The organism is Ancylomarina longa, assembly GCF_003996985.1.
GTDB lineage: Bacteria > Bacteroidota > Bacteroidia > Bacteroidales > Marinifilaceae > Ancylomarina_A > Ancylomarina_A longa.
This window is the reverse complement of the sequence record NZ_RJJX01000002.1, coordinates 1-57,671: the sequence shown is the minus strand read 5'-3', so window position 1 is coordinate 57,671 and position 57,671 is coordinate 1. Positions and strand designations below refer to the sequence as shown.

Genomic DNA, 57,671 nt, shown 5'->3' with positions numbered 1-57,671 from the left:
GGACTTGTGTCAGGAACAATAGCTGTTGTTTTTGGTCAAGATCCAGAAGAATATGAAGAACAAAGAGAAGATAGCGAATCTGAATGGGAACAAAAACATCAATACAACTTAAACCAAATAAATGGCGAGCTTTTATATTGGAACAATAAGACATTATTTTCATGTAATATTTCTCCTAATAGCAAATTTAAGGATACAGTTTTATTTCCAATTTCTAAAGAAGTAAAAAAGATAATAATTAAAATTCCAATACATAAAGATGTTTTTAAATTTCAATTTATAAAGTTAGACTAAAAGAGCATTTAAATAACGGCATACAACCCCCGCTAGCACGAGCTTTGTAGCTCGTGCTACTATAACAAATAAAGCAAATGAGTCGCAACTACAAATTTCCCCTCGCTGTGCGCGATTTAATCGAGTTCCGTTTTCTATAATAGAAGCACACGAAAGTGAAGTATTCAGAGGGGGAGCTTGCATGAATTTGCTGCATCAATCTTCCTAATTTATGGATTTTCAACAGGCTGTACCGTTTAAAAAGTGATGAAAACCGAGAGATTAGGCCGTACAAATCCAGTCTTTATAAGAAAATGAAGATTTGAAATGGGGAAATCCAATGCATCATGTATTCCGATTACTGCACAGTCGCTTGGTTCGATGGGCACGACGAAAGTACAAACGTTACAAGACAAGTATTTGCCGCGCTTATGAGTGGCTTAAACGGATAAAGAAGCAGTTTCCGTATTTATTTTATCATTGGAAGCTGCATTTTTCTATTTAACTTGTAACACGATATATATAGGACAAGAGCCGTATGATGGGCATTACGAAGTAATCATGAACACCATTCTAGAAAATACTCGTGAATAAACTATCACGTACGGTTCTGTGAGAGGCTTAGGGGGAAGTTCCCTTTGCCTACTCGACTAGTCAACGTTATGGCACATTTTTGTTAAAAAATTTAAACTATCAAACAGATGAAGAAAGAAATTAAATATTCGGTAATTTTTATCGTGATTGTACTCATTGTTAGCTGGAGTCTCACTTTGTTCTTTTTTTCAAAACCGGAAACAGTGCAATTATTTCCTTTAGCTATGTTTATTCCTGCAATTGTGGGCATTACTATAAATTCGATACGCTATAAGTCGTTCAAATTAGTTTTTAGACCTATAACTACTAGGATAAATCTTAAATCAATTCTATTTTCACTCATTTACCCATTATTATTTATTGGACTTGTGGCTATCGTAGTTTCTTTAACAGGTATCGGTAAATTTAATTCAGACAAATTATCGGAATTAAGTAATTTCCCTTCAATTGAGACGATAATAATTGGATTTCTCTTAATGTTTGGTGAAGAATATGGCTGGAGAGGTTTTTTATTGAAAGAATTAGCTACAACTAAAGGGAAAATATATAGTGCAATAGTTGTAGGTATAGTTTGGGCCTTATGGCATGGACCAATTTTATTTGGATTAGCTAATCATACAAATATGGAAAACCCACTTTTGTTTTCAGCTATACAGATGGGTGCAGTCTTTGTTTTCTCACTACCATTTGCATATTCATATTTTTTAACAAACAATATATTACCTCCTATGATATTTCATTTTGTCTGGAACTTTTATAACCCAATGATACTTGGAGATATCTATCAGAATCAGCCAGGAATTATAGAAGGAAATATGATTTATATTAATGGTGAAGGACTGGCAGGGATAATTTTTGGCTTAATTTTTATAATATGGTATATCAACAAATTTAAAAAGAGCTCAATTAAGAATATTACTAGTTAAATATTGTCAGAAATACAACGTGCCATAATAAATAGAACTATGAGCGGTCTGCAAGACCCAGCGATGAGTACATGTTGAACTACATCCCGTGTTGCTTTGGAGTTTCTATGCTTTTACCGACGATTTTTCTTGTTTTCTGAAGTATTCAGAGGGGGAGCTTGCATGAATTTGCTGCATCAATCTTCCTAATTTATGGATTTTCAACAGGCTGTACCCTCCGCTGGTGCGCGATTTAATCGCGTTCCGTTTTCTATAAAAGAACCACACGAAAGGATTCGAGCGGCAGCGGATGGGTAGTTGGCCACAATAATCGGAAACATTCTGAATTAAAAAAAAATAATGCGAAAAAAGAAGAAAATAGAGAGTTTAAAAGAATCTTTTGGAAAGCTTAAAGGTGATGATTTTCATTTCGATTTGATTGAAAGATATTTTAGAAATAAAGACAATTCTGATTCTTTCCAAGTTTTGTCTGATAAGACTTGTAATGATTTAGATTTTGAAGAGTTATTTATGTTTCTTGATAGAACAACTTCAAAAATAGGACAACAATGTTTGTACAATCGATTAAGAATAATTCCAAACGATTCAACTAGTATTGATATTAAAGAAAAATTAATACAAAAATTTTCAGTCGATACCGATTTCAGAATTCGCACACAATTACAACTTGATAAATTGAGTAAAAATGATGTATTTCACATTTCATCTTTATTCCAAGAGGAGCATGCGAAACCTCCAAAATGGTTTTTTGTGATTCGGTTGTTATCTTTTACAAGTTTGTTATCCCTTATTATGCTTCCGATAAATCCTAAATTGTTCTTTGTTTTCCTGGGAGTTTTTATTGTTAATATTGGATTTCATTTTTGGAATAAACGGAATTTATACAAATATCTTGGTTCTATTCCCCAACTTTTAAAATTAAATAGCGTTGCAAACAATCTTCACAAAGACTATTTATTAAAAAAAATTGACCCTGATTTGCTCAATTCCATTCGAATAATAAATCAGGTTCGAAACAGGATGTCATTTTTTCGATTGGAAGCTAATCTTCAGAGCGAATCAGAAGTAATATTTTGGGGAATATTAGAACTATTAAAAATTACGTTTCTTATAGAGCCACTGCTTTTATTCGGTGTATTACATCGGTTGGATTCAAAGCGAAAAGAGATTGAAAATATTTTTTGTTTCGTTGGAGAAATAGATATACTGATTTCTACAGCTTCATTAAGAAGTGGATTGGAAAGATTCTGTATGCCAGTAATTAATGATGCTGAAATTTCTGCAACACAAGTTTATCATCCATTAATTCCTACTTGTATTCCAAACAGTATTAATGTTTCTGATAAATCTATTCTGTTGACTGGTTCAAATATGTCTGGAAAAACAACATTTATCCGAACAATTGGACTAAATATAATAACAGGATTAACAATTAACACTTGTTTTGCAGATTCAATGACATTTCCAAGACTTAGGATATATTCGGCAATACGGATTAGTGATGATTTATTGAATAATAAAAGTTACTATTTTGAAGAAGTATTGACAATTAAAAAAATGATTTATAATAGTTCAAATGGAAAACCAAATCTATTTTTGTTAGACGAGATTTTTAAAGGGACAAATACTATTGAAAGGATTTCGTCAGGAAAGGCAGTTCTTTCATTGCTGTCAAAGAATCAAAATATTGTATTTGTTTCAACTCATGACATAGAGTTGACAGACATGTTATCCGATGAATATGAGCTTTATCATTTTAGTGAAATTGTCAAAGAGAATAATGTCGATTTTGACTATAAATTAAAAGAGGGAAAATTGAAAAACAGAAATGCTATTCGAATTCTTCAAATAAATGATTATCCCAATAATTTGATAGATGAAGCAATTACAATTTCGGAAAAACTTGATAAAATTACTGTAGCCAATAACTAAGCGTTCGTGTGGAATATAGGTACGCCGTGTTGACGAAACCGGATTAATGAGGTCTGCTGTTAACGTTATTTACCGACAAAATATTTACTTTTATCGACTTAATCTTTTAGATGGGAATGAGATAATATTTCTTTGAAATAAAATTGCAAAATATGATTGCAAAATACCTCAATGCCATTATCAAGAGAGGACAGATATATCTAATTATTGAAGCTGAAAAAGGAAGCCATGTTTAGCAAACTACGAAATTTTAAGGAAAGCTTACATCCCGAATTTCTCAAAATAGAGAGGAAAAGAATAGGGATAATACTGTTCCTTTTTTTAATGATTTCGCTTACTATTCCATTGATTCATCGGTTGATTCCGAGTCTGTTAAGGGATTCTTTAAACAATAGGGAATTTGTGAAGGTAATGTCATTGTGGTGGGTGATATTTTTGATATTCGAAATTGTGGTTTTTATTAGGATCCACTGGAGTATAAAAAATAATCGTTCCGTTTCAAAAATGGTATTAATACCAAATTTGCTGATGGAGTTCGGTTTGCCTGCCATTATCTTATTTAATGCAGTAAAATACGACAACTCTCTATTGGTATTAGAATACGATGGACTTACTTTCTATTTTTTGCTTTTGATGCTTTCGGCGATGCATCTCGATTTTAAAATATCATTAAGTGCCGGTATATTGGCATTCATTGGATATTTTGGTGTATCGTATTGGGGTATTCAATTTTTGAAACCCGCAGGCGACCTCAATCAAATGATGGAAATTTATACCATGAGAAGTGTGGGATTATTGTCTGCAGGTATTGTTGCAGGTATCGTAGCTTCTGAGATTCGTAAAAGAGTGAACAACTTTCTTAAGAGCAAAGAAGTGCAAGGTGAAATTGAATCTCTTTTAGGGCAACAGCTTTCTCAGGATGTTGCGAACGAATTAATATTGCACCGCAACGATCGGGTAGGTCAGAAAGTGAATGGTTCTATCATGTTTTTGGATATTCGAAACTTTACTGCAATGGCCGATCATCAGAGTCCTGAAGAAACCATAGAGTTCCAGAATGCCATATTCGATCCTTTGATTCGCATTATTGAAAAGAATAATGGTATTATCCATCAAATTCTGGGAGATGGTTTTATGGCCTCATTTGGTATTGCAGTATATTCCAAAAACCATATTAAGGATTCTTATCAGGCAGGTCTTGAAATTATTGAGGCAATTAATCATTGTAGAACTACTATTGATGGAATTGCAACTAAGGTTGGCATTGGCTTGCATTGCGGAGAAGTGGTTACTGGTAATATCGGGAATGAAATAAGAAAGCAATTCTCCATAGCAGGTAAAAATGTAATAATAGCTTCAAGAATTGAACAACTAAATAAAAAATTTAATTCTCAATTTTTGCTCAGTAAACAATTTGCGGATAGATTAGTGCATAAAGATCATTTGAATGAACTCGGAATGGTAAAAGTTAAAGGTATAGATGAGAAGGTGGGCATCTTGCAGGTTATCTAGTTTTGGGAATATATCACACCTTCTTTATATGAATAGAGTAAATGCTGTAGAGGTATTATTCATTCGCTTTATCTGTTCATTTCTTTTTTAAAGATTTAATTTGTCTAATTGTCTGGATATCCAAGAAGTAAATACTAACTCGTAGGAAGAGCTATTTTTAGCTACTCAATATACTCTCTGTTTTTTCGTTTGTTCAGAATATCTTCCTGTTAATTGTGTTTTACAGCTAATATAAATTGATCATTCAAAGAAATATAGCTGTAGGGAATTTGTATTTTAAATGCTAAATCTTATTTTTTAGGTGATGAATATATATTAAAAGGGGATTAATGCGTTTATTTTTCGTATTTTTAAACTCATTCTAATTTAGAATGGTAATTACAAAAAATATAAACATTTTTGTATCGAAATAGTAAAAGGAATCGTGCAGGTTATAATTCGATATTAGAATTGAGTGAAAAATGCATGAATAACCAATTATATTTGAATGACAATTAGAAAAATTATTTCTTTCCTTATAATTGTACTTTTGGTCTTTTTGGATCAAAATTTCAGCTTCTCCAAACAAGGAACTACCAAAGTTTCGTTTGATAATAGTATCGAAGCTGTGTCTCTTAGAATCTCTAATCAATTATCAACTAGTAAAGATACAAAGCGAGCAGACCGTTTGATTAAAAGGTTTTTAAGGAAATGGGAATTAGCTGGTGCATCGGTAGCAATCGTGAAAGATGGAGACTTAGTATTTGCGAAAGGATATGGTTACGCCAATCGGGAACAAAAACAAGAAATTGAACCTTCCAATTTATTTCGGGTAGCTAGTGTTTCTAAATTGATTACAGCAACTGCTATCATGAAATTGCAGGAGGAAGGTAAACTGCAATTAGACGACTATGTGTTCGGTGAACATGGTATTTTAAATGATTCTATCTATTCGCATATTAGAGATAAAAGAGCCAAAAGAATTACAATAGAGGAATTACTAAGGCATACTGCAGGATTTACAAGTAAATATGGTGATCCTATGTTTTTACCTTTGGCTATTGCTAAAAAAATGAAGGTAGAACCACCAATCAGTGCCGAAACAACGATTCAATTTGCACTTTCCCGGAGACTTCATTTCAGACCTGGTAGCAGGGGAAGTTATTCCAATTTAGGATATGTGATTTTGGAAAAAGTTATTGAAAAGGTTTCAGGTAAGGATTATGAGAAATTTGTACAGAAAAATATCTTAAATCCTGCCGGTATCTTCGATATGCACCTGGGGAAAAACCTTCGGGAAGAGAAATTTCCCAATGAAGTAAATTACTACGAACAATCTAATGCCATTAAAATTTCTGCCTACGATGGATCCGGAAAAACAGTTTTCAGAAGTAATGGTGGAAATAATATCGAAGAATTAGGCGGAGCAGGTGGATGGATTGCCTCACCTGCCGAATTAGTAAAATTTATGCTCGCAATTGATGGGGACGATTCTCATCCTGATATTTTGTCGAGAGCTAGCGTGGTATACATGACAACTCCAAGCAAAAGAGGATTCAGTCCTATTGGATGGAAAGGAACCCGCTCTAATGGAACCTGGTGGAGAACAGGAACACTTGCCGGGAGTTCCGCTTTGTTAAAGCATCAAACAAACGGATATAGTTATGCTATTATTACCAACACATCTACCTGGCGAGGTCCGGAATTTACCCATGAATTGAGTATTCTGATGAGTAGAGTATTACGATCTGTGAAAAAATGGCCTGCTGAAGATTTATTTAATCACTTTGAAGCTCGTCCGGAAAGAATGGCTTTGGAAGAGATTCCAAAATTTCAAGATTGGAGTTGATTCCTTTATTCCTGAATTATTCACTTCTTTTATTCTGTAATCTTAATTCGTTTTATACTAACATTAGATCTATTCCTAATTTTGAAAGAATAGGAAGATAACTATCTCAAATTGCCAATTTCAAAGGATAATTGTTGATTTTGTGTCAAATTATAACTTAAAACCAATTTTAATTGTGAAATTAAATGGAAAATGCGTGTAATTTCTATTAATTTCTAATCAGGATTGATATTTTTGCAATTAATTAGACAAGGACATAAACACAAACATACTTTTAACTAATGGAAACGCGTAGAATATTAGCGATAAATCCCGGCTCAACATCAACAAAAATTGCTGTTTATCAAGGTGATAAATCAGTTTTTTTGAAAAATATCAAACATACTGCTGAAGAACTTTCTCATTTTGAATCGATTCCCGATCAGTTTGAATTCCGTAAAGATATTATCATGCAGGAATTGATCAATGCTGAGATTCAGATTGATTTAATTGAGGTAGTTGTTGGTAGAGGTGGCTTGGTGAAGCCAATTGAATCAGGAATTTATGAGGTAAATGATCGATTAAAAGAGGATTTGAGAATAAGTGTATTAGGAGAACATGCAAGTAACCTTGGTGGATTAATTGCGGATAATATCGCTCAAAGCCTACCTAAGGCTAAGGCATATATTGCTGATCCCGTTGTAGTAGATGAAATGGAAGATGTTGCTCGTATTTCGGGACATCCTGAATTTCAAAGAGTATCTATTTTTCATGCATTGAATCAAAAGGCAATTGGAAGAGCATTCGCTCGTTCCATTGATAAAAAATACGACGAAATTAATGTTATTGTAGCTCATCTAGGAGGTGGTATTTCTGTGGGTGCTCATCTTAAAGGACGTATTATTGATGTGAATAATGCCTTAGATGGAGAAGGTCCTTTTTCTCCGGAGAGATCAGGAACACTTCCCGCAGGAGCACTTGCAAAGCTATGTTTTAGTGGGAAATACACTTTGGATGAGGTTAAGAAAATGATTAAAGGGGAAGGTGGATTAGTGGCTCATATTGGTACTAACGATGCTTACGAAGTGGAAGTAAAAGCAAAAAATGGCGATGCTAAAGCCAAATTAATACAGGATGCTATGTCGTATCAGGTTGCAAAATCTATCGGTGCTATGGCGAGTGTATTAAAAGGGGAAGTTGACGGTATTCTCCTAACTGGAGGTATCGCTCATAATCCTGATTTGGTAAACTATGTGAAGGATATGGTTTCATTTATTGCACCAGTTCTTGTTTATCCTGGAGAAGATGAAATGAAGGCTTTGGCTATGAATGGTTATATGGTTATGAGAGGAGAAATAAATCCGAAAGAATATAATTAACTCGTTTAGATTTTAATAAGGAAAACCTTCGGTATTGTACCGAAGGTTTTTTTTTGCATTTTATTTAAATCCCTAGTGTTAAAAGAGTCTAAATTTAAATTAGATGTGTTTTAGAGCAGTTACTAATGAAAATAAGAAAATATTATTACGAGATAGAACTCTTATTATTGCTTTGTTTTTCCTGTAATATCAATTTCAGACAAGTTTATGTTATTGTAATTTGTGGAGTGGATTTGTAATAGTCTGAATTTTAAGTTTATGTGTTTAATGGAGAAATAATTCTTTAATTTATTTATCTTCAAAGCGAGACGCTAATAATAATAACACTTAAACTAACAGTTTATGGATTTTCAGGAAAAATTAGTACAGGGCTTGATTTCTAAATATGGAACTGATCGGGAAAATCTTCTTCCCATTTTACAAGGAGTTGTTGATCAGGAGAGATTTCTTTCCGAAGACGTGATTCTTAAAATTTCGAAAGCCATGGCTATTCCGGCCGCACACGTTTATGGAACAGCTAGTTTTTATTCTTTTCTAGATACGGAACCAAGAGGTAAATATGTGATCCGGATTTGTAAAACAATAACCTGTTCCATGAAAGGTAAGAATCAAATCCTTTTGGCAATTGAGAATTTTCTTAAAGTAAAAGTTGGGGAAACAACAATTGATAAAAAATTCACTATTCTGCAAACCAATTGTTTGGGTTGGTGTCATAAGGCACCTGCTATGTTGGTTAATGACGAGGTGTATACGGAGTTAACACCAGAGAACGTAGTGGATATTTTGAGAGAATATAAGGAGGAGAAATAATTAAGATGATCTAAAGCTAACACATAAATAACCCAAAATGACAACAACAAAAAAACAGCTACATAGAATCGATCTGATCTTTAAAAATGATGAAGATTGTAAGGAGATACTTAGAAAAGCACTGTCAAAACCCAATCAGGAAATAATCAATGAGATGGTGAACTCCGGCCTGAAAGGGAGAGGAGGAGCTGGTTTCCCAACCGGTTTGAAGTGGAAACTTACCGCAGAGTCAAAAGAGAAGGATAAATATGTAATCTGTAACGCAGATGAAGGGGAACCGGGTACTTTTAAAGATCGTGAAATTCTCTCCAGAGTTCCTCATAAAGTGCTATCAGGAATGGCCGTATGTGCCAAAATAACAGGTGCGCGAAAAGGATTTATCTACCTGCGTGGGGAGTATAAATTTTTAGTGCCGGAACTGAAAAAGGAAATAAGGAAATTTCATGATATTCTGGATGATTTAGGTTTGGATTTTCGTGTGGAAATCTTTTTAGGAAGTGGAGCCTACATTTGTGGGGAAGAAAGTGCGCTTTTCGAATCAATGGAAGGTAAAAGAGGAGAACCAAGAAATAAACCTCCATTTCCAACAGAATGTGGTTATCTCAATAAACCAACGGTTATAAATAATGTAGAAACATTAGCACATTCTTATACCATTCTAAAATTTGGTGCTCAAAAATTTAGAGACTTAGGAGTGAAAGATTCCCGGGGATCAAAGGTTTTTTCCGTATCGGGCGATACTCCTATCCCAGGAATTTATGAACTGGAATTGGGAATGACTGTACAGGATTTTGTGGATGATTTTGGAGATGGAGATACAAAAGCCGTACAAGTTGGTGGTGCATCCGGATTTTTGGTTCCTCGCAAACGATTTGCCAAAACAACTATTGGTTATCAGGGAAAACTGACAGGTATTTCCTTACCAACAGGAGGTTCTATGATGATCTTTAATAGTTCCCGATCTATGTATAATGTTTTGAATAACTATTTGGATTTTTTCGAGGAAGAATCTTGCGGACAATGTACTCCATGCAGAGTGGGATGTCAGCAATTATTAAAAGGAATTCGTGCGGTAAAACGCGGAGAAAAACCAACCTCTTATCTTGATAAATTAATGAAGCTTACTGAAACTATGAAATTAACAGCTAAGTGTGGATTGGGACAATCTGTAGCAAATTCATTTTCATCAATTGTGGAAAACTTCCGCGAAGAAATGATTTACTAAACAGAGAATTGTTGCCACTTAATTTTATAACCATTTAAAGAGAATAGATATGTCAAATATGGTCAATTTATCAATCAATGGAATAGCTGTTAGTGTAAAGGAGGGATTAACCATTCTCGAAGCAGCAGAAAAACTTCATATTAAAATACCAACACTTTGCTATCATAAAGACCTTTGTATTGCAGGAAACTGCCGGGTTTGTGTGGTGGAGCAGACTGGAAATAATAAATTAGTAGCTTCGTGTGCTACTCCCGTTTCGGAAGGAATGGAAATTAATACCAACAGTCTTAAGGTTCGGAATTGTCGAAAACACATCATTGAACTTTTATTAACTGAACATCGCGAGGAGTGTACCAAATGCTACCGTAATGGTCATTGTGAACTGCAGGAACTTTCTGCCGAATTTCAAATAACAAATCAGGATTTTATTGATTTAGTTCCGGATAAGAATTATACAGTAGATAGAATTTCTCCGGCTATAGAAAAGGATGATAGTAAGTGTATTCGTTGTCAAAGATGTGTAAGAACATGTGCCGAAATTCAAAGTGTAGGTGCTATTGCGGTATCTCACAAAGGATCCGAAATGAAAATCTCTACTTTTTTCGATCGCTCGTTGGATGAGGTAGTTTGTACAAATTGCGGGCAGTGTATTGTTCATTGTCCTACAGGAGCTCTCACTGAAAAATCCTATGTGGAAAAGGTGTGGGATGCTATTGCAGATCCCGATGTGCATGTAGTGGTTCAAACTGCTCCAGCAGTAAGAATTGGCTTGGGCGAAGAGCTTGGCCTGGGTTCCGGTACTCGCGTAACTGGCAAAATGGTTGCCGCACTAAAACGTTTGGGTTTTGATTCGGTATTGGATACTGATTTTACCGCTGATTTAACTATTATGGAGGAAGGAACCGAATTGCTTACCCGTTTGAAGAGAGCTTTAGTGGATGGTGATACGGAGGTAGCTTTACCAATGGCAACTTCTTGTTCTCCGGGTTGGGTGAAATATATTGAGCACAAATATCCTGAATATTTGCCTAATCTTTCTACTTGTAAATCACCGCAGCAAATGTTCGGAGCATTAGCGAAAACCTACTATGCCAAAAATATTGATGTGGAACCACAAAATATAGTTTCTGTTTCGATAATGCCTTGTACAGCCAAAAAGTTTGAAGCCAATAGGCCCGAGATGAAAGATAGCGGATACAAAGATGTTGATTACGTATTAACGACCAGAGAATTGGCCGTGATGATAAAGCAGGCTGGTATTGAATTTGAAAAGTTGAACGATGAACATTTCGATTCTATCATGGGTGTTTCAACTGGTGCAGGAGTTATTTTCGGAGTTACCGGTGGTGTGATGGAAGCTGCATTACGAACTGCCTACGAAATTGTAACTGGAAGAGAGGTGCCTTTTGATAATTTGGAGATTACTCCTGTGCGTGGATTGGCAGGAGTGAAGGAAGCCTCGATACAAATAACCGGTACGAAGAAGGAATGGAATTTCCTTGAAGGTGTGGAATTAAAGTGCGCCATCACCAACGGTCTTCAAAATGCTCATAAGTTAATGGAGGCAATTAAAAATGGGGAACGTACCTATCACTTTATCGAGATCATGGCTTGTCCTGGTGGATGCTTAGGTGGTGGAGGACAACCTTTCCCTGTGGATAACGAAGTTCGTCTAAAGAGAATGCAGGCAATTTACGAGGAGGATAGAAATTTACCAATTCGTAAGTCTCATGAAAATCCTGAAATCGTTCAGGTTTACCAAGACTTTTTGGAGGAACCTTTAAGCCATAAATCCCATAAATTACTTCATACGAGTTATGTGAAAAGGGAGCAATATTAGTGTCTTATATAGATTTAGTAATTTAGTAAATGAAAAAGATCCAGCATCAAGCTGGATCTTTTGTATGTTTAAAACTGACCAACAACCTTTCGAATGGCGACCAATTTGCTTAGCAGATCTTCCAAATGATCGAGATGCAACATGTTTGCACCATCAGATTTTGCATTAGCAGGATCGGGATGTGTTTCAATAAAAATACCATCTGCCCCAACAGCAATACCTGCTTTGGCAATAGTTTCGATCAATTCAGGTTTTCCTCCGGTAACGCCATTGCTTTGGTTTGGTTGCTGCAAGGAATGAGTGATATCTAATATTACCGGGCAATTATTTTCTTGCATTACCGGAATACCTCGGAAATCAACAATCATATCCTGATAACCGAACATATTTCCACGATCGGTGAGCATTACTAAATCGTTACCGGATTCCCTAACCTTATTTACAGCAAACTGCATAGATTCAGCTGCCAGGAATTGGCCTTTTTTAATATTCACAACCTTTCCTGTTTTTGCTGCTGCCACTAATAAATCGGTCTGACGACATAAAAAAGCAGGGATCTGTAATACATCTACATATTCGGCTGCCATTGCTGCTTCTTCGGCACTGTGTATGTCGGTAACTGTTGGGATATGAAAGGTGTCGCTTACCTTTTTCAGGATTTTTAAAGCTTTTTCATCTCCAATTCCGGCGAAGGAATCCAAACGAGAGCGATTGGCTTTGCGGTACGATCCTTTAAAAATGTAAGGGATTTGTAATTTATTGGTGATAGCAACAATTTTCTCTGCAATTCTCATGGCAATTTCTTCGCCTTCGATAGCACATGGACCAGCCAGAAGAAAGAAGTTGCCACTGTCGGTATGTTTGATATTTGGAATATTCGTAATCATGATCTTTAATTTTATTTGAGGCAAAAGTAATCAATTTTCGGGGTATTTGATAGGTGTTGGCGCGATACCTTAATGGGATGATATTAAGTGTTTTCTATCTGAAATCATCTCCTGCAAGCTGCAGGGAGGAGATGCTGCTTGCAGAAAGTCCCCTGCAGTTTGCAGGAAGAATTCTCAAGCTGAGAAAATCCCCTGCAGTTTGCAGGAAGGAAATGTTGGCTGAAGAAAGTCTCCTGCAAGTTGCAGGAAGAAATCTCAGGCTGAGAAAATCCCCTGCAGTTTGCAGGAAGAAATCTCAAGTTGAGAAAATCCCCTGCAAGTTGCAGGAAGGAAATATTGGCTGAAGAAAGTCTCCTGCAAGTTGCAGGAAGAAAGCTCAGCCTAAGAAAATTATCCGTAAAGTTAATTTGTGTTTTTGTCCCGGTGATATGCTTAAAATCTATTCTGCCACCAGCCTTTTAATCTTTCCCAAATCTTTAATTCCTGTGCATTTCTTTGCGGAATATAAAGCCGCTGCGTTTTAATTTCATCCGGAAGATATTGCTGATCGATAAAATTACCTGGATAATCATGAGCATACTTGTAGTCCTTTTTGTAGCCTAAGTCCTTCATGAGTTTGGTTGGCGCATTTCTTAAAGGCAAAGGCACCGATAAATTACCAGTTTCACGAACCAGAGCTTGCGCTTTGTTAATAGCCATATAGGAGGCATTGCTCTTTGGGGATGTTGCCAGGTAGATGGTTGTCTCGGATAAAATGATTCTCGATTCGGGCATGCCTACCAGATTAACCGCTTGAAAACAAGCATTGGCTAATAATAATGCATTGGGATTTGCCAATCCGATATCCTCACTGGCCGAGATCACCAATCGACGCGCAATAAATTTGGCATCCTCACCACCTTCTATCATTCTTGCTAACCAATATACCGATGCATCGGGATCACTTCCGCGAATTGATTTGATTAAAGCAGAGGCGATATCGAAGTGCTGTTCCCCATCCTTATCGTACATGGATGGATTTTCCTGAAGTTCCTTGGTGACCAGCTCATTGGTGATAGTAATATCTTCGGAAGTCTGAGAATTAATCACCAATTCAAGGATATTGAGTAATTTTCTGGCATCTCCTCCCGAGAATTTTAATAAGGCTTCTTTTTCCTTAACCTCAACCGATTTCTCCTTTAAGTGATTGTCATTTTGAAGAGCGTAATCGATAAGATATTCCAAGTCTTCTTTTTCTTGTGGCTTTAACACATACACCTGGCATCGGGATAAAAGGGGGGAGATCACCTCAAAAGATGGATTTTCGGTAGTTGCACCTATCAGGGTAACCGTACCATTTTCCACCGCTCCCAATAGCGAATCTTGTTGTGATTTGCTAAAGCGATGAATCTCATCGATGAAAAGGATTGGGTTTGGTGTGGAAAAGAATTTCTGTTTTTCAGCCTTGGAAATTACCTCCCGAACATCTTTAACTCCTGAGTTTACTGCGGATAAGGTATAGAATGGTCGATTTAGCTGATTGGCAATTATTTTTGCTAAAGTGGTTTTTCCAACTCCCGGAGGTCCCCATAAAATAAAGGAGGAAATGTTACCGGATTCTATCATTTTGCGCAGTACCGATTTTTCGCCTACCAAATGTTTTTGTCCCAAATAGTTTTTAAGTTCTGTGGGGCGTAATCTTTCTGCTAAAGGTTGATTGGGAATCATTCTTATATTATTTAATTACTGTCAATATTTTTATTTTTTATTACAATACCTCTTAATCACATTATAGGCATTTAATAAACCTAATTCTCCGGCTTTACTCAGATCTTCATAAGCTAATTCCTTATTATCAAGAAATAAATAAACCAGTCCGCGATTATAATAAGCCTCGGCAAAACCAGTATCAATATGGATCGCCCAATCGTAGTCGGCAATTGCTTTTTTAAATTGTTTCGATTTGGCATAAGCATTTCCCCGGTTGAAAATGGAAAAGGTAAAAGTTGGATCCAGTTGAATGGCTTTGTTATAGTCTTTAATGGCACTGGTATAATCTACAATAACTTCTCCTTTATTTTTCTTCTCCTCCGGTCGCAAACTGATAATCGACTCATCGCTCACCCCAATGGATTGTATATAATCTGTCATTGCAACCATGGCATTAGCCCGATTAAAATAGCCGAAGGCAGAGTTGGGATCAAATTCAATGTATTTATTGAAATCTTCAATAGCCATATTGTATTTTTTATCGATAAGCTGATAGACGCCCCTGTTGAAATACGCCTGCTTATTTCCCTCTTCAATCTGAGTCTTAGCCTTATTCAATTGTTGGTCAATTAAATTTTCAGGATACCTGTAATTCTTATTTGCAATGGTAAATGCAGGATCATAATTTTGTTTCTGATTTAAGTGCATTATGCTTTGGTCGTAATATTGAACTTTGCCAGCACGAAGACTATCTAAACTTAAGTGAGTAATTAAAAAATTGTTTTCCAATTGAATGGTTACATATTTGTCCTGTACCTTTCCTTTTATAATGGTTTCGGTATATGATTCTTTCGAGTTTAAGTCAATAAGCTTTTGAAAATTTTCGGTTGTATCCACGAAAGCAGCCATTCTGCCTTCATTTTTCATTTTCTTATAACGCTCAATAATTAATAATCCCTGATTTCTGTCTTGCATAGCACCTTTCACATCATTGAGCTCTCGTTTGGCCGAAGATCTGGCCAGGTAGGCTTTTGCAAAATCAGGATATATTCTTATGGCTGTGGTGTAATCCGCAATTGCTCCATATAAATCGCCAATATCTGATTTCACAAAGCCTCTGTTAAAATAGATTAGCATATTATCAGGATTCATTTCCAAAACACTATTGAAATCTTCAATAGCTGCATTGTAATCCCCAATTTCGGATCTTAGTAAAGCTCTGTTATAGTATCCGTAGGCATTGTAGGGATCTAATTCCAGCACTTTGTTGTAATCGGCGAGACTAGCTTTCAGGTTTTTCATGGAATAATTTGCAATGGCACGGCTCATCAATACCCTGGTGTTTTCAGGTTTTAGTTTTAATGCCCGATCATAATCTTTAATCGCTTCGGCGTATTCTTTCTTTTTGAATTTCATATAACCACGATTGCCAAAAGCATCAGCTGAGAAATTGTTTAGCTGTATTGCTTTATTACAATCTTGTATAGCACCATCAGTGTCCTTTAAATTATCGCGTACAAGCGCACGGTTGAGATAAGCGCCCATTAATTCGGGATCTATCTGTATTGCTTTTGAGTAATTTTTCTCTGCCTCTTTATATTTTTTTAACGAAAACAGGCTATTCCCCTTGCTGAAAAATATATCCGCAAAATTAGGTTTGAATTCCAGTGCCTTATCAAAATCTTCAATTGCAGATCTATAGTTCTTGAGATTTTGTTTGGCAATCCCCCGATACAAATAGGCATAGGTGTAGTTCGGATTTAATTCGATGGCTTTGGTATAATCTGCCATTGCTCCATTATAATCCTCCAGATAAGATTTTGCCAAACCCCGGAAAAAGTAAGGTTCCGGAAGATAAGGTTTTACCCTAATAATATCGTTGAACTTAGTTATTGCCTCTGTGTAATCATCAAAATATATGGCATTTCTACCTTTGTCGAATATGTTTCGAGTATTTAGCTGTGCACTAATCGGATTTAAAATCGTAAGAAATAGAGTGACTGTAAGTAGAATATTTTTAAACATTGTCTTGGTTTTTGGATTACTCCATATGAATGAGATACAAATTTAAAAAATTAAAAATACCTCCCTTTAATAATGGGTCTTGATAACAAAATGAATGCCATTCCATTTTCATTTATTCTCAAAAAAGCTTAAATTATGGGTAGCTGTTAATTAATAAGGAGGTGGATATGGATAATATTCTATTGAAGTACATGGAAAATAGGTTTCAAACTAAAATTATCCCCCCTAAAAAGGAGATATTTTGCGAAGGACCGGTAGTGACAATATCACGGGAATGTGGCTGTACAGCCATTAATATTGCCAATTTGATGGTGGAGAAATTAAATGCTACTACAGGAAAAAATTGGTCTTGTCTTACAAAAGAAATTCTGGAACAATCGGCAAAGGAGTTGAATTTACATCCTGCTAAACTGGAGTATGTGTTTAATTCCAAAGAAAAATCTACCTGGGATGAAATTATTGCTGCCTTATCCAGTAAATACTATCATAGCGATCGGAAAATAAAGAAAACGATTGCTGAGGTGGTTCGCACCTTTGCTTGTAAGGGTAGTTGTATAATTATAGGTAGAGGTGGTGTGGTGCTAACGCATGATATCGAGCGTTCCTTTCACGTAAAACTGCAAGCTCCCTTGGAATGGAGAGCAGCTCAACTTCAAAAGATTTATAAGTTGAGCATGGAGGAAATGATAAAGTATGCCAACGAAATTGACCAGAAAAGAGAGATCTTAAGGAATTACTTTAACAGGAATGCTTTGCCAAATACAGTATTTGATGTGATTTATAATTGCGAGAGTCTGACAGATGAACAAATTGCAGAATCTTGTGTTGGTTTAATGGAAAAAAAGGGAGTATTGGGTAAACATCTCGTAATTTGAGCTGTGTTAATACTATGAATTGGAGGAGCTAGCCTATTTAGCTCCTCCTTTTTTTGTGCTCTTTCGTCTGGCATAGCTCGCATTTTATCGAAAACAAAGGGAGAAATTAATCTATGAATTGCTTGCCTTGCAGATTTTGTTACTTTTGCAACCGTTTGAAATAAGGAAAATACTAATAGGCAAATAATAAAAAAATGAAAATTAAATTCCTAAGTGCGACATTACTTGCAGTTGTATTGCTAATTAGCGGTCCTGCTGGTGCTAAGAAAAAAGTGAAAAAAGACAAAAAAGAGTCTTATACTTTTACGGATATTAAAAGATTACCAGCAACATCGGTGAAAGATCAACATAGATCTGGCACTTGTTGGTCATTTTCGGGCTTATCTTTTTTGGAGTCGGAAATGCTAAGGGAGGGTAAACCTGTAGTAGATTTATCTGAAATGTTCGTTGTAAACCATTGTTATTCGGATAAGTCGATTAAAGATGTTCGTATGAATGGCAAATTCAATTTTGGTGGCGGCGGAGCCTTTCATGATGTTACCTATGTTCTTAAGAACTATGGATTGGTACCAGAGAGTGTATATCATGGAATCGAATATGGTGAAGAAGGTCATACTCATGGAGAATTAGACGAAGTATTAAAAGACTATGTTGGTGCTGTTATTGAGAATAAAAATCACAAATTAACTCCTGTTTGGCACCAAGGATTTGATGGTATTCTGGATGCCTATTTAGGTAAGCTTCCTAAAACATTTAAATATGAAGGGAAAGAATATACTCCTAAAACTTTCGCCAAAGACTTCGTTGGATTAAATCCTGACGACTATATTGAGATTTCATCTTATACTCATCATTCATTTTATGAGAAATTTATTATTGAAGTACCTGATAACTGGTTGTGGAATGAAGTGTATAATGTTCCTATGGATGATATGATGCAAATCATGGAGAATGCCATCATGAATGGATATACCATTGGTTGGGCTGCTGATGTTAGCGAAAAAGGATTTCAATCTAAAAAGGGAGTTGCTATCGTACCAGAGAAGGATACTAAAAATATGACTGATTCTGAGATTTCTAAATGGGAAAACTTATCTCAAAAAGAAAAGGATAAAAAATTGTATGCCATCGAAGGACCAGGTAAAGAAAAGGTAATTACACAGAAAATGCGTCAGCAAGCTTTCGATAATTATCAGACTACGGATGATCATGGAATGCACATTGTTGGTATAGCCAAAGATCAAAAAGATAATAAGTACTTTATCGTGAAAAACTCTTGGGGAGATTATAATCAGTATAAGGGATATTTTTATGCTTCCTACCCATTTGTTGCCTACAAAACAATGTCTTTCATGATTAATAAGAATGCTTTATCTAAGGAAATGAAAGAGAAATTAGGATTGTAAATATCATCCAAAACGAAACAAAAGCCTGGTAATTTTACCAGGCTTTTTTGTTTTCTAAAGGCTTTTATGCTGTGCGAATGATATTATTCTCTATTTTAGCATTAGATTTTTGAAGAGGAAGAATTAAATTCTGTTATTTTAGAATATTAATGAACTCCCCAATTGCAATTAATGAAAAAGGGGGAGTGTATCCGTAAAGAATCGAAAGGACATATTAATTAAAAACAAATTTGAATCTATGAAAAAACTAATTTTAGCTATAGCCATTTGCTTAAGCGCAAATGCCTTGTTCGCCCAATTGTCTTCCCCTGTAAACTTTGGTTTTCATGGCGGTTTTGTAAGCACTAAAGTAAATTCTGATTTTAATGCAGCTAGTGTAAAGGAAAATGCCGATAACGGAATGATGTTGGGAGCATTTTTAAGAATTAACCTTAATAAATGGTATATACAACCAGAATTAAACTATGTATCCAGAAAGAGTAATGTGGAAGTTGCCGGTGATTCTTATGATTTTAAAACTAAAAGTCTGGATATACCGATGCTACTAGGTTATAAGTTGGTGAAATTACCTCTTTTTAAACTAAGAGCATTTGCTGGTCCTGTTGCATCCTTTAAGATTGACGATAGCTTTACCAGTACTTTTAAAGATAAATACAGTAACCCAAGTTTTGAAGATGCTGTATGGAATGTGAAAGTTGGAGCTGGTGTGGATGTTTGGAAATTGACACTTGATGTTGATTATGAAGCTGGTTTATCTAATATTTCATCGGAATATCTGAAAAAGAATAAAATGTTTAATGTAACATTAGGTTTCAAAATATTCTAAGTTTAAGGTTTTATAAAGAGGAAACTACTGGATTTATTTCAGTAGTTTTTTTTTGATAATTTTATTCCTAATTCTTTTATTATTTCTATTTTTTTAGCTTTGATAGAAATTAATTCCATCTTGTTTAATTCTAATAGAACATGTTACTAACAGATAATTATAAAATTGAACTACTTCAAAAATTAGATTTCCTGACAGATCGAAAAGAGGAAGTTTTTCATTTTCTGAGTAGTATTGTTGATGAGGTGCATGTAGCTAAAGAAGCAATTATTTTCACCAAAGGAGATGAAGGAGGAGCAGTATATATCATTGCCAAAGGTTGTGTTCAGATACACGATGAAGGGCATGTTTTTGTAGAGCTGGAGTCTGGCAATAGTTTTGGCGAATATGCAATTATTCATTCTGAATTAAGATCGGCATCAGCAACTGCTAAGCAGGATTCGGTTTTTCTTAAATGTACCGAGGATCATTTAAAGTTATTGGAATCTAAGTTCGGAATCCAAATAATTGACTCCATATTAATTCCTTTGCAAAATATTAAGAAGCGAATGGTGGATAAGGATCTTTTAGAGGAAGAACTTACCCGACAAAAGTTAATGATTGATAGGCAAAGGAAGGAACTGGAAAGTCTTAATGCCACAAAAGATAAATTTTTCTCTATCATAGCACATGATTTAAAAAACCCATTTGCATCTCTTATCGGAGCATCCGATATATTGGTTGAGAATGGTGATGATCTCAGTAAAGAACAGGTAAAAACATTTTCCTCTATCATCAATCAATCAGCCAGGCAGGGTTTTCGCTTACTGGAAAATTTATTAGAATGGTCTAGAATGCAAACGGGTGCTATAGCCTGGAAGCCCAAAGTAATTGATTTATGGGACTTGGTGAATGAATCGGTTAATTTGCTTACAGGTAGTGCAGAAGGAAAAGATATTCGTTTAATTGCAAATGTACAGGAAGATCTAAGAGTGATGGCAGATCCTAACATGATAAATACCGTTGTTCGCAACCTTATTTCGAATGCTATAAAATTTACACCTCACGGAGGAGAAGTTATTGTCAGATCCCATATAAATAAGCAAATGATTGAAATTTGGGTACAGGATAACGGTATAGGTATCGCTCCTGAGGTTATGGGAAAACTCTTTCGAATAGATGAGCAGCATGTTCAGAAGGGTACCGATAATGAAACCGGTACAGGTCTTGGTTTAATTTTGTGTAAAGAGTTTGTGGAGAGGCATCATGGAAAAATATGGGTAGATAGTGAATTGGGAAAAGGAAGCAGCTTTAAATTTTCATTACCTTATTCTCAAAATCAATAAGAACTACTCAAACCTTTCACGTAACATCTCCTAATATGATGAATTAAGCTCTGAAATAAATTATTTTAGGGCTTTTAATATTTATCCCTAATGAAATTATATAATAGAGTATTAGTTTGCCTATTCTTCTTATTGTTTCTTATTAATTCCTTTTCAGCATTTGCGCAGGGGCGGAAAAAAGTGCTTGTGTTACATTCCTATCATCAGGGATTAAGATGGACCGATAATGTAAATAAGGGAATTAAGGAGGTTATGGATTCCATCGGCAATAAATATGAATTGGATTATGAATATTTGGATACCAAAAGAAATCCTTCCCAGGCTTATCTTGATAAATTAATTGAGCTCTACGACCTTAAACTGGAAAAAGAAAATTACGATGCCATTATTGTTTCGGATAATAATGCTTTGTCATTTGTGAAGGAACACGGGGCAAAATTTTTTAGTAAAACTCCAATCATTTTTTGTGGAATTAATCATTTTAAACAAGATATGATTGATGGATTGTCCAATATCACTGGAATTACGGAGGATGTGGATTGGAATGGTCTAATTGATTTGATACTAAAGACAAGACCTAAAACGAAACATCTGGTTGTTATCAATGATAATAAAACCACAACTGCCAAGTTAAATAAAATGCTGATGGTGGATCTTCAGCAAAAGTACAAGGCTCGCATCCGATTTACCTATTTCGATGATCAGAGTGTGGAGGAGCTAAGGCAAAATATTTCGAAGATTAAAGGAGACACCGCTATTCTGTTATTGACTTTCAATAAAGATAGATTTGGAAAGTTTGTGAGTTTTCAGGATAATTTAGATTTATTGGTTCCGCAAAGCAGAGTTCCTGTTTATACAGCATGGTCTTTTCTAATTAGTGACGGGGTTTTGGGTGGAAAAGCCGTGAGTGGCAAATTACATGGTAGAATGGCTGCTCAAATGGCCGATAAAGTTATTTCGGGAACTCCGGCAGATTCTATTCCAATTTATAAAAAGCCACTGGATCAGTATGTCGTAAATTATCATGAATTACAAAGATTCCACATCGATCGCGATGTCTTGCCAAAGGAAACGAAATTGATTAATGCTCCGCTTTCTTTTTATAGCGAGAATAAAGATTGGATCCATATTTTAATTGGAATTACGGTGCTGGCAGGTGGAATAATTACTGTTTTATCCAGAGCAATTATTCAGCGAATCAGAGCTGAGAAAGCATTAAGGGGAGAGCAGAAAAGGTTAGAGGTTTCGATAAAGCATGAAAGATTATTAGGTATTGTTGGAAGGTCGCTAAATGCATCGGCAGATTTTAAAAACGTACTGGATGATGTGCTTAAATTAATGACAGAAGAATTGAATGTGGCTAGAATAAGTCTCTATTCCATCCGCGATTCTAAGGATTCAGCTATCAAAATAAATAGTCGTGTTTCTACAAAAGGAAAGAATATTAAAGATGTCGATCACTTCTATTTTTCAGAGATAAAGGAAATGATCGATCGGGTGAGAAAGAATAGAAGTATCGTGTCGCACGATTTAAGTAATTTGAATAAGAAGGAGCAATATTTCTATCGGAACAGGAATATACAAGCAGTAGTTTTGTTGCCTGTTTTTGTAGAAAAGGAGGTACTTGGCTTAATGGGTTTTTCTCAAAATCAGAAACACCATTGGAGTAGAGATGAGATAAGTATTTTCTTCTCTACTGTAAATATGATTGCAAATGCCTGGGAGAGGAATTCTTTAATGAATGCGCGTATTGAAGCAGAACAGAAGAATATTGAGGCATTTCGATTGTTGGAAGAATCATCCCGACTTGCTTCTATTGGTGTGATGGCCGCAGGAATTACGCACGAAATCAATCAGCCCTTAAATGCTATAAAAATTACTGCAGACAGCGTATTATTCTGGCAAAAAAGGAATCCCGGGCATCTGCCTGAAATGTTTACTCGGAAAATTAAAACAATCTCTGAAGGAACATCCCGAATTGACGCTATCATTAAACACATGCGAACCTTTTGGGAAAAGCCACAAGACATTGCTGATGATGTTATAGATATGGTAGATGGGGTCAATCGTTCTCTATCTTTGGTGAAACGGCAGGTGAATGATCATAGTATTGATTTGGTGGCTGAGCTTTCAAATAATCCCATAATGGTGTATGCGAACGATGTGCAATTTGAGCAAATAGTAGTGAATATGGTGGTTAATGCAATTCATTCCTTAGACAAGGTGCAAAGGGAGCATAAAAAGATTAAAATTGAGGTCTCTGCCGATCAGGAATTTGGTATTTTAAAGATCCATGACAATGGAACCGGCATCGATTCAAGTATTCAGGAAAAAATTTACGACCCCTTGTTTACAACGAAAAGTGCCGAAATGGGAAGTGGCTTGGGAATGGCAATTGTAAAATCTTTTATGGATCGGTTTCAGGGAACAATATCGAATTGTAATAACGATGATAATGGTGCTAGTTTTATTTTGAAATTTAGATTGAAGGCTTATTAGTGTGGGCTTGCGGAGTATATTTTAGGATCTGAAAAATATTAATAAATGAATATTCTTGTAGTTGATGATGATAAATCCAGTGGATTGGCAGTTGCCGAATTCATAGAGGAACAATTGGGTTATCGAATTGAATTATTTCATAATGGAGCAGAAGCATTTGCTGCCATTCAACAAAACGATTTTAAAATGATCATTTCTGATTTGCGGATGCCCGGATTATCAGGTTTGGATTTGTTGAAAAAAGTGAAAAGTTTGCCGAAGGGTAAGAGTATTGAAGTTATAATTATGACTGGTTTTGGAGATATGGAATCTTCGATAGAAGCTTTGCGAGGCGGTGCGTATGATTATTTGCTGAAACCTGTTAATGTAGAGGAGTTGGCAATTTTAATTGAAAGAGTGGCCGAAAATATTCTTTTAAAAGAGGAAAACAGAGATTTGAAGGAGACTTATCGCAGAGAAATTTCTTTGGTGAAAAGTGAGGAGGCCGAGCGAATTAATTATTACGAAACTACCATCAGGGAAATTACCAGCGTTGGAAAAATTGGAGTTTTTTCAGATTCTATGAGAAGTGTAGTGCGAATGGCAGAACAGTTTCATGGCGATCGGTCGGTTCCGGTTTTAATCGAAGGAGAAACAGGTACAGGTAAAGAAGTGGTGGCTCGCCTGGTTCATTACGGAAAAGACAATAGTATTCTCCAGCCCTTTATTTCTATCAACTGTTCGGCTATTTCACCAAGCTTATTCGAAAGCGAACTTTTTGGTTACGAGTCAGGGGCATTTACTGGTGCCAGAAAGGAAGGGAAAGTCGGTAAGCTGGAATTAGCGCAAGGCGGAACCCTATTCTTGGATGAAATAGGAGAAATGCCATTGGATATGCAACCTAAATTGTTGCGGGTTTTACAGCAGAAAGAGATGTATCGAGTAGGAGGAAATAAACCAATTGAACTAGATGTACGTGTAATCTTTGCTACCAATCGTAATTTAAAACAGATGGTGGAGGAGAAGAGCTTTCGAAGCGATTTATATTATCGCTTAAATACCGGCAGAATTTATATTCCATCCTTACGCGAGAGAAAAGAGGCAATACTTTCCTTTTCTCAAATATTTTTGGATCAGTATGCAAAAAAAAGAGGGCGTAAATTCCGTTTTATCAGTAAGGAAGCGAAGTTATTACTTCAGGATTATGCTTGGCCTGGGAATATCAGGGAACTAAAAAATACCATTGAGCGTGCTACTTTGCTGTATAACGATCTGGAATTAAAAGCAGAGCATATAAGGTTTTTACAATCTGATGATGAAAATGAGAATACTGGTGATCAGCCATTAATACCAGGAAGAATCATACTGCCTGATGAAGCCTTGCATATAGAACAGTTAGAACTGGAAATTGTAAGAAAAGCCTTGAAAAAGTTTGATAATAATAAATCGAGAACTGCTGAATATCTTGGTATATCCCGAAGTGCTTTGCGCAGTAGAATGAAGAAATTGTGATCTCTCAGCAAAGCTTATTTAACTCTTATTAAACTGTCGAAGTTTTCCCCAATTGGGTAATTTTTTCACACTCCTAAACCTGCCTGTTTTAGTACTATTTGGAACAATTGTGCAATCTGGAAACACAAATCTTTGATAGCGTGCAAAATGGAACAAATCTCAGTGGATTTCAATGGTGTATCTGTTTGTGGTAATGGCCTGAAAATTAATAATGTGTGAAAATATTTTGCCTGCCATTAGAAAATGGGGATTTTGGCATTCCTTTTGTTTTAATGATTGAAGTTATTCATTTAATCTAAAGGGTATGGAAGTTAAGACTTATACACAAGACAGGAAATTATTCTCCATTGGGAAAATGAGCGGCCTTTTGGATTCATTTTTAAAGAATTCAAATAGCCTAGGAAACGATTCTCTTAAAGTTGACCTAAATTTATTTTTAGAAGCAGCAAGCAAACAAAATGTACAGTTTGAATTTATTAGACTTAATAGCTTTGAACTGGATAAAAAATCCCATGATATTAGCAATGCGCAAAATGCTTTAATTGAAGCAGAATATGCCATTGCAAATTCCGGACTAGTTGTTTTGGATACTTCAGATGCAGATATCTTGTTATCTGTTTTTCTTGCTGAAACATTGCATATTATTGTTCCTGCAAGTAAAGTTTTACCTTCTAATGAAGATTTGGAATTGGTAAAAGGAAAAGTAGCGGTGGAATTAGGCAGAGGTATCGCAAGTATTCATGTTCGGGAAACAAATTCGCAAATGGACTTTTCTTCTAAAATACTAAGAACGATGATTTATGTGATTGAAGATTTGTAAAATACGATCTGATATTAGAATGATAATAGGCTAAGACCTCCTTTTCGGGAGGTTTTTTGTGTTTAAATCAGAATATAGTCACATCCTACGGATTTAATCTTCTGCTTTTGCTAAGTCTAAAATGGAAAGCCAAATGGTAGGAATCCATGCCAATAATTTAATTTATAGCGGAAGTTCTCTGAGTTAGAAAATACTAATAAAAATGATCAGACACAGTTCTATGAATATACCCTGCGTTGCATCTTTTCAAGCCTCGCTGCGGCATAATCATACTGTTCTGCATATTTTTTTTGTGTGCTGCGGCCAAATTACCCGTCCTGCGGCAGTTTTTTGCAATTCTGCGCCATTTTGTATAGTCCTGCGGCTGTTTTCCACAATTCTGCGGACTTTTATGGCTTCCTGCGCCTAAATATGGCTTCCTGCGGCCAAATTACCCTTCCTGCGCCATTTTCACCCGTCCTGCGGGTTTTTGCCTAGCCTGCGCGGGGGTTTCAGAGCTTTTCTATAGGTTTCTTAATTTTCATTGTGGGTGAAAATAAGCCGATGGATAGAATCGAAATTTTAATCTCTTCGTGGCAAATGACAATCTACATAGGTTTGCCTTCTATCATTTTATTGTTTTTATCAGCATAGGTGCTTTATCTAATCCCACCAATTGTGCTTCTACTATTTGTTTGAATTTCCCTGTGCGAAAACAGCCAAATGTTCAAAACGGAACGCTACTAAAGGCTATAATGTTCAGAATGGAACACTGTCGAAAACGTTATAGATTCGATTTTACGAAAACCTTTTCGAAGTCTAAATACAAGCTAATCAGCGATAAATAAATTGAATGATTCTAAATAATAATGCTTTTGAATTTCTGGCATTTCTATTGGTTAAGGCTGTTCCGGAAAAACTAAATAATATTCAATTTTCAAATAACCCACCCATGATATTACTAGATCATTTTTTACAAAAATCGGCCTTAGTAGGTAACGAGAACCGCTTGATGAAGGCATCGGAGTTTAAGCAAGAGTTAGCTAAGAAAAACTTTGAATATATCCATACTCCCAGTTTTGAACTGATAAAAGATATAAGAGTTGGAGAAGGTGGTATATCTAGTGCTTTGGTCGAGGCCGATTTTGCTATTGGTGAAACCGGAACTGTTGTTCTTGATAGTAGTAATGAAAATAAGCGATTGGCAACCTGTTTGGCCGAAAAGCTTTATGTGATTGTTCCGCTCAGTAAATTGGTTGATAGTTTACATGATGTAGCCGGCTTTTTAGAAATGAAAACATCTGGGATGGGAGGATATGTGGCTTTTATTACCGGATCGAGCCGCACCGCTGATATTGAAAGAGTACTTACTGTTGGAGTGCACGGTCCCAAAGAGATGATACTATATATTCTAACCGATTTATAAGAAAACCATGGAAATACATACCAAAATAAACGAAAAATTGCAGGATAAGGTATTGCACGAAAACCTTAGGAATTTTGCAATTGCATACAAAGTCTCTAAACAGAATGCTTATCAGGGACTCGATTTTGAAGCATTAAGAACAAAAGTGCACGATTTAAAAGATCGTGATCTGAATAAAGTAATGCAACAATTTAATCAGTTTAGAGAAAATGTGGAAAGACATGGCTGTAAGGTATATCAGGCAAAAACAGGAGAGGATGCTTGCCGGTATATTGCCGATGTGATGAAAAATCACAATTCTAAGTTTATGGTGAAGAGTAAATCCATGACTTCGGAAGAAATTCGTTTGAACGATTATTTGGAAAAAGAAGGTTTACATCCCATCGAGACCGATTTGGGCGAGTGGATATTACAGATTGCTAAGGAACATCCTTCTCATATGGTGATGCCTGCCATTCATAAAACTCGTCAACAGGTAGCAAAAATATTCTCTGATTACACAGGAGAAGATGTCGATCCAGAGGATATTAAAGCTATGGTCGAAATTGCACGCAGATTTCTTCGGGAGGAATATTTTAAAGCAGGAGTGGGGATGACTGGTGCAAATGTGGCTGTTGTAAGCACGGGAACCATTGGTTTGGTAACCAACGAGGGGAATGCTCGATTGACTTCTACCGTACCTCCGGTTCATATTGTTTTAGTTGGTTACGAAAAGCTCTGCGACAATTTTGAACAAGCTTTGGATATTGTTCGTGTACTGCCAAAGAGCGCAACCGGACAAATCATAACGTCCTACACAACATGGATTAAAGGAAGAAACCCATCGTTTAAAAGTGAAGATGGTGTTAAGGAAACGCATTATGTGTTTTTGGATAACGGACGCCTGGCATTCTTGGAGCATCCTAAGTTTAAGGAGGCTTTAAAATGTATTCGTTGTGGTAGTTGTGCAAATATTTGTCCTGCTTACGAAATGGTTGGCGGACATGTTTATGGCGATAGATATATTGGTTCGATAGGTTTGATATTAACAGCCTTGTACCAGGGCGACGAGGCAGCAAAGGATATTCTGAAAATGTGTATTGGCTGCCGTGCCTGTTCTTTTAACTGCCCTTCCGGCATTGATCTTCAGAGTCTGATTTCGGAACTGAAATTAGTGGTAGGAAAAAAATATGGAATCAATCCAATAAAAAAGAAAGTGTTTAAAAATGTGGTGGCAAAACCTAATACCATGAAATCGTTGCTTCATATTGGAGCAAACTTTCAATTCCCACTCACTAAAATCAATAAATTAAACAACGAGAAGATTATAGGTAAAGTTCCAATGTTACCAAAGGAAATGGATTTTAGAAAATTTCCTGCACTGGCATCAAAAACCTTTACCAAACGTTTTTATAAAGAAGGATACGACCAGTTTTTTGCATCCCGAAAGGTGTTCTTTTATCCCGGATGTGCCGTTGAATATTTCTATCCTGAAATGGGATTGGCTATGGTTGAACTTCTGCAGAAAAGTGGTGTTCAGGTTGATATTCCATCTAAGGCAACTTGTTGTGGTATTCCTGCTATTGCATCCGGCGACCCGGAGAATGCAAAGAAAATGATATTTAATACGCTTGATTGCCTTAATAATAAGGAGGATTATGAAGCGTTGTTGGTGCTTTGTCCAACCTGTGGAGGTGCAATCAAACATGAATTTTTAGATTTTAGCAAGGAGGATCCTACCCGATATAAAAAAGCTTCTCAACTAGGAACTAAGGTGAGTGCCTTTGGTAAATTTTTAGAAGAAAATAAGATAAAATTCCGGGTAAAAGGCAATCAGAAGATTACCTACCATACGCCTTGTCATGATTCCCGCTCACTGGCATATTCTGCCGAAAACTTTCTTGCATCGGTGCTTGGTAAACAGTTTGTTCCCCTTATTGATAGTAATGTTTGTTGTGGATTTGGAGGTACTTATTCGCTTGATTTTGCAAGTATTTCCAACGGTATTTTGGATAAAAAAATAGAGAATATAGAAGCAACTAATGCTAACATTCTGGTTACCGATTGTCCCGGATGTGTAATGCAAATTAATGGCGGATTAATGCATAAAAACATAGCTGTTAAAGTGCTTCATCTTACCGAATTTATTGAGAATTATCTGGAAGTTATTGATTAACTAAAATTCACTGTAATGCAACAAAGCAAGCACAATATTTATGCGAATAAAAGACTGGAAAATCTGAGATTGAAATTGCTTGCATTGGATGTATTGATGCATGCAAATGCAACAAGTGGAAATATTGAGGAGTTAGCTCCATTCAAATTTAAAAACGATAGTAGATCTAACCCATTTACTAAAAACAATAACACATTTAGTAACTAAACCTAAACTATTTTTTTATGAATGCATTATTAGCTTTTTCACCTATTTTATTAACCATTGTTTTAATGGTTGGCTTTAATTGGGGGGCAAAAAAGGCTTTGCCCTTGTCCCTTCTATTGGCTGTTGTTATTGCTGCTGGGGTATGGAAGATAGACTTCCAGCATATTTTAGGATATTCAGTTTTCGGATTTATGAAAGCATTGGATATATTGATTATTATTTTTGGAGCTATCCTTATTCTGAATACTATGAAGTTGTCGGGAGCAATGACAACCATTAATAATGGATTTAATGGAATCACCAATGATCGGCGAATTCAGGCAATTATCATTGGATTTATGTTTGGTGCTTTTATCGAAGGTGCCGCTGGATTTGGTACTCCTGCTGCTTTGGCTGGTCCCTTATTAGTGGGATTGGGTTTTCCTCCTTTGGCTGCGGCAATGGTAGCTTTAATTTATAACTCTGTTCCGGTTCCATTTGGTGCTGTAGGAACTCCCATTAGTGGGGGAGCAATGGTTACCCTGGAGCAAAATCTGAATCATATTGGTGCAAACCCTGAAGTTTTTAAAATGGCTCTTACCAAATGGATTGCTATTCCCAATGCTCTGATCGGAATTTTTATACCATTATTGGGAATCATTATAATGACTCGTTTTTTTGGGAAAGAAAAATCCTTTAAACCTGCTTTAGCAGCTGCTCCTTTCGCCATTTTTGCAGGTTTGGCATTCTCTATACCTTACGTACTTATTGCCTCTATTTTAGGACCAGATCTTCCTTCTTTATTAGGAGCATTTATTGGTCTTGGTATTGTAATATTTGCTGCTAAAAAGGGTTTCCTTATGCCTAAAACAACATGGGATTTCCCTCCAAAATCGGAATGGGCAGACAATTGGAAATCCAACGACAATGGTGGAGATACCGGAGAGGCAAAAATGGGATTGGTGAAAGCCTGGATGCCATATGTACTAATTGCTATTATCTTGGTTGTAACTCGTATTCCTTCTTTGGGATTAAAAGGATGGTTGGCTGCACAAACACTTACCATTTCAGATGTTTTGGGAATTGATGGATTAACGTACGTGTTGAAATGGGCTTATCTACCAGGAACCATTCCATTTATTTTGGTTGCTTTAATTACCAACTTAATGCATAAGATGAGTGGGAAACAGGTAATAGCATCATGGAAAACTACTTTTAAGCAGATCGATGGTGCTGCAATTGCACTGTTTGCAGGTGTGGCCATGGTGCAGTTGATGTTAAAATCAGGAACCAATGGAGCCGGATTAGATAGTATGTTGACTACCATGGCAAAATCGGTTGCGGATCTTTCGGGGAATGCTTATCCCTTAATATCTCCAATTGTGGGTGTGTTGGGATCATTTATGTCGGGATCGGCTACTGTTTCCAACTTATTATTTGCTTCTCTGCAATTCGAAACATCTACTATTCTTGGAATACCACAGGTGTTAATTGTTTCAGCACAGACTATCGGTGCTGCTCTCGGAAATATGATTTGTGTGAATAATGTAGTTGCTGTTTGCGCAACGGTTGGTTGTATTGGTGCAGAGGGTACTATTATCAGACGAAATTCAATACCTGCATTTGTTTATTACTTACTAGTTGTAATTATTTTAATGGTGCTGATTTCCACAGGATTTAATCCATTGCCTCTATAAAAAAATTTAAGGAAGTCTGAATTTTCATTAATATGAATATTTGGGTCTTCTTGAAACTATAAAAAATGTACATTTGTCATACAAGTTACCAATTAAGGGGTGGTTATTGTTTTTTCTGAAATATTTGAACTTGTAATGATATTTAAAAGGTAAAGATATGTTTATGTTGAAAGAGAATTATAAGAAGTTTTACGATGAGATAAAGATTACTATCGAAACTTCTCGTTTATATACTGATGAAATCAGAAATTTAGCTTATGGTACCGATGCTGGTTTTTATCGCTTAATTCCTCAGATTATTATTCGTGCAAAGAATGAAAAAGAAGTTCAAAAAGCAATATTATTAGCGAATAAGTACAACTTACCGGTTACTTTTCGGGCTGCTGGTACTAGTCTCGCAGGTCAGGCAATTACAGATTCTATATTAATTGTGGCAGGAAAACATTGGGAAGATTTTGATGTTTTAAAGAAGGGAGAAGAAATTCGTATGCAATCGGGTTTGGTAGGTGCTCGTATTAATGAAATATTAGCTCCTTACGGAAGAAAATTAGGTCCGGATCCTGCATCAATTAATTCTGCTATGATCGGAGGAATTGTGATGAATAATGCTTCTGGCATGAATTGTGGTACTCATGAAAATTCTTATAAAACCATTCAGTCAGCTCGTTTAATTTTTGTTGATGGTACTATTTTAGATACCAGTGATGAGCAGAGTAAAAAGGATTTTTTGAAGTTACATAGCGATTTTATCCGGAAGATTGAAGAAATACGCGATACGGTTCGGGCTAATAAGAAATTGGCAGACCGTATTCAATATAAGTATAGCATTAAGAATACCACCGGGCTTAGCATTAATCCTTTTATTGATTATGAAGATCCTTTTCAGATTATCGTGAATTTGATGGTAGGATCGGAAGGAACTTTGGCTTTTATGTCGGAGCTTACCATGAAGACTGTGGTAAATCCTAAATTTAAAGCCAGTGCTATGATTTATTTTCATGATATTGTTACTGCGTGTAAATCGGTTGTGAGCATGAAGCCTGGTCCGGTTCATGGAGCAGAAATGCTCGATCGGGTAGCATTACGTTCTGTGGAAAATGCCGATGGGATTCCTTTCTTTATTAAGGATTTTTCGGATGGTGTTACTGCTGTTTTAGTGGAGACATTAGCCAATAGTAAAAAAGGATTGGATAATAATATCAAAGAAATTAAATCTCTGTTAAAGGCATACAAAACGGTTCGTCCAATTGAATTTACCGATAAGGTGGAGGAATATTCAAAATTATGGGATATTCGAAAAGGCGTGTTTCCTGCTGTTGGAGGTTTGCGGGAAAAAGGAACTACATGCATTATTGAGGATGTGGCTTTCCATATTGAAGATTTGCCTGAAGCTACAGCTGATTTACAAGAGCTTATAGCTAAATATGGATACAAGGATGGCGTAATATATGGTCATGCATTGGAAGGTAATTTTCATTTCATTTTTAATCAGAATTTTAATGAGCCTGAAGAGATAGAGCAGTATAAAAACTTTATGCACGAGGTGGATTCTCTGGTGGTTGATAAGTACGATGGATCTTTAAAAGCAGAGCATGGAACCGGACGAAATATGGCTCCTTTTGTGAAGCATGAGTGGGGCGAAGAGGCTTATCAGTTAATGAAGGATGTAAAGCAATTGTTCGATCCCAAAAATTTATTGAATCCGGGAGTTATCATTAATGATGATCCGGAATGCTACATTAAATCTTTTAAAACACTTGCCCCGGTTCATGATTTGGTGGATACCTGTATTGAATGTGGATTTTGTGAAGTGAATTGTTTAACGGCTGGTTTTTCTCTTTCTGCTCGTCAGCGTACTGTTGTGCAACGTGAAATAAAACGTTTGGAGAATACAGGTGAAAATGCAAAACGTTTGAATGAGCTGAAGAAGGGCTTCGAGTATTTGGGAGAACAAACTTGTGCCGGCGATGGTTTGTGTGCAACATCTTGTCCTGTAGGTATTGATACTGGAAAATATATCAAATATTTGCGATCGTTGAATGTTGCTAAAGCTCGACCACAAAAACAAAGTCAATGGGTTGCAGATAATTTTCATAAACTAGCTCCTGTAATTCGTGGGGGATTAAAATTTGTTAATGGAGTTCACACCGTAATGGGATCAACATTGTTGGGTGCTGTTGCCGGAGGATTTCGAACTATAAGTGGTAATAAAATACCCCTTTGGACACCTGCAATGCCTAATGGAGCCAGTGCGCCAAAACCCAAACATATTAATCAGGAAAATCCATTAAAAGTAGTTTATTTCCCTTCGTGTATTGCACAGACTATGGGGCCTGCAAAAGGAGATCCCTACAAGGAGCCATTGCATAAAGTTACGCAGGAGTTATTGGAGAAAGCTGGTTATGAGGTCATTTTTCCCGAGAAAATGAATTCGTTGTGTTGTGGTACTCCATGGGAAAGTAAAGGATTTATTAAGCAAGCAGATCAAAAATCCTCGGAATTGGAAGATGCTCTTTATAAAGCATCTAATGGTGGAGAGTATCCTGTATTGTGTGATACCTCTCCATGTTTGTATCGTATGCGTCGTGTGATGGACGAAACACTTAAATTATATGAGCCAGTTGAATTTATTCATGAATTTTTGATGGATAAGCTTGAATTTCGAAGGGTTGATGAGGTTGTTGCTGTTCATTCAACTTGTACTACAACAAAAATGGGATTAACTCCTAAATTAAAAGCTGTTGCCGAAGCATGTGCAAAACATGTGGTTTTGCCGGATGAGGTTGGCTGTTGTGGATTTGCCGGAGACAGGGGATTTAATTATCCCGAGGTGAATAAATATGCGCTACGTAAATTGCGTCCTGTATTAGATAAATCAAAAGTGGTAGCTGGTTACTCGAACAGTAGAACTTGCGAAATAGGCTTGAGTAATAATGGAGGCGTTCCATATATGTCAATTATTTATTTGGTTGATCGTGTGACTGTGCCAAAAGCAGAAAAACAGTTGTTTCAAAAGAAAAAAGGAAAACGTGAAACTGTTGCTATTTAAACAGATTTGCGAAGATTAAAAATACATTTATTAATGATGCATACAGATTCACTTTTTAGCGAGGATCAATAAAAAGACTATGCTCTCGCCGGAAATAAAAAAGTTCTGTTTTATTCTAACCCCAATAAATTAAAATGAAGAAATTAGTTGTTATAATGCTTGGTTTGATTCCATTTATTAGTCAGGCGCAAAAAATAGAGGAGATTAAAGTAAAATTAAGTGGTTTTGTATCTGCAGAAGCAATTTTTGATTCCCGAAAGACCGTAAATGCCAGAGAAGGAGATGTAATTCTCTATCCTGCTCCAAAGACTTATGATGCAAATGGTTCTGATTTTAATGATCGATCCGAATTGTTTATGACTTCTATTCACTCTCGTTTAAGCTTTGGTTTAAGTGGATTTGAAGCTTTTGGTGCAAAGGGAACAGCAGTAATTCAGGGCGATTTTGTGGGAACAAATAATGAGAGAGCTGGTCAGTTTCGTTTGCGTCATGCCTTTGTTAAGCTAAACTGGGAAAAAGATGAGTTGTTGGTAGGTAAATATTGGCATCCAATGTTTGTAACCTCATGTTATCCTGATGTTTTGCATTGGGGTGGCGGTTTGCCATTTAATGTATTGGGAAGAGCACCACAATTTAGATATACCAGAAAATTGGGAACCAAAGGTTATGCTTTTATTTCTGCTTTATCTGAAATGGATTTTAAAAGTACAGGCCCCGATGGTGCGAATGTAAAATATGTACAGCAAGCTGGTATTCCGGAGTTTTCAGGTCAGGTTAAGTACGACTTGGCGAAAGGCTTTAGTTTGGGTGCTACTGCAGGATATAAGTTCCTAAAACCTATGGTAGTGAATTCTGTTGGTTTAAAAACGGATGAATTATTAAGCAGCTATCAAATGAATGCATGGATGACCTTAAAGACTTCTAAATTGGTATGGAATCTTCAGACTATCTATGGACAGAATATGTATAATTTTGTGATGCTAGGTGGTTATGGAGTGAAAAATGTGAAAGCGAATGGTGATTACGAATATACGAATATTAAAACCTCTTCCATCTGGTCCGATTTACGTACTACAACAGGAAGTGTACATTATGGTTTTTTTGCCGGATATACTAAAAATTTGGGTGCTGATGACGATTTAGCTACTAATACAGATGGTTTTGTAGGTCTGTATAGCCGAGGTTCAAATATTGATTATGCCTACCAGTTTGGCCCAAGAGTAGAGGTGTATTCGGGTAAACTAATGATAGGAACACAAGCCTTATATACCGCAGCAGCTTATGGAACAACACAAGTGAATGGAAAAGTTAGCAATGCAGAAGAAGTAGGTAGCGTAAGAGTTAGCATACATTTTAAATATAAATTTTAAAAGCTCGTTTTTCAATTTTTGTACGTTTAGTTAGTTTGTTCTATAAAGAACAACTTACTTTGTTTTTATTGGTCTTTACCCTTGGGTAGAGACCAATTTTTTTGTTTATGAAATAAATGTGCTACTTAGCAGGTTTACATTATTAGGTTCATATGTACACTATTGTGCTTTTATAATTCATTGTTTTATAATGATATTGAGATGTGTTAAAAAGAGTTAAATGATTATGTGTTTTGTAGATTTATTCTAAAAAGCTTGATTTTTTGATTTAAAACTGTTGTAAATTCAAAAAAAATTCTATCTTTAATGCGATTTCCTACCGAGAGGTAGTAATGAGTTAAAGGTTCAACCGAAAGGTTGGTTAGTAGGTTAATTAACCCTTTAGAATTGTTGCCCGTGATACCCCTATGTCACGGGCATTTTTCATTTGTAAGTTGGACTTTTTTTAAATTTAAAGTTTGCAAGCTTAAATAAAATGTTTGGATTATTTCTTTTGAGATGAAGGGGTAATACTAAAATTATAAACCAAAGGAACTACTTCGTTTGATATATGAAGTTAAATTTCATATTTTTTTCTTGTTTGGTAAAATATACCTCTTTCTTGCACAACCGATTCAATTTTCTTCTCTGCGTCTAAAACATCAAGATATTTATTGATTTCATTAACATGTAAGCCTAATATTTTTGTTAAGTCGTCAAGAGTGCAAGGTCTTCTCACTATAGTTTCCAGGATTACTGCTTCTGTATCTTTTCTGTATGCTGGTATATTTTTCCTTTCAGGTGCAGCCGAAATTATTTTAAGATTGTCTAAGTTCCAAAAATCAACCACTCGTTGCATTTCCTTTTTTGTAGCACCTCTTAAATTTGATAAAGTTCCAGGTCTGTCAAGTGTGTTCAATTGAACTGAATTCGGATTTATTCTCAGTATTGCTTTTTTAAGTTCGATTAATTCATTTTCATGATCATTATAACCAGGTAATAGGAAAATTTCAAGCCAAATTTCACCCTTAAACTCTTTTCTGAAATCAATTAATCCTTGAATATATTTGTCTATGGTTAATCCGTTTGATGGGCGATTTATTTTGTTGAAAACTTCTTTGCTTGCAGCATCCAAAGATGGAAGAACCACATTTGCATTTTTTATGGCATCTCTTACATTTTTGTCGAAAAATAATGTTCCATTCGTCAATACAGCAATGGGAAGATTGGGCTTGATTTGTTTTATGAATTGAAGAATTTCACCTATGTGAATATTTAATGTGGGTTCACCGGAGCCAGAAAAAGTAATATAATCAGGCTCTGGATTATTAGTAAAATAGTTCGTTAGTTCTTCTTTCACTTTATCAAGCTTGATGTATTCCTTTCTGTCGAGTGTGAGTTTTGTTGTTTTCCCCACTTCACAATAGACACAATCTAACGAACAAATTTTTTTGGGAACCAAATCAACTCCTAACGACATTCCTAAGCGTCTTGAGGGTACAGGACCAAATAGATATTTATACATTTTTGTTTATTAAGTTAATCGTATTTTTTTCTTAATTCCTCATTGCCTAATGTAGGCTTTATGATTTCTTGCCATTCTTCAGACTGCCACGTTTTTAACTTCTCATGGATAATGTTATATTTTTGAGGGATTGGGTGGGTTCCTATTATAACCGGTATATTATATTTATTTTCTATGAATTTTTTAAAATGTGACACATAAGGACAAGGAGGATATCCAACAACAAATCCAGTTGCAAAGTGAATGGCTTGTACTCCGTTTTTAATCATTTCTTCTGGTGTATATTCGATATTTCCGCCCGGACATCCACCACAACTTGTATATCCTACTATTTCTAAAGGTTCATCTTTTGAGTAAATATCAAAAGCACCGTCCCTGTTTTGGGACGCTCTAAAACATTTTCCGCCAGCACAATTCTTATACCGATCACAAATTATTATTCCAATTTTCATCTTTAGTTCATTTTTACATTTTCATTAATAAATTGTTCATTAATAGGATCATTAGTGGAATATTTTTTGAATTCTAAAATATGCTTTTTGAACTTATTTATCGTTAAAAAAAGTTATTATGTAAGTTTGCAATATCTATTTCTACTGACTTAAACAAGTCCGGAATATTTCATTTTCATTGTAGTGTGAAATTTAATTGTATCATTGGCTATTTTTATTTCTGTTCGGAATAAAGCCAATACTAATGAAAACTGTAATATTTATTGTCTTTTTTGATTCTGGTTGTGTTACATTGTACGTGTTTTATTGGTGAATTTAGTAAAAGTTTTTTTAGGAATATTAAAATCATAAATGAAGGTTATATGGCTGTAAATATATTAATATAAGGAGAGTGTTTGGTCTGTTGTGAAATGACGAACACGTTCTAAAGATTTAACTGACACCAAGGAAATTAAATTAGTATAATAGATGAAATACCGAAAGTGAAATGTTAGAGAAAAATGAAAATAACTAGTTGTGGACAGAGATAGGTATTGGTGAAGGATGCTCCGCCAGACCATTTATCTGGCGGTAGCCTTCTTTGGAATTTGTTCTTTTAATAATTTTCTTCTCTTACTTGCATGTAAGCTTTCGGATGTAAACAAGCAGGACAATTCTCTAATGCTTTTTCTGATTCATACACATATCCACAATTCAAACATTTCCACCAAACTTTTCCATCCTTCAAAAATACTTTGTCTTCTGAAATGTTTTGCAATAATTTTAAATATCTACGCTCATGTTCAGCTTCTACTTTTGCAATCATCCTAAAAGCGGCTGCAACCTCAAGGAATCCTTCTTCTTTTGCAACTTCTGCAAAATGAGGATACAGTTCAGTCCATTCCTCATTTTCACCTTCGGCAGCAGCTTTTAAGTTGTCTTTGGTGGTTCCAATAATTCCAGCAGGGTAATTAGCTGTAATTTCTGTCATTCCTCCTTCTAAGAATTTAAAGAAGCGTTTTGCATGTTCTTTTTCTTGATTCGAAGTTTCCATAAAAATAGCAGCAATTTGCTGGTAACCTTCTTTTTTCGCAATGCTTGCAAAGAATTCGTAACGGTTTCTTGCTTGTGATTCACCTGCAAAAGACTTTAACAGGTTTTGTTCTGTTTTTGTTCCTTTTAACGATTTTGCCATAATTATCTTTTATTTATTAAACAATAATGAAATCTTTTTTGTCTGCTCCACATATAGGGCATTTCCAATCTACGGGTAAATTAGCAAATTTTACCTCTTCTATATCTTCATCATAGATATGTCCGCATACTATACATTTATATATACCCGATTTTTTTGATTTGAGTTTAGTTCCTAGCTTTGATTTATCTATATAGGTAGGTGCATTTTTAGGAGCTGAAGCTTTATTTATCTGTCTGTAATGTAAGTAGGTTAATGGTGTTTTTGTATTATCAATAATTTGCGCATCAACCAGTTCTCCAATAAACATTAAATGGGTTCCTACATCAATAGTTTGCACAAGCTTACATTCAAAGAATGCAATGCTTTCATTTAAAATGATAGGAACTCCTGTATCGCCATATTTAATTTGTGTATCGACCATTTTGTCGAAATCTTTACCGCTTTTGTATCCAAATTTTCCGAAAATTTCGGTAGAAGCATTTTGTGCTAAAATGGAAACTGAAAATGCTTTATGCTTTTGAATAAATTCAGATGTAAAATTATTTTTATTACAACAAGTCGCAAATTTTGGTGGTTCTGATGTAATTTGAAATACCGTATTGGCTACATATCCGTTACCTTTGTTTTTATCTCCTGAGCTAACAATGTATAATCCGTATGATATTTTAAAAAGTGCTTCAAAATTAATCATGTCGTTTTTATTGTAAAATTATGAAATTATTATCAGCAATAACGTATTTTTTTAGCACTATTATTTATCGGTGAATTTTGTATGAGCTAGTATGGAAGGTTCTGCCATTTCGGCAGAATATTTATGTTTTTTTAACTCTTTAATTAGTTTGTGGAATTTATAAATCCATTGTACCAGGAATGCCAAATGCAGTGATTTTTTTCTGAAAGATTCCTGTTAGGATACGTCTACTATCTTCTCATTTTGAAATGAAAAAGGGCAACCCAATATTTGAATTACCCTTTTAGCGTTTATTATCAAGGTTTATTTTAAGCCTTATGTAAAGGATCTGCACCAATGGTACCGACTAAACTTTGCAGGTATTCATTTGATTTTACTTTTTCCAAATCTTTTTTAGCTTTCTGGTACTTTTCCTGCAGATGGAGATCCTGATTCCAGTCTGCATTCATCTTGTTTGACATGAAAGCTTCCATATACTTTATCTGCTTTTCGTAGAATTGAATATCGATTTGTTGTTTACGCATCAACCGCTCCTGATACCACTTGGAATCAATCACCATTTCCCGATCGAACAGTTTCCTTAATTCTGGATCGCTAATATCTTTTCCTTCGTACTCGCCATATGCCATGATGTTCAAAAGCACCTTTAAAGGTGGAATTGCCGCATCAATACTACCATCCTTAAAGTAATTGATTGCAACTTTCTTTTGAGCTTCGCAAATGTTTTTGATACCATCAACATAGGCTTCCATATCCTGAATTTCAGGTTTTAGCATTCTTTCGCTAAATACATTCTGTGGCTCATCAAAAATTCGGTTCATGTATCGGAAAAGAAATCCTTCGGTGATTCTATATCCTAAACGACTGGCAGTAATTTTTTCGCCTTCACATTCAAAATCATTTAATTTTTCAAGTGATCCTTCTGCAATTAATCGTTTTGGATCTCTATTTTCCTCTTTTAATCTACACCAAAGTTCTGGTATCAGTAAGGATATATCATGATCAAAACGATTCTCAGTACCCACATGACCTGCTGCAGATGAAAACCCCTGATATCCGGTAAGAATAAAGGATAATAAGGCATTATTTATATCTGTAGTAGGAGATAGCATGTTGAATGGCCCTTTTGTTAAGGCACCTTCAGAACCGGCTCCTGTAGTAGAAGGAGATTTTCCTGTTAGACTACAAATGAAATCCATGAACAACTCAGGCAATTCCTGATAGTGAATTGGATTGTACACACTCAATGCGCGTATGCCACTTTCTTTTTCTGGCGGGTTATTTCTACGACCGGGAAGTACGGCATTTACAGGATAATGAACCGCTTGATCTAAAGGGATTTTTCTAGCTAATCGAATTCCGATTTCGGCCAAACGATCGTCAACAGGATTTACCAAATCCGGACGTATCTGCAAGTATCTCGGATTTTTAGAAGGTTCACCATTTACAATTCTGGTGTGCGATGGAGAAATAAAATAATTGGTTTTTTTACTACCGACTCCTTCCTTAATTAGATTTTGAATAGGTTTGGTGTACATATCGAAACCAATGGCATCTGCAATTAATTCTTCTCCATCTTCGCGGCTAAGTGGTTCGTAATTAGAAGTGAAATTATCTCTCATTGATAGATCTGCCTCTGCTTCCTTATCGTATCCTCTATTAACGGCCTCATCCGGACGTTGGAAGAAACGTTCTTCGCAGTTTGCAGTAATCTTAACACTTTTATTGTTGTAAGATGCATTCAAATATTGTAAGCGATTGCTAGGCATCACTACCGAAGCAGTAATATCGTCTTCCATTTGAATCTTGGCGGCCGCGATAAAATCCTGGCGAAGTTTATGCAAATACCAGGAATTATCGTTGGCAAAACCGACTCTTAAATAACTAGCTACAATTTTTCGATTATTGAAAAGTAATTCATGTCCCTTTCTTCCGTTTATCACGTCTACTGAAAAATTGTCTTTCCAATTACTATCTGTTCTCTCTGGTCTGTAAAACCTTTTCACATAAAGTACCAATGCCTTCACATGATCAGGTATTGAGTTAAGATAATTGTTGTATTCTTTGGTGTAATATTGAGATGGAGTTAATAGTTTTACCACTGATCCTAGCGAACGATCCGAGCTTAGTAAGGCTCTTGATGGACTTTTTCGGTTTGGATGATCTTTCCAACGCAAAGTATAGTCATGATTAATTACCTGATCAGCCAAATCAAAATCCTTCTCCATATCCTGCACGTAAAACGAGCTATAAATAATAGCATTTAGTAGTGATTTTGAGATTTCGGATTTACCACCACCAGAAACAGTGCATGGCTTATGACAAAATGTTCCTTCGGCAAATGTGCTAACTAAACGCCACGATGGTGCACTTGGATGTTTTTCCATATGCAATTTATAACCAGAAGGATGCACATAAAAGTGATCTGGCAATAATCGAATGCTTTGTTGCTTTCCATCTCTAATCCAGTTTATTTTGCTTTGATATAGATCAATATTTGCATTTTCATCAATATAGTAAATGTTGGAATTTACCTTATCTACAGCATATCCTTCAGGATAAACCTCAATAGTATTGCCAAATTGCTTGACTAATTCGTCAAAATGGTATTCTTTTTTCAACACATTTTTTGTGAAAAGAGCACCGTTAAAACTATCTCCTAAATTCTTGCGAGGAAATGCGATTGCTCCACCGGCATGCTCTTCTTCTGAGAGACCATATAAATTTGCAGAATAACTAATCTGAGTTTTTATTTCTTTCTTAGAATATCCGAAATAATTATCTGCAATTAAGGTGATTACCACTCCTTTTTCGCTTCTACAGGTAAGTTTAAAAGGCTGACCATCGTTATAAAGCTCATTCTCATTTTTCCAACATACACCGTCTGTTTTTTGACGATCGGTAGCTTCATCGTATCGAGGTAATCCTAATTCTTTTTTAGTGAGTTTTAACAATTGAGGTGCTAAAACAATACAACCGGTATGGCCGGTCCAATGCTCCAAATCTAAACCAGCATCATTGGCAGGGATGTTAGGGTCTCCTGCATTTCCAAATATAGACTCTACAAAATCAAGATTACTTACTAGACTACCCGGTGCAAAGAAGCGAACTTCCATTGTCTTCTCGCTGATAATTCCTTTTACTTCCGGGCAAACAATTGGTCTCATCAATAGGGAAACCATAATCTGCGCTTTGTTTTGCTGATTTGCAGTAAATGGCAATTCTTGAATTTCATTAGAAGGAGAAAATGCTGCTTCTAAGAATTTAGCGAATGCTTTTTTGGGTACCTCTATTTTGTCTAATGGAACTGGCAAACTGCCATCCACAATATGAAAAGAGCCTTTTGTAGTTCTTCTGTCGTGCTTTGGATTGTGTAGAACGCCTTGCTTTATTCTATACGAACTAAGATTTTCTGTAATGTGTTCGTCTTTATTAGGAGGTAAACTAAGTTCTCTGGCAATTCCTGCTTGATCAAGGATGAATGTAGAAGTTGGAATTTGAATTACTTTTTCACCAGTATCTTTTAAATAGTCATCAATGAAATTTTGAATACGAAGATCAGCAGGACATAGATGATCTGCTAACAACCTTGATTTAGCTCTATAATTTTTTATCAAACTATCGGTTAGCTGGATAAATTTATTGTCGGATAAGTGCTTCTTTTCCTTCAAGGATACATCCTCGTAAATAGGTTGCCCCATCGCTGCCAATTGCAGATTAATGTAACGAATCAAATCTTTGCGATTGTCTTTTTTCTGCTTCTGTGCCTTCTTGATTTTACCTGCTTTATTTTGCATATATCTCCAATTTATTTTAACTGAGGGAATGACGGTATCAAATTTACTTTAAATTTTTGCTGTTCAAAAATTCCTGTACAGCCTATTGTTGCTAAAATCCCTGCCATTTAACCATACAAACTTTAGTGCTTGAAAAGATGGTGAATCGAAAACGATTTAAGTATGAGAAATGATCGTTTATGCAGAATAATTATAAATTACAGATTTTAATCAAGAATATTAAATAACAAATACTTTTAATGTAGGAAAGGTGGTTTTAGTCCTTCTTGATTTAGAATTAATGAGTTTGTATTTCGCTATTTTTTAGAATTACCTTATTTCTAAAATTGAATTCGAGGAGAATGTGTATTTTCGCTACCATAAATATTTTTTAAAGGAAAGATTAGAATGCGAACGATTTATACTATTGGAGATTGTGTTTTAGATGTGTTTTTTGAGCAGGGTAAACCTTTCGAATCAAAACCTGGTGGTTCGTTTCTAAATGCATCTGTTTCTCTTGCAAGATTGGGCGCGCAAGTTTGCTTATTGAGCGAGTTGGGGACTGATAAAGTAGGGGAAAGCATCCTGCAATTCTTAATGAAGAACAAGGTTAATACGAAATATATCTCCCGCTTTTCGGATACGAATTCTAATTTAGCATTGGCATTTTTGGATGATAGTAGAAATGCTGATTATTCTTTTTACAAGACAAGAATAGGTTTAGATTCTATTATACAATTTCCCACTGAAGTGAAACCGAATGATATTATACTTTTTGGATCATTTCTGGCAATTAAAAAAGAATTTAGGAGTTCTCTGATTGCCTTTTTAAAATATTGTCGAAAACAGGATGCAATATTAATTTACGATCCCAATTTTAGATCACAGCATTTGCGTTTATTGAAAGAGGTATTGCCATACATTAAGGAAAACATGGCATTAGCAGATATTGTAAAAGCTTCTAATGAAGATTTTCAACTCATTTGTGGAGCAAAATCTGCGAGCAACGCCCATATTTGGATGGAGAATTTCTCAGATGCAATGTTGGTTTATACTGCGAATAAAAATGCGATTTCAGTTTGCAATCCTAATGAAATAAAAGTGGAAGTTCCGCAAATTACTCCTTTAAGTACAGTTGGTGCAGGTGATACATGTAATGCAGCAATAGCCTACTTCTTGATAAAAAACAGAATTGATTTGAACGAAATAAAAAATCTCAATTACAAGGAGATACAGGAGATGGTTCAAACAGCGATTACATTTTCCCAAAAAGTATGTATGAGTTTTGATAATTTTCTGGAAGAAGATTTTGCCAGAAATTTTCGTTTATAAAAAACACCCTTCCTGCGAAGAGTGTTTTTACTACATACAATTACTGAAAAATAAAATTCGCAGGACTTGCGAATCGACTTTTCACCTCTTAATTCTGATTTATGCGAAAAGGTGACCCTCGTATGTAAGAAATTTTTTAATTTTAGTATTAATATAACCTTTATGCAGATGAATCAATTATTTTATGGGGCAAGACACCTCAATTTCCATTGATTCTGACCGATAGTATATTCGATTCTATCATTTAATCTGTTTTCGCGACCTTGCCAAAATTCAAAAAGATCTGGTATTAATCTATATCCACCCCAAAAATCCGGACGCTTAAATTCATCGCCATTTTTGACTTTGAATTGATCTATTTTTTTAATTATACTTTTACGATCAGTAATTTCTTGACTTTGTGGGGATACTGCGGCGGCTATTCTACTGCCTATAGGCCGCTGATAAAAGTAGGCATCAGATAAATCAGATTCTAATTTTGCAATTTTTCCTTCAATTCGTATTTGTCTTTCCATTTCTGGCCAAAAAAATACAAGGGCACCGTAGGGATTGATTAAAAGTTCGTTTCCTTTCTTACTTTCGTAGTTAGTGAAAAAACAGAAACCATCCTCGTTAAAATCTTTTAGTAGAAGTATGCGCGCTGATGGCCTTCCATTGCTATTAGCAGTAGCTAAAGTCATTGCATTGACATCTGGAATATTTTCGTTTAAGGCTGCTTTAAACCAGATTTGGAATTGAATGAATGGATCGGGAGAAACATTAGATTTGCTTAATTCTTTGTTTCCGTATTCGTGTCGAATTCTGTTTAAATCATCTTTCATTATAATTATTTTGAATAAGGTGAGCGATTTAAATGCTTGGATCTTTCAAAATATTGGGTGCGATACTTAATCCAGTATAGTTAATATAGTAATGCCCATTTTTTTGCGGGAATTGCATTTCCTCTTTGTCTTCTGTATCTGCATTGGCAACACCAATATGAGCAAATAGAATTTTTGCCTTATGCTTGTCGGCGTGTTTTATTATCTCTTCCGCAGCGATGGGAGTTAGGGAGCCGACATCAGGGTAGGTGCTAGTTTTTACAACTATAAAATGTAACGTTCCATCTTTTTTGGCTAGAATTTGCGGGTTTTTTTCAAATTCCAAATTGACTGAAAGAATTTCAAATTCTTCCTTAATATGCTTATATACCCACTTGATTCCTAATTCGTGAAGTTCCTTTCCACTAAGTCTGTTCCTATTCATATTTGGATTTGTTCTATATCAGATGCGAAGATCTTTTATAATTAGAACAAATCCAAATAGAATTACCGTCTTTTATTATGCTGATCAAGGATAAAGATAAGCATGGCAATCAACACAGGAATAATCTTTCCACTGAGTTCCAATATCTACTGGATGTTTAAACTCAAGGCTTTTACCGGTAACTGCATATTGAAGAGAGTCTGTTCTTCCTTCCATAACAATAGAGTGACAAAGATTACAATCCTTGGAAATTACTCTTCCGTCACTTGTAGTATGGTTATCATCATGACAACGGAAACATCCTTGAGATTCCTTGTGTCCCTGATGATTTGGATAAGCATCCCAACGTGCATTCATCTTAGGAAATGTATTCTCGTGGTAGGCGAGCTTTATTCCTTCAATCGATTTTGCAATTTCCTTGTCAAAGCTCGTCAATACCTCTGGATGGTTTTCCTGATAAAAATCGGTTACTTTTTTCTGGATAAAATAATCAGCACTATCATTGGTGCTATATACATCCTTTAAGGCTTCCATTGATGCAAGCTTTATGTATGGAATTTTAACATCAACACTTTCATTAGAAATAGCATCATCAATATATTTTGGTGGAGACAGATATCTGTGTGAAGGTCGGTTATGACAATCCATACAGTCCATGGTGTGGGTTTTGCTATCTGCGAAAAATGCCGAATCAGGTGGCATCATTTGATCTTCAAATACGTGCTCTTCACCAGTTTTAATATTTGTGTATTTAACCCATTGGATAAACTCATTTTTATCATCAGTAGATTTAAATTCTACTTTTACATTTGGATTAATATGCCAGTGAATACCTTCTGTATAATGTTTGGATTCATGATCAGAACCTATGTTCATTACTTGTTTTATCTGCCATTCTGTATTTTTTTCATCCGTAAGATAGTGTCGGCGGGTATGCATACGTTTAGGATAGAATTTTTGAGGCCAATGACATTCTTCACAAGTTTCTCTTGCTGGTCGTAAATTTGCTACTGGGGTAGGAATTGGTTTAGGATAATTGTTGGTAGTAACTGCATAAACCTGATAAAGTCCACTTAATTTTGAACGCATATACCAGTCTGCTCCTTCGCCCACATGACATTCTACACAAGCAACTTTCGCATGTGCCGAATTTTGATAAGTAACATACTCCGGCTCCATTACATTATGGCATAATGTTCCACAAAACGGAACAGACTCGCTATATCTGAATGCCTCGTAAGAACCTATAGATGTGAAAAATAAAAAGAGGAAACTTACCACCACAAAAAGGGTAAATGCATTCCTGTGATGCTGATCGTTAAGATCGACCTTAGGCCATTTCTTACCCTCGATAAGGAATATCTGTTTATTTTTATTTCGAATTTGGATGAGCATTCCGATAGGAATTAATATCATTCCAAGCACCAATAAACTTGGTAAAACAATGTAAGTGATTAATCCCATATAGGAACTTCCTTGATTAAATATCACAGATATTACAAAGAAGAACACAATCAGGAAGAAAGTAAGGACTGCAATACTTGCTCCCAAAATGGAAGTCCAATTGTAAAATGATTTTGGCAATTTCATATAAATAGATTTTGGTTTTGCCGAAATTTAGATAAAAGATTGAAACAAGATCTTTTATCTTTCTTGTTTAAAAGCTTTCTTAGTTGTGTAAGTTGTATTTACATTTATAAATTAAAAATCAGGATGATTATGTAAGTATCAAAAAAAGAGACGTTAACAAAGATTAGGCTTGATTAAAAAGAAAATTATTTCCAAAAAATATCGATAATTATCGATATTTTTTCGATGAATTCGCATATGATAAAATCTAACGAATAATATTTGAAATTAATATCCCAAATCATCATAAAGCTTTCCTTTCTTGACCTTATGTGATAGAAGTATTACATTGTATAAATAAGATTACTCATTCAATTAATTGCTAAAATTTACTCTATGCTTAATATCGCTTTATTCGGACCTCCTGGTGCAGGAAAGGGAACGCAATCCGAATTTTTAGTTAAAAAATATAATTTGTTTTATATATCTACAGGAGATCTCCTGAGAAAGGAAATAGCCGCAAAAAGTAAATTGGGATTGGAAGCCAAAGAGATTATTGCCTCGGGGGGATTGGTGTCCGATGAAATTATCGTTCAAATTATTGAAAAAACGATTACTGAAAACCCGAATGCAAATGGTTTTCTATTTGATGGATTTCCAAGAACATATATTCAAATTTATATTCTGGAAGGTCTAATGATCAAGTTAAATACCTCCTTAAATTGTTTGATTGGTTTGGAGGTAGAGGAGCAAATTTCAGTTGCACGATTATTGAATCGAGGAAAAACATCAGAAAGATTAGATGATAATGAGATGGTAATTCGAAACCGCTTACGGGAATATCATGATAAAACCTTACCAGTTCTCCAATTTTACAAAGACAAAGGAATCTATTTTGATGTGAAAGGGAATCAATCCATTGATATGGTGAATCAGGATATTCAGCAAATCATCAAAGCAGAGTTGAATAAAAGCTTGTTTAATGTTGTCCTTTTCGGTTATCCTGGTTCTGGAAGAGGTACACAGGGTATTGCACTTGCAAGAAAATACGGACTGGAGTATGTTGCTACAGGACAGATGCTGGAGCAGGAGATAAAGAACAATTCGGATATTGGAAAACGAATTATCGAATTATATGAAAGTGGAGAATTAGTGCCAGATGAAATTGTAGTGCAGCTAATCGAAAATAAGATAGAAAGTTCAAATGGAGTGAAAGGATTTATTTTTAAAGGTTTTCCCAGAACATTGGTTCAATCTTATATACTCGATGGATTACTGAAAAAGCATACTTCTTCTATTTCTCAGGTTATTGATATTCAGGTTCCAACTCTGGAATTGATTAATCGTTTGGACGAAAGAAGTAAAACCGAGCGTTGTATGCCATACGATACGAGTACTTCTAAAATAGTGAAGCGATTACAGGAACATGAAAAGAAAACGGCTCCGGTTATTGAAAAATACAATCAAATGCATGCTGTAAAAAAAATAGATGGTGTGGGATCTGTTAAAGAGGTATTTGATAGAATAGCCATGGAAATTGAGAATAATGGACAGTATTTAGGATGATTACAGGAATATTTAGTGGGATTAAAAAAAGTGATGATGAAAAATGAATTTTGTGAGTGTTAAAGAAAGAATGACCATATCGTTTTTGTCTGTTCTGGTGCTTCGGATGTTGGGGAGCTTACAGATGTGGTTGCTAGAAAATTAAACCAGGAGGGAATTGCTACGATGGATTGTGGCAGAAAGCTAATGAATAAGTTAGGCTCGTCTGATTTTATTCACGTTCGATTATGCGATTTGGGATATTTAAAAGGAGCTACTGAACCTGATCATTATAAAATTGATGCAATCTTTGAAGTGGTGACAGTTTTGTTATAAATAATAGCTGAAAGAATACAGTCTCTGGAAGGATATGTTATTTCTATAGTTTTTGACTTTTGAAATAGAACAATTAATTCAGGATAAACACAACTTATGTGATCTTCAATTTCAAGGGCTTTTCAGAAGATTCGGCTTGCTTCATAATGCTGAAATTGCCCGAACTTACATTTTTAGATTAATATTAGGAAATGTACAGAGAGATATACCAATTTTTGAGAATAATATTATGAATATTAAAGAAAAAAAGCTGAATTAACCAGCTTTGTTATTACATCTTAAATCATCCAAATTAATTCGGGAAATTTTCTCATCGAGTGTTTGATAGAGTTCATTTAATTTGCTGCAAGGATAATCAGCACACTCAGCACAAGTCGTATATAATTTGAGTCTTGCACATGCTCTCACTTTGCACTCCACACAATGTCGGAATTTTTTTCCCCAGGGTTCTCGACATCCTTTGCATGTGATTTCACAGGCATCATAGCAGTTTTCCTTATCCGACCATAGTTTTGCAATACGTATTCTTACCTTTTCCTGCTGCTTTTGAGTGGCAACATAAGCCGGACAGGTGGAACAGTTAATTCCGCAATAGGCAATTCTCTCTTTTTCCTTAGCTCTCTTCATGTGAGTTTTTTTAAACCCTATTTAATGCTCTTTTGCCTTTTCGTAAAAGTAAGATTGATTAGCGATTTATATCTTTAAATATAGTGAAGATTTTTAGTCTTGTCAAGATGTTTTACAAAACAAAATCCCCAAAGAATTTCTCTTTGGGGATGCAATTTAATGGTATGATATTCTTATTGTTTTTGCTCTTTTACTTTACAGGTGTTCCAGCCAAATAGACCGTAGGGTGGACAACTACCAATAAGGCTTGTTAGAAGCATAATACATGCAAAAACCAATACAATAATACCTATGGTTCCTGTAATTACATCAGTAAAATAAAGGATTGCTAAGATAATTGCTACTACAGTTCTTAAAACACGGTCTAATATTCCCATATTCTTTTTCATGGTTTTGTTAATTTTTAATTAATACTTGAATTATTGATTAGAGTATCAATCTGAACATTTTGTTTTTCGGCAAATTGTTTGAATTGATTCAAATTTTTAGAATCCATATCCCGGAACATACTAGTGAAAAATGCAAATAAGGATTTAGCAAAAGGATTATTTCCCTGAACTGTGTAGTTTGCCAGGATTTGTGTTCCATCTTCGGTTTTAGTAAAGGTGAATTGATTTGTTTTATTCATCCAGCCGGCTTTAAACTCCATTTTTACCATTTCGTCTTTTTTATAACTGGTTAATGTTTCGTTTAATTCCATCAATTTACCTTCATTTTCGATCATCATTTTATAGGTGCTTCCTACTAAATCAGGAGTCTCCCGAATGATTTCAAAGCTTTTTACTTCGGGTATCCATTCTGAAATCCTTTTATGATCGTTGAATAGTTGAAACACTTCGTTCACGGGTTTCTTAATATTGGTTTCTGCTTTATATACTTGTTTTGGAGAGAAGAAGCCAATGGAAAGAAATCCTAAAACCAATAACAATATTACAATTCCTGTTACTTTTAGTGCTTTCATGTCTTATTTCTTTTCGATGTATGTTTTGAATTTAGACAATCCTTCTTCAAAATCTTTTCCTATGGCCTTGTCCATATCCATAAATACCATCATGATGGTCATTGGAAATTTATTCTCCCCTTTAAAACCCCAGGTTACTTCAGTACCTTCATTTATTTTTTTTAGTTTAAAAAACCCAACACTTGTTGATTTAAAAGGCTTTAGAAAACGAAGTTCTGTTTCAATATAATCATTTGGTTCAATCTTCTTGATTTCCTGTTCTCCTTCTCCAACTTCTTTGTTGCCCACCCATTTCGTTATGGAACCGATTTCTCCATCGATACCGTTGTATTCGACCTTCATTTTTGGGTCGCGAACTGCCCAAGGAGACCATATTTGCTGTTCCTTCAAGGAACAGAGACTCTTAAAAACAGTATCGATATTTTCTGATATAACAATTTTTCTATCTATTTGATAGTTTTTTGGTGCTATCAAATGAAGAATAGCAACTAAGAGAATAATTCCTCCCAGAATAAATAGTAAGATTTTCATAGTATTAAATTTAGTTTATGAATACCTGTCCTTTGACCAGAATTTCAGGCTAAGTGCAATAAATGTGATACCTTAAAGATAGTGAAAAATCAATTTTATCAAATTGAATGAAAGAGGAGTAGGGATATAAGGATAAAAAATCAAGCTTATTGTCAACTCTAATCAAGATGAAATTATAGTCTATAAAGCAAGGATTATCACTCAAAAGTTTAAGCTGCAGAGAATAGGCATTTTATTTTATTTTTTTAAAATTGAAAATAATCTGAGATTTGTTTACTTATTAAATCTAATTCCGTACATTTATTCCGTAATAATTTTTAAATTTTTTAGTAATGCCTACAGGTACAGTAAAATTTTTCAATGAGTCCAAAGGATTTGGATTTATCGTAAACAACGAGACAAAAGAAGAAATCTTCGTTCATGTAACAGGATTAATCGACAAAATCGATGAAGGTGACATTGTAACATACGATGTTACTGAAGGAAAAAAAGGATTAAATGCCGTTAATGTTAAAGTTGACTAATTTTTAATAAAATATTTTTCCTTTGTAAAGCTCAATTTTTAATTGAGCTTTTTTTGTGTCCTGTATTTTCTTGGGTTGAATCAAAATCTTTAAAATTGCATTTTAATTTTTCTTTTCCAATTGATTCAAACTCATCCTACCACTTCTATTTTCCAGATTATATTATTTTTGTAAAATGATTGATGAAAAAAGTACACTTGATCGTCTAAACGAGATGTGCTCCGAAACATTAATGGAGCATTTAGGAATAAAATATACCGATGTAGGAGAAGATTATTTGGTTGCGGAAATGGAAGTGAGCAGTATTCATTGGCAACCCATGAAAATTCTTCATGGTGGTGCGATTTTAGCACTGGTTGAATCTGTTGGGAGTACCTTATCCGTAATTCATATTGATATGGAAAAATATGATGTGAAGGGAATGGAAATTAATGCCAATCATATACGTAGTATGCGAAAAGGCAAAATATTTGCTAAAGCACAATTTATTCATAAAGGACGGATGACTCATATTGTGGAGGTGAAAGTGACGAATGAACAAGAGAAATTGATTTCGGTTTGTAGAATAAGTAATGTGATTATTAAGAAATAAAAAATGGATAGTGAAGCTGTTTATAAGGAAGAACTTGTAATATTTCTTAGTAAATGTTTGTCTCAGAACCGTCCGTTTTATGCCTTTCAATTACCCGAATCCGAAGAAATAAAAATTGGAACACAAAAAGAAACTAAGTTAGTTTCCTATCAACATCTATTTGAATTAGGAGGAAAGGCCGGGTTTGTGTTTGCTCCCTTTCATCAAGATGAAAAGCATTTATCATGGTTTATTAGAAGTGATATTTTTTTAAGCGAAAAGGATATTACTAAGGACAGCTTGCAGGTATTGGATGCGCTCGAATATAACTCTGAAAGGAGAGATTTGAATTCAGAAACTCATGTAAGTAGTCAGGAGGAATATTTTGAGCAGATAAAGTTTATGATCGCTGATTTGCAACAGAAAAAACTGGATAAAGTGATTCTATCCAGAATTCAAACTATAGATGACTCGGGTAAAACGAATGCTGTTGATTCCTTTCTAAAACTCAGTAGGGTTTATCCTTCTGCCTTTGTCTTTTTCGTGGTGATTCCTTCTGCTGGTACGTGGATTGGTGCAAGTCCGGAAACATTGCTTATTGCAGATGATTCAGGTGTTAAAACCATGGCATTAGCCGGTACTCAAAGCTTGGGTGATAGAAAGATGGAGGATATCCAGTGGGCTCGCAAAGAGATAGAAGAGCAAGCATATGTTAGTAAGTATATCGAGCAGATTTTATCTAAACATGAACTGAATTCTTTTATCCGTAAGGGACCTGAAACTGTAAGAGCAGCGAATATTGTCCATCTCCAAACCAGCTATCAGCTATCTGTAGTACCCGACTTTCAGAAATTGGCGGCACTTGTTGAAGATTTGCATCCGACACCGGCGGTTTGTGGATTGCCGATATTGCAAGCACAGAAATTAATTCGGAAGCAGGAAAATCATGACAGGGAATATTATGCTGGTTATTTGGGGCCGATAGCTGCCAATGGATCACTTTCCTTATTTGTGAATCTTCGCAGCATGAAAGTATTGAAAGATAAAATGGCCTTGTTTGTAGGTGGTGGTATTACTGCCGACTCCATTCCTGAAAAGGAGTGGGAGGAGACCTGCCTGAAAGCACAAACATTACTGAATGTAATTAGGAAATAGTCTTGTCCAAGAAATTATTTTAATTTTGGGAGACCTGACAGGTTATTGAAATATGTAAGTTCTGACACATGAAATTATGGATACAGAATTGACTTCTACCTACGAAAATAAAACAAAATCAATGGAGCGTAAATATTCAGATATCAAAGGAGTAAAAGAATTGGTTGATATCTGCTGGGCAAAGGGAATGGAATTTGTAATTGTTTCTCCCGGCTCACGAAATGCACCACTTAGTATTTCCTTTGCCAGAGATCAGCGAATAAAAAGTCTGGTAGTGGTGGATGAGAGAAGTGCTGGTTACTTTGCCCTAGGAATAGCACAACAAACCCGCAAACCTGTTGGCTTGATTTGTACTTCGGGAACGGCTTTTCTGAATTATGGACCAGCGGTTGCAGAGGCTTTTTATCAACGATTGCCTTTGGTTGTAATTTCAGCTGATCGTCCTATCGAGTGGATTGGGCAGGACGATAGTCAGGCATTACCACAAGTGGATGCTTTTGCCCGATTTGTGAAAGGCAGCTATCAACTTCCTTTAGATGCGAATAATCCCGACGATTGCTGGTATCTGAACCGCATGGCGAACGAAGCACTGACTAAAGCACAAAGTGGCAGAATGGGTCCTGTTCATATTAATTTCCCACTTCGTGAACCCTTGTACGGAGTCCGAAAATATCCGGATACCAACGAACGTGTGATTCAAAAAATAGAAGCTGTTGATGCCATAAGTGTTGCAAGTATAGAGAAGCTGGCAGCAGTTTTTAATTCCAATACCAAAGTGCTGATTTTGGTTGGGCTGTTACATCCGCAAAGCGAATTAAATCAACTTTTGACTTTGTTGGCTAAGAAGGAGCATATTGTGGTGATGACCGAATCGGTTGCCAATCTTCACGACCAGCAGTTTTTTCCTTGTATCGATCGCGTGGTTTGTTCGATTAGCAAGGAGGAAATGGAAGCCTTTAAACCCGATTTGCTAATCAATTTTGGAGGTCCGCTTGTTTCTAAAATGATCAAGTCCTTTTTAAGAGATGCAAATCCTCGGGAACATTGGTTTGTGGGTAAGGAAGATCATTTCATTGATACTTTTAAACAGCTTACTACACATATTGATATATCGCCTTTGGCATTCTTTAAGCAGTTATCGCCTTTATTGGAAGATATAGAAAGCACTTATGCTGCTATTTGGAAAGAGCGGGACCGTAAAGTTTCGGCCATTCATCAGGATTATTTGAAAGACCTGAAATGGAGCGATATGAAAGCTTTCGAGAAAATATTACCTGCAATTCCTGATGGGGCAAATCTGCAGTTGGCAAATAGCTCGGTGGTACGATATGCGCAATTATTTAAAACATCCGATAAGCTAAGCTATAACTCGAACCGGGGAACCAGCGGTATTGATGGTTGTACTTCCACGGCTGCCGGGGCTGCTTTTGTAAATGGAAAAATAACTACGCTGATTACTGGTGATATCAGCTTTTTTTACGATTCGAACGGACTGTGGAATAAATATCTGCAAGCAAATTTGAAAATCATTCTCATCAACAACGGAGGGGGAGGTATCTTTCGGTTTATATCCGGTCCGTCAGGAGTGGAGGAACTGGAAGAATATTTTGAGGCGGTGCAGAATTATCGTGCCGATAAATTGGCAGAAACTTACGGATTGAATTATTTCTTTGCCGAAGATGAAAAAAGTTTAGTGGAAATATTACCACAATTTTATAAGGAAACACAACGAGCCGCTATCTTGGAAATCAAAACGCCAAGAACGGTGAACGATCAAGTATTAATCAATTATTTTAACACTATAAAAACGAAGGTATGACAAGTAGAAACTGGACTACCATTAAAGAATACGAAGACATTAAGTTTGATTTTTTTGAAGGAATTGCAAAAATCACAATCAATCGTCCGGAGGTATATAACGCATTTCGTCCGCAAACCAATTTCGACATGCTGGATGCAATGGATATCTGTCGCGAGCGCAGTGATATTGGTGTTGTTGTTTTTACAGGAACAGGCGATAAAGCTTTTTGTTCGGGAGGAGATCAGAATGTGAAAGGAGTAGGGGGATACATCGACAAAAGTGGTGTTCCTCGTCTGAATGTGCTCGATTTACACAAAGCAATTCGCTCGCTTCCTAAGCCTGTTATCGCTATGGTGAATGGTTATGCTATTGGTGGCGGACATGTGTTGCATGTGGTTTGTGATCTCACGATTGCTTCGGATAATGCTAAATTCGGTCAGACTGGTCCTAAGGTTGGAAGTTTTGATGCTGGCTTTGGTTCTTCCTATCTGGCTCGTCAGGTTGGTCAGAAGAAAGCACGCGAAATCTGGTTCCTCTGCAAGCAATATACAGCTAAAGAGGCCGAGGATATGGGTATGGTAAACAAAGTCGTGCCTTTGGAGCAATTGGAAGACGAAACTGTGGAATGGTGTAAAACTATCATGATGCGCAGTCCGATGGCAATTAGAATGATTAAGCGAGGTTTGAATGCCGAACTAGACGGACAACGCGGCTTGATGGAGTTTGCCGGTGATGCTACCCTGATGTTTTACCTGATGGAAGAAGCACAAGAGGGAAAACATGCATTTTTGGAAAAACGTGATCCTGATTTTCAGAAATTCCCCAAATTCCCGGGATAGATATTTGAACAACCAACCTGACAGGATTCAAAAACCTGTCAGGTTTTTAATTAAAAAATGAAAATACGCCCAGCCACCATATCCGATCTACCCGCCATTAACGAAATCTACAATCAGGCTGTACGCAAGAAATATTGCACTGCCGATTTAGATGAAATTAGCATGGCAGAACGCCAGCGATGGTTCGATTCTCATGATTCCAATCATTATCCTGTTTTTGTGGTGGAAGAAAATAATGCTGTGATTGGCTGGCTTTGTTATAGTGCCTATCGCCCGGGACGAAGAGCATTGAAATCATCTGCCGAAGTGAGTTATTATCTCCATCAAGATCATCTTAGAAAAGGAATCGGCTCCCGACTGATGGAATTTGCCCTTGCCAATGCATCTCCATATCATTTTAAAAATCTATTCGCAATCCTACTGGAACGAAATACTGCCAGTATCCGATTACTGGAGAAATTCGGTTTCGAACGTTGGGCAACTCTGCCTAATATCGCCAATATCGATGGAGAATGGTGTAGCCATGTTTATTATGGAAGGGAAATATAGTAGGACTCGCTTAGCATCTTTGAGATGCTTAGCGAATTAACACGTTTTTGTTTTAAGATATTAGTTGTATTTAATATCCTATTTCGATAATTCTGTAATTACTTTTCTTAACCTATTAATTTCTAAACCACTTACAATTAGGTTGGCGAATAAGCCAGTCATCAGTATGGAGTTTCCAAATGGATGATGCAAACATTAAATATTGCTCCAACCATAACGGTCAATAAGGACATCATTAAAAAGATTATGTATTAGTTTGCTAATTATCTTTTTATTCATAATGTTATTGATTAATTGTTTATTGCTTTAGTCTATTTCGTTAATGATAGTTTAGGAATCAATAGCGTCCTAAACGATTAAAAAGAGAGAAAGAATTTAAGTATCTCAAATTATCTTTGAGTTGCACAACAAAAAAAACTTTCTCTCATGACAAATTTAAATTTATTCTCTCAAATCATATCCAAATTGGATAGAACTTGTTTT

At 35.6% G+C, this 57,671-nt stretch carries 46 protein-coding genes (1 of these 46 running past the window's edge); 31 read left to right on the top strand and 15 right to left on the bottom strand.

From position 1 onward, the window contains the following. The 9 genes from DLK05_RS02375 to DLK05_RS02335 form a co-directional block, all read left to right on the top strand. Window positions 1-294 carry the end of a hypothetical protein gene (locus DLK05_RS02375; protein WP_127342383.1) on the top strand. The gene continues 396 nt to the left of window position 1, outside the view, so 294 of the gene's 690 nt are visible here — the last part of the coding sequence; its start codon lies beyond the left edge, outside the window; its stop codon occupies window positions 292-294. A gap of 680 nt (window positions 295-974) precedes the next feature. Then, window positions 975-1,793: a CPBP family intramembrane glutamic endopeptidase gene (locus DLK05_RS02370; protein WP_127342382.1), complete on the top strand. Its 819-nt coding sequence runs from the start codon at window positions 975-977 to the stop codon at window positions 1,791-1,793. Between the two features lie 339 nt (window positions 1,794-2,132). Continuing rightward, on the top strand, window positions 2,133-3,725 hold the full coding sequence (locus tag DLK05_RS02365; protein WP_127342381.1) for a MutS-related protein: 1,593 nt from the start codon (window positions 2,133-2,135) through the stop codon (window positions 3,723-3,725). 228 nt (window positions 3,726-3,953) lie between these two features. Next, the gene (locus DLK05_RS02360; protein WP_127342380.1) at window positions 3,954-5,237 is read left to right on the top strand and encodes an adenylate/guanylate cyclase domain-containing protein; all 1,284 of its coding nucleotides are present in this window, start codon (window positions 3,954-3,956) and stop codon (window positions 5,235-5,237) included. Between the two features lie 487 nt (window positions 5,238-5,724). Continuing rightward, window positions 5,725-7,065, top strand: coding sequence for a serine hydrolase domain-containing protein (locus DLK05_RS02355; protein ID WP_209319671.1), 1,341 nt, complete (start codon window positions 5,725-5,727; stop codon window positions 7,063-7,065). A 281-nt stretch (window positions 7,066-7,346) separates the two neighbouring features. Further along, entirely contained in the window at window positions 7,347-8,423 is a 1,077-nt protein-coding gene (buk, locus tag DLK05_RS02350) for a butyrate kinase (RefSeq protein WP_127342379.1), read from the top strand. Window positions 8,424-8,765: 342 nt separating this feature from the next. Further along, window positions 8,766-9,233, top strand: coding sequence for an NADH-quinone oxidoreductase subunit NuoE family protein (locus DLK05_RS02345; protein ID WP_127342378.1), 468 nt, complete (start codon window positions 8,766-8,768; stop codon window positions 9,231-9,233). Window positions 9,234-9,270: 37 nt separating this feature from the next. Beyond that, window positions 9,271-10,458, top strand: coding sequence for an NADH-ubiquinone oxidoreductase-F iron-sulfur binding region domain-containing protein (locus DLK05_RS02340; protein ID WP_127342377.1), 1,188 nt, complete (start codon window positions 9,271-9,273; stop codon window positions 10,456-10,458). Window positions 10,459-10,507: 49 nt separating this feature from the next. After that, window positions 10,508-12,298 (top strand): NADH-dependent [FeFe] hydrogenase, group A6, encoded by a 1,791-nt coding sequence (locus DLK05_RS02335; RefSeq protein WP_127342376.1) that lies wholly within the window; start codon window positions 10,508-10,510, stop codon window positions 12,296-12,298. 68 nt (window positions 12,299-12,366) lie between these two features. Here DLK05_RS02335 and kdsA read toward each other — a convergent pair whose 3' ends face one another. Continuing rightward, window positions 12,367-13,185 (bottom strand): 3-deoxy-8-phosphooctulonate synthase, encoded by an 819-nt coding sequence (gene kdsA, locus DLK05_RS02330; protein WP_127342375.1) that lies wholly within the window; start codon window positions 13,183-13,185, stop codon window positions 12,367-12,369. Window positions 13,186-13,262: 77 nt separating this feature from the next. Here kdsA and DLK05_RS02325 point away from each other — a divergent pair, with 77 nt between their 5' ends. Further along, complete coding sequence (locus DLK05_RS02325; protein ID WP_127342374.1) at window positions 13,263-13,529, top strand: hypothetical protein; 267 nt, start codon at window positions 13,263-13,265, stop codon at window positions 13,527-13,529. Between the two features lie 88 nt (window positions 13,530-13,617). Here the strand turns inward: DLK05_RS02325 and DLK05_RS02320 are convergent, their stop codons facing one another. Together DLK05_RS02320 and DLK05_RS02315 are read right to left on the bottom strand one after the other, a co-directional pair. Next, on the bottom strand, window positions 13,618-14,892 hold the full coding sequence (locus tag DLK05_RS02320; RefSeq protein ID WP_127342373.1) for a replication-associated recombination protein A: 1,275 nt from the start codon (window positions 14,890-14,892) through the stop codon (window positions 13,618-13,620). A gap of 30 nt (window positions 14,893-14,922) precedes the next feature. Further along, on the bottom strand, window positions 14,923-16,899 hold the full coding sequence (locus DLK05_RS02315) for a tetratricopeptide repeat protein (protein ID WP_127342372.1): 1,977 nt from the start codon (window positions 16,897-16,899) through the stop codon (window positions 14,923-14,925). Window positions 16,900-17,066: 167 nt separating this feature from the next. Between DLK05_RS02315 and DLK05_RS02310 the strand changes: the two genes are divergently transcribed. The 13 genes from DLK05_RS02310 to DLK05_RS02250 all read left to right on the top strand — a co-directional run bounded on the left by DLK05_RS02310 (window position 17,067) and on the right by DLK05_RS02250 (window position 36,003). Then, the gene (locus DLK05_RS02310; RefSeq protein ID WP_127342371.1) at window positions 17,067-17,774 is read left to right on the top strand and encodes a cytidylate kinase-like family protein; all 708 of its coding nucleotides are present in this window, start codon (window positions 17,067-17,069) and stop codon (window positions 17,772-17,774) included. A 194-nt stretch (window positions 17,775-17,968) separates the two neighbouring features. Continuing rightward, a complete protein-coding gene (locus tag DLK05_RS02305; RefSeq protein WP_127342370.1) occupies window positions 17,969-19,180 on the top strand; it encodes a C1 family peptidase in 1,212 nt (403 codons plus the stop codon). 238 nt (window positions 19,181-19,418) lie between these two features. Beyond that, complete coding sequence (locus DLK05_RS02300; protein ID WP_127342369.1) at window positions 19,419-20,006, top strand: porin family protein; 588 nt, start codon at window positions 19,419-19,421, stop codon at window positions 20,004-20,006. 140 nt (window positions 20,007-20,146) lie between these two features. Next, window positions 20,147-21,331, top strand: a complete 1,185-nt coding sequence (locus DLK05_RS02295) for an ATP-binding protein (protein WP_127342368.1) — start codon at window positions 20,147-20,149, stop codon at window positions 21,329-21,331. A gap of 90 nt (window positions 21,332-21,421) precedes the next feature. After that, window positions 21,422-23,830: an ABC transporter substrate binding protein gene (locus tag DLK05_RS02290; RefSeq protein WP_127342367.1), complete on the top strand. Its 2,409-nt coding sequence runs from the start codon at window positions 21,422-21,424 to the stop codon at window positions 23,828-23,830. A gap of 45 nt (window positions 23,831-23,875) precedes the next feature. Beyond that, on the top strand, window positions 23,876-25,321 hold the full coding sequence (locus DLK05_RS02285) for a sigma-54-dependent transcriptional regulator (protein WP_127342366.1): 1,446 nt from the start codon (window positions 23,876-23,878) through the stop codon (window positions 25,319-25,321). A gap of 304 nt (window positions 25,322-25,625) precedes the next feature. After that, the gene (locus tag DLK05_RS02280) at window positions 25,626-26,141 is read left to right on the top strand and encodes an LUD domain-containing protein (protein ID WP_127342365.1); all 516 of its coding nucleotides are present in this window, start codon (window positions 25,626-25,628) and stop codon (window positions 26,139-26,141) included. Between the two features lie 832 nt (window positions 26,142-26,973). Continuing rightward, window positions 26,974-27,546 carry a LutC/YkgG family protein gene (locus DLK05_RS02275; RefSeq protein WP_127342364.1) on the top strand — a complete coding sequence of 191 codons (573 nt, stop codon included), beginning with the start codon at window positions 26,974-26,976 and terminating at the stop codon, window positions 27,544-27,546. A gap of 7 nt (window positions 27,547-27,553) precedes the next feature. Further along, window positions 27,554-29,701 carry an L-lactate dehydrogenase (quinone) large subunit LdhH gene (ldhH, locus tag DLK05_RS02270; protein WP_127342363.1) on the top strand — a complete coding sequence of 716 codons (2,148 nt, stop codon included), beginning with the start codon at window positions 27,554-27,556 and terminating at the stop codon, window positions 29,699-29,701. A 15-nt stretch (window positions 29,702-29,716) separates the two neighbouring features. Continuing rightward, complete coding sequence (locus tag DLK05_RS02265) at window positions 29,717-29,908, top strand: hypothetical protein (RefSeq protein WP_127342362.1); 192 nt, start codon at window positions 29,717-29,719, stop codon at window positions 29,906-29,908. A 17-nt stretch (window positions 29,909-29,925) separates the two neighbouring features. Next, on the top strand, window positions 29,926-31,584 hold the full coding sequence (locus tag DLK05_RS02260) for an L-lactate permease (RefSeq protein ID WP_127342361.1): 1,659 nt from the start codon (window positions 29,926-29,928) through the stop codon (window positions 31,582-31,584). A 157-nt stretch (window positions 31,585-31,741) separates the two neighbouring features. After that, window positions 31,742-34,633 carry an FAD-binding and (Fe-S)-binding domain-containing protein gene (locus DLK05_RS02255; RefSeq protein WP_209319670.1) on the top strand — a complete coding sequence of 964 codons (2,892 nt, stop codon included), beginning with the start codon at window positions 31,742-31,744 and terminating at the stop codon, window positions 34,631-34,633. Between the two features lie 134 nt (window positions 34,634-34,767). After that, the gene (locus tag DLK05_RS02250; protein WP_127342359.1) at window positions 34,768-36,003 is read left to right on the top strand and encodes a hypothetical protein; all 1,236 of its coding nucleotides are present in this window, start codon (window positions 34,768-34,770) and stop codon (window positions 36,001-36,003) included. 556 nt (window positions 36,004-36,559) lie between these two features. Here the strand turns inward: DLK05_RS02250 and DLK05_RS02245 are convergent. The 5 genes from DLK05_RS02245 to DLK05_RS02225 form a co-directional block, all read right to left on the bottom strand. After that, the gene (locus tag DLK05_RS02245) at window positions 36,560-37,462 is read right to left on the bottom strand and encodes a radical SAM protein (protein ID WP_235831945.1); all 903 of its coding nucleotides are present in this window, start codon (window positions 37,460-37,462) and stop codon (window positions 36,560-36,562) included. Between the two features lie 59 nt (window positions 37,463-37,521). After that, window positions 37,522-37,959: a CGGC domain-containing protein gene (locus DLK05_RS02240; RefSeq protein WP_127342357.1), complete on the bottom strand. Its 438-nt coding sequence runs from the start codon at window positions 37,957-37,959 to the stop codon at window positions 37,522-37,524. Between the two features lie 595 nt (window positions 37,960-38,554). After that, entirely contained in the window at window positions 38,555-39,133 is a 579-nt protein-coding gene (gene rbr / locus DLK05_RS02235) for a rubrerythrin (protein WP_127342356.1), read from the bottom strand. Between the two features lie 16 nt (window positions 39,134-39,149). Continuing rightward, window positions 39,150-39,827, bottom strand: coding sequence for a flavin reductase (locus DLK05_RS02230; RefSeq protein WP_127342355.1), 678 nt, complete (start codon window positions 39,825-39,827; stop codon window positions 39,150-39,152). Between the two features lie 308 nt (window positions 39,828-40,135). Continuing rightward, window positions 40,136-43,624, bottom strand: coding sequence for a PPi-type phosphoenolpyruvate carboxykinase family protein (locus DLK05_RS02225; RefSeq protein WP_127342354.1), 3,489 nt, complete (start codon window positions 43,622-43,624; stop codon window positions 40,136-40,138). A 387-nt stretch (window positions 43,625-44,011) separates the two neighbouring features. Here DLK05_RS02225 and DLK05_RS02220 point away from each other — a divergent pair, with 387 nt between their 5' ends. Then, complete coding sequence (locus DLK05_RS02220; protein ID WP_127342353.1) at window positions 44,012-44,935, top strand: PfkB family carbohydrate kinase; 924 nt, start codon at window positions 44,012-44,014, stop codon at window positions 44,933-44,935. A 182-nt stretch (window positions 44,936-45,117) separates the two neighbouring features. Here DLK05_RS02220 and pdxH read toward each other — a convergent pair whose 3' ends face one another. The 3 genes from pdxH to DLK05_RS02205 form a co-directional block, all read right to left on the bottom strand. After that, complete coding sequence (pdxH, locus tag DLK05_RS02215; protein WP_127342352.1) at window positions 45,118-45,756, bottom strand: pyridoxamine 5'-phosphate oxidase; 639 nt, start codon at window positions 45,754-45,756, stop codon at window positions 45,118-45,120. A 28-nt stretch (window positions 45,757-45,784) separates the two neighbouring features. After that, complete coding sequence (locus tag DLK05_RS02210; RefSeq protein ID WP_127342351.1) at window positions 45,785-46,180, bottom strand: DUF8840 domain-containing protein; 396 nt, start codon at window positions 46,178-46,180, stop codon at window positions 45,785-45,787. Between the two features lie 84 nt (window positions 46,181-46,264). Next, window positions 46,265-47,770, bottom strand: a complete 1,506-nt coding sequence (locus DLK05_RS02205) for a cytochrome c3 family protein (RefSeq protein WP_209319669.1) — start codon at window positions 47,768-47,770, stop codon at window positions 46,265-46,267. Between the two features lie 375 nt (window positions 47,771-48,145). Here DLK05_RS02205 and DLK05_RS02200 point away from each other — a divergent pair, with 375 nt between their 5' ends. Then, on the top strand, window positions 48,146-49,315 hold the full coding sequence (locus DLK05_RS02200) for an adenylate kinase (RefSeq protein ID WP_127342349.1): 1,170 nt from the start codon (window positions 48,146-48,148) through the stop codon (window positions 49,313-49,315). 570 nt (window positions 49,316-49,885) lie between these two features. On the opposite strand, the gene DLK05_RS02190 is transcribed toward DLK05_RS02200, so the two are convergent. From DLK05_RS02190 to DLK05_RS02175, 4 genes are all read right to left on the bottom strand, one after another. Continuing rightward, entirely contained in the window at window positions 49,886-50,257 is a 372-nt protein-coding gene (locus tag DLK05_RS02190) for a DUF3795 domain-containing protein (protein ID WP_127342348.1), read from the bottom strand. Between the two features lie 173 nt (window positions 50,258-50,430). After that, entirely contained in the window at window positions 50,431-50,646 is a 216-nt protein-coding gene (locus tag DLK05_RS02185) for a YgaP family membrane protein (protein WP_127342347.1), read from the bottom strand. 14 nt (window positions 50,647-50,660) lie between these two features. Beyond that, complete coding sequence (locus DLK05_RS02180; protein WP_127342346.1) at window positions 50,661-51,218, bottom strand: SRPBCC family protein; 558 nt, start codon at window positions 51,216-51,218, stop codon at window positions 50,661-50,663. Window positions 51,219-51,221: 3 nt separating this feature from the next. Further along, complete coding sequence (locus DLK05_RS02175; protein ID WP_127342345.1) at window positions 51,222-51,749, bottom strand: SRPBCC family protein; 528 nt, start codon at window positions 51,747-51,749, stop codon at window positions 51,222-51,224. Window positions 51,750-52,081: 332 nt separating this feature from the next. On the opposite strand from DLK05_RS02175, the gene DLK05_RS02170 reads away from it, so the two are divergent. The 6 genes from DLK05_RS02170 to DLK05_RS02145 all read left to right on the top strand — a co-directional run bounded on the left by DLK05_RS02170 (window position 52,082) and on the right by DLK05_RS02145 (window position 57,188). Continuing rightward, on the top strand, window positions 52,082-52,273 hold the full coding sequence (locus DLK05_RS02170) for a cold-shock protein (protein ID WP_127342344.1): 192 nt from the start codon (window positions 52,082-52,084) through the stop codon (window positions 52,271-52,273). 175 nt (window positions 52,274-52,448) lie between these two features. After that, complete coding sequence (locus DLK05_RS02165) at window positions 52,449-52,865, top strand: PaaI family thioesterase (protein ID WP_127342343.1); 417 nt, start codon at window positions 52,449-52,451, stop codon at window positions 52,863-52,865. A 3-nt stretch (window positions 52,866-52,868) separates the two neighbouring features. Next, the gene (locus tag DLK05_RS02160) at window positions 52,869-53,999 is read left to right on the top strand and encodes an isochorismate synthase (RefSeq protein ID WP_127342342.1); all 1,131 of its coding nucleotides are present in this window, start codon (window positions 52,869-52,871) and stop codon (window positions 53,997-53,999) included. 76 nt (window positions 54,000-54,075) lie between these two features. Further along, window positions 54,076-55,818, top strand: a complete 1,743-nt coding sequence (gene menD, locus DLK05_RS02155; RefSeq protein WP_127342341.1) for a 2-succinyl-5-enolpyruvyl-6-hydroxy-3-cyclohexene-1-carboxylic-acid synthase — start codon at window positions 54,076-54,078, stop codon at window positions 55,816-55,818. Continuing rightward, the gene (menB, locus tag DLK05_RS02150; RefSeq protein ID WP_127342340.1) at window positions 55,815-56,639 is read left to right on the top strand and encodes a 1,4-dihydroxy-2-naphthoyl-CoA synthase; all 825 of its coding nucleotides are present in this window, start codon (window positions 55,815-55,817) and stop codon (window positions 56,637-56,639) included. The genes menD and menB overlap by 4 nt, the downstream gene beginning before the upstream one ends. A 57-nt stretch (window positions 56,640-56,696) precedes the next feature. Beyond that, window positions 56,697-57,188, top strand: coding sequence for a GNAT family N-acetyltransferase (locus tag DLK05_RS02145; protein WP_127342339.1), 492 nt, complete (start codon window positions 56,697-56,699; stop codon window positions 57,186-57,188). Window positions 57,189-57,671 lie beyond the last annotated feature (483 nt).

What these genes read in the sequence shown, in the direction of transcription:
- DLK05_RS02370 (WP_127342382.1), top strand. Translation starts at nt 975, where the DNA reads ATGAAGAAAGAAATTAAATATTCGGTAATTTTTATCGTGATTGTACTC.
- DLK05_RS02365 (WP_127342381.1), top strand. Translation starts at nt 2,133, where the DNA reads ATGCGAAAAAAGAAGAAAATAGAGAGTTTAAAAGAATCTTTTGGAAAG.
- DLK05_RS02360 (WP_127342380.1), top strand. Translation starts at nt 3,954, where the DNA reads ATGTTTAGCAAACTACGAAATTTTAAGGAAAGCTTACATCCCGAATTT.
- DLK05_RS02355 (WP_209319671.1), top strand. Translation starts at nt 5,725, where the DNA reads ATGACAATTAGAAAAATTATTTCTTTCCTTATAATTGTACTTTTGGTC.
- buk (WP_127342379.1), top strand. Translation starts at nt 7,347, where the DNA reads ATGGAAACGCGTAGAATATTAGCGATAAATCCCGGCTCAACATCAACA.
- DLK05_RS02345 (WP_127342378.1), top strand. Translation starts at nt 8,766, where the DNA reads ATGGATTTTCAGGAAAAATTAGTACAGGGCTTGATTTCTAAATATGGA.
- DLK05_RS02340 (WP_127342377.1), top strand. Translation starts at nt 9,271, where the DNA reads ATGACAACAACAAAAAAACAGCTACATAGAATCGATCTGATCTTTAAA.
- DLK05_RS02335 (WP_127342376.1), top strand. Translation starts at nt 10,508, where the DNA reads ATGTCAAATATGGTCAATTTATCAATCAATGGAATAGCTGTTAGTGTA.
- kdsA (WP_127342375.1), bottom strand. Translation starts at nt 13,185, where the DNA reads ATGATTACGAATATTCCAAATATCAAACATACCGACAGTGGCAACTTC.
- DLK05_RS02325 (WP_127342374.1), top strand. Translation starts at nt 13,263, where the DNA reads ATGATATTAAGTGTTTTCTATCTGAAATCATCTCCTGCAAGCTGCAGG.
- DLK05_RS02320 (WP_127342373.1), bottom strand. Translation starts at nt 14,892, where the DNA reads ATGATTCCCAATCAACCTTTAGCAGAAAGATTACGCCCCACAGAACTT.
- DLK05_RS02315 (WP_127342372.1), bottom strand. Translation starts at nt 16,899, where the DNA reads ATGTTTAAAAATATTCTACTTACAGTCACTCTATTTCTTACGATTTTA.
- DLK05_RS02310 (WP_127342371.1), top strand. Translation starts at nt 17,067, where the DNA reads ATGGATAATATTCTATTGAAGTACATGGAAAATAGGTTTCAAACTAAA.
- DLK05_RS02305 (WP_127342370.1), top strand. Translation starts at nt 17,969, where the DNA reads ATGAAAATTAAATTCCTAAGTGCGACATTACTTGCAGTTGTATTGCTA.
- DLK05_RS02300 (WP_127342369.1), top strand. Translation starts at nt 19,419, where the DNA reads ATGAAAAAACTAATTTTAGCTATAGCCATTTGCTTAAGCGCAAATGCC.
- DLK05_RS02295 (WP_127342368.1), top strand. Translation starts at nt 20,147, where the DNA reads ATGTTACTAACAGATAATTATAAAATTGAACTACTTCAAAAATTAGAT.
- DLK05_RS02290 (WP_127342367.1), top strand. Translation starts at nt 21,422, where the DNA reads ATGAAATTATATAATAGAGTATTAGTTTGCCTATTCTTCTTATTGTTT.
- DLK05_RS02285 (WP_127342366.1), top strand. Translation starts at nt 23,876, where the DNA reads ATGAATATTCTTGTAGTTGATGATGATAAATCCAGTGGATTGGCAGTT.
- DLK05_RS02280 (WP_127342365.1), top strand. Translation starts at nt 25,626, where the DNA reads ATGGAAGTTAAGACTTATACACAAGACAGGAAATTATTCTCCATTGGG.
- DLK05_RS02275 (WP_127342364.1), top strand. Translation starts at nt 26,974, where the DNA reads ATGATTCTAAATAATAATGCTTTTGAATTTCTGGCATTTCTATTGGTT.
- ldhH (WP_127342363.1), top strand. Translation starts at nt 27,554, where the DNA reads ATGGAAATACATACCAAAATAAACGAAAAATTGCAGGATAAGGTATTG.
- DLK05_RS02265 (WP_127342362.1), top strand. Translation starts at nt 29,717, where the DNA reads ATGCAACAAAGCAAGCACAATATTTATGCGAATAAAAGACTGGAAAAT.
- DLK05_RS02260 (WP_127342361.1), top strand. Translation starts at nt 29,926, where the DNA reads ATGAATGCATTATTAGCTTTTTCACCTATTTTATTAACCATTGTTTTA.
- DLK05_RS02255 (WP_209319670.1), top strand. Translation starts at nt 31,742, where the DNA reads ATGTTTATGTTGAAAGAGAATTATAAGAAGTTTTACGATGAGATAAAG.
- DLK05_RS02250 (WP_127342359.1), top strand. Translation starts at nt 34,768, where the DNA reads ATGAAGAAATTAGTTGTTATAATGCTTGGTTTGATTCCATTTATTAGT.
- DLK05_RS02245 (WP_235831945.1), bottom strand. Translation starts at nt 37,462, where the DNA reads ATGTCGTTAGGAGTTGATTTGGTTCCCAAAAAAATTTGTTCGTTAGAT.
- DLK05_RS02240 (WP_127342357.1), bottom strand. Translation starts at nt 37,959, where the DNA reads ATGAAAATTGGAATAATAATTTGTGATCGGTATAAGAATTGTGCTGGC.
- rbr (WP_127342356.1), bottom strand. Translation starts at nt 39,133, where the DNA reads ATGGCAAAATCGTTAAAAGGAACAAAAACAGAACAAAACCTGTTAAAG.
- DLK05_RS02230 (WP_127342355.1), bottom strand. Translation starts at nt 39,827, where the DNA reads ATGATTAATTTTGAAGCACTTTTTAAAATATCATACGGATTATACATT.
- DLK05_RS02225 (WP_127342354.1), bottom strand. Translation starts at nt 43,624, where the DNA reads ATGCAAAATAAAGCAGGTAAAATCAAGAAGGCACAGAAGCAGAAAAAA.
- DLK05_RS02220 (WP_127342353.1), top strand. Translation starts at nt 44,012, where the DNA reads ATGCGAACGATTTATACTATTGGAGATTGTGTTTTAGATGTGTTTTTT.
- pdxH (WP_127342352.1), bottom strand. Translation starts at nt 45,756, where the DNA reads ATGAAAGATGATTTAAACAGAATTCGACACGAATACGGAAACAAAGAA.
- DLK05_RS02210 (WP_127342351.1), bottom strand. Translation starts at nt 46,180, where the DNA reads ATGAATAGGAACAGACTTAGTGGAAAGGAACTTCACGAATTAGGAATC.
- DLK05_RS02205 (WP_209319669.1), bottom strand. Translation starts at nt 47,770, where the DNA reads ATGAAATTGCCAAAATCATTTTACAATTGGACTTCCATTTTGGGAGCA.
- DLK05_RS02200 (WP_127342349.1), top strand. Translation starts at nt 48,146, where the DNA reads ATGCTTAATATCGCTTTATTCGGACCTCCTGGTGCAGGAAAGGGAACG.
- DLK05_RS02190 (WP_127342348.1), bottom strand. Translation starts at nt 50,257, where the DNA reads ATGAAGAGAGCTAAGGAAAAAGAGAGAATTGCCTATTGCGGAATTAAC.
- DLK05_RS02185 (WP_127342347.1), bottom strand. Translation starts at nt 50,646, where the DNA reads ATGAAAAAGAATATGGGAATATTAGACCGTGTTTTAAGAACTGTAGTA.
- DLK05_RS02180 (WP_127342346.1), bottom strand. Translation starts at nt 51,218, where the DNA reads ATGAAAGCACTAAAAGTAACAGGAATTGTAATATTGTTATTGGTTTTA.
- DLK05_RS02175 (WP_127342345.1), bottom strand. Translation starts at nt 51,749, where the DNA reads ATGAAAATCTTACTATTTATTCTGGGAGGAATTATTCTCTTAGTTGCT.
- DLK05_RS02170 (WP_127342344.1), top strand. Translation starts at nt 52,082, where the DNA reads ATGCCTACAGGTACAGTAAAATTTTTCAATGAGTCCAAAGGATTTGGA.
- DLK05_RS02165 (WP_127342343.1), top strand. Translation starts at nt 52,449, where the DNA reads ATGATTGATGAAAAAAGTACACTTGATCGTCTAAACGAGATGTGCTCC.
- DLK05_RS02160 (WP_127342342.1), top strand. Translation starts at nt 52,869, where the DNA reads ATGGATAGTGAAGCTGTTTATAAGGAAGAACTTGTAATATTTCTTAGT.
- menD (WP_127342341.1), top strand. Translation starts at nt 54,076, where the DNA reads ATGGATACAGAATTGACTTCTACCTACGAAAATAAAACAAAATCAATG.
- menB (WP_127342340.1), top strand. Translation starts at nt 55,815, where the DNA reads ATGACAAGTAGAAACTGGACTACCATTAAAGAATACGAAGACATTAAG.
- DLK05_RS02145 (WP_127342339.1), top strand. Translation starts at nt 56,697, where the DNA reads ATGAAAATACGCCCAGCCACCATATCCGATCTACCCGCCATTAACGAA.